At 64.8% G+C, this 43,263-nt stretch carries 43 protein-coding genes and 1 pseudogene (1 of these 44 only partly in view); 21 read left to right on the forward strand and 23 right to left on the reverse strand.

Translation table 11 applies throughout. The annotated features are described in order from the left end of the window. Together parE and JHC81_RS00885 are read left to right on the forward strand one after the other, a co-directional pair. Positions 1 to 331, forward strand: partial view of a DNA topoisomerase IV subunit B gene (gene parE / locus JHC81_RS00880; RefSeq protein WP_292169528.1) — the 3' portion only. The gene continues 1,775 nt to the left of window position 1, outside the view; 331 of the gene's 2,106 nt are visible here — the last part of the coding sequence; its start codon lies off the left edge, out of view; it ends in the stop codon at positions 329 to 331. A 33-nt stretch (positions 332 to 364) separates the two neighbouring features. Continuing rightward, positions 365 to 1,162, forward strand: a complete 798-nt coding sequence (locus JHC81_RS00885) for a hypothetical protein (RefSeq protein ID WP_292169530.1) — start codon at positions 365 to 367, stop codon at positions 1,160 to 1,162. Here JHC81_RS00885 and JHC81_RS00890 read toward each other — a convergent pair. Beyond that, positions 1,159 to 1,701 carry a phosphoglycerate mutase family protein gene (locus JHC81_RS00890; protein ID WP_292169531.1) on the reverse strand — a complete coding sequence of 181 codons (543 nt, stop codon included), beginning with the start codon at positions 1,699 to 1,701 and terminating at the stop codon, positions 1,159 to 1,161. The genes JHC81_RS00885 and JHC81_RS00890 overlap by 4 nt on opposite strands. Beyond that, a complete protein-coding gene (locus tag JHC81_RS00895; protein WP_292169532.1) occupies positions 1,698 to 3,032 on the reverse strand; it encodes a glycosyltransferase in 1,335 nt (444 codons plus the stop codon). Before JHC81_RS00895 ends, JHC81_RS00890 begins: the two co-directional genes overlap by 4 nt. Positions 3,033 to 3,287: 255 nt before the next feature. Here JHC81_RS00895 and JHC81_RS00900 point away from each other — a divergent pair, with 255 nt between their 5' ends. Beyond that, positions 3,288 to 6,464 carry an autotransporter outer membrane beta-barrel domain-containing protein gene (locus JHC81_RS00900; RefSeq protein WP_292169534.1) on the forward strand — a complete coding sequence of 1,059 codons (3,177 nt, stop codon included), beginning with the start codon at positions 3,288 to 3,290 and terminating at the stop codon, positions 6,462 to 6,464. Positions 6,465 to 6,519: 55 nt separating this feature from the next. On the opposite strand, the gene phhA is transcribed toward JHC81_RS00900, so the two are convergent. Both phhA and hspQ read right to left on the reverse strand, forming a co-directional pair. Continuing rightward, positions 6,520 to 7,395 carry a phenylalanine 4-monooxygenase gene (gene phhA, locus JHC81_RS00905; protein ID WP_292169536.1) on the reverse strand — a complete coding sequence of 292 codons (876 nt, stop codon included), beginning with the start codon at positions 7,393 to 7,395 and terminating at the stop codon, positions 6,520 to 6,522. 79 nt (positions 7,396 to 7,474) lie between these two features. Then, the gene (gene hspQ, locus JHC81_RS00910) at positions 7,475 to 7,774 is read right to left on the reverse strand and encodes a heat shock protein HspQ (protein WP_292169538.1); all 300 of its coding nucleotides are present in this window, start codon (positions 7,772 to 7,774) and stop codon (positions 7,475 to 7,477) included. A gap of 146 nt (positions 7,775 to 7,920) precedes the next feature. Here hspQ and JHC81_RS00915 point away from each other — a divergent pair, with 146 nt between their 5' ends. Further along, positions 7,921 to 9,069 (forward strand): Ppx/GppA phosphatase family protein, encoded by a 1,149-nt coding sequence (locus tag JHC81_RS00915; RefSeq protein WP_292169540.1) that lies wholly within the window; start codon positions 7,921 to 7,923, stop codon positions 9,067 to 9,069. Here the strand turns inward: JHC81_RS00915 and JHC81_RS00920 are convergent. From JHC81_RS00920 to JHC81_RS00945, 6 genes are all read right to left on the reverse strand, one after another. After that, the gene (locus JHC81_RS00920; protein ID WP_292169542.1) at positions 9,045 to 9,947 is read right to left on the reverse strand and encodes a peptidylprolyl isomerase; all 903 of its coding nucleotides are present in this window, start codon (positions 9,945 to 9,947) and stop codon (positions 9,045 to 9,047) included. The two genes, JHC81_RS00915 and JHC81_RS00920, sit on opposite strands and share 25 nt — an antisense overlap. Positions 9,948 to 9,971: 24 nt before the next feature. Beyond that, positions 9,972 to 10,874: a peptidylprolyl isomerase gene (locus JHC81_RS00925; RefSeq protein ID WP_292169544.1), complete on the reverse strand. Its 903-nt coding sequence runs from the start codon at positions 10,872 to 10,874 to the stop codon at positions 9,972 to 9,974. After that, positions 10,871 to 11,359 (reverse strand): pantetheine-phosphate adenylyltransferase, encoded by a 489-nt coding sequence (gene coaD / locus JHC81_RS00930; protein WP_292169545.1) that lies wholly within the window; start codon positions 11,357 to 11,359, stop codon positions 10,871 to 10,873. The genes JHC81_RS00925 and coaD overlap by 4 nt, the downstream gene beginning before the upstream one ends. A gap of 48 nt (positions 11,360 to 11,407) precedes the next feature. Next, positions 11,408 to 12,202 carry an aminotransferase class IV gene (locus JHC81_RS00935; RefSeq protein WP_292169548.1) on the reverse strand — a complete coding sequence of 265 codons (795 nt, stop codon included), beginning with the start codon at positions 12,200 to 12,202 and terminating at the stop codon, positions 11,408 to 11,410. Positions 12,203 to 12,228: 26 nt separating this feature from the next. Beyond that, complete coding sequence (gene gyrA / locus JHC81_RS00940) at positions 12,229 to 14,997, reverse strand: DNA gyrase subunit A (RefSeq protein ID WP_292169550.1); 2,769 nt, start codon at positions 14,995 to 14,997, stop codon at positions 12,229 to 12,231. Positions 14,998 to 15,187: 190 nt separating this feature from the next. Beyond that, the gene (locus JHC81_RS00945; protein WP_292169551.1) at positions 15,188 to 15,751 is read right to left on the reverse strand and encodes a hypothetical protein; all 564 of its coding nucleotides are present in this window, start codon (positions 15,749 to 15,751) and stop codon (positions 15,188 to 15,190) included. 144 nt (positions 15,752 to 15,895) lie between these two features. Here JHC81_RS00945 and rpmG point away from each other — a divergent pair, with 144 nt between their 5' ends. Both rpmG and JHC81_RS00955 read left to right on the forward strand, forming a co-directional pair. Then, positions 15,896 to 16,063, forward strand: a complete 168-nt coding sequence (gene rpmG / locus JHC81_RS00950) for a 50S ribosomal protein L33 (protein WP_181543575.1) — start codon at positions 15,896 to 15,898, stop codon at positions 16,061 to 16,063. Between the two features lie 117 nt (positions 16,064 to 16,180). Then, the gene (locus tag JHC81_RS00955) at positions 16,181 to 16,348 is read left to right on the forward strand and encodes a hypothetical protein (protein WP_292169603.1); all 168 of its coding nucleotides are present in this window, start codon (positions 16,181 to 16,183) and stop codon (positions 16,346 to 16,348) included. Between the two features lie 42 nt (positions 16,349 to 16,390). On the opposite strand, the gene JHC81_RS00960 is transcribed toward JHC81_RS00955, so the two are convergent. After that, entirely contained in the window at positions 16,391 to 16,756 is a 366-nt protein-coding gene (locus JHC81_RS00960; protein WP_292169554.1) for a phage holin family protein, read from the reverse strand. An 87-nt stretch (positions 16,757 to 16,843) separates the two neighbouring features. Between JHC81_RS00960 and JHC81_RS00965 the strand changes: the two genes are divergently transcribed. Together JHC81_RS00965 and JHC81_RS00970 are read left to right on the forward strand one after the other, a co-directional pair. Further along, positions 16,844 to 17,290 carry an HIT family protein gene (locus tag JHC81_RS00965; RefSeq protein WP_292169555.1) on the forward strand — a complete coding sequence of 149 codons (447 nt, stop codon included), beginning with the start codon at positions 16,844 to 16,846 and terminating at the stop codon, positions 17,288 to 17,290. A gap of 5 nt (positions 17,291 to 17,295) precedes the next feature. Continuing rightward, positions 17,296 to 18,342, forward strand: coding sequence for a 2OG-Fe(II) oxygenase (locus JHC81_RS00970; RefSeq protein ID WP_292169557.1), 1,047 nt, complete (start codon positions 17,296 to 17,298; stop codon positions 18,340 to 18,342). Between the two features lie 4 nt (positions 18,343 to 18,346). On the opposite strand, the gene JHC81_RS00975 is transcribed toward JHC81_RS00970, so the two are convergent. Beyond that, positions 18,347 to 20,197 carry an ABC transporter transmembrane domain-containing protein gene (locus tag JHC81_RS00975; RefSeq protein WP_292169559.1) on the reverse strand — a complete coding sequence of 617 codons (1,851 nt, stop codon included), beginning with the start codon at positions 20,195 to 20,197 and terminating at the stop codon, positions 18,347 to 18,349. A 149-nt stretch (positions 20,198 to 20,346) separates the two neighbouring features. Here JHC81_RS00975 and rpmE point away from each other — a divergent pair, with 149 nt between their 5' ends. After that, positions 20,347 to 20,571, forward strand: a complete 225-nt coding sequence (gene rpmE, locus JHC81_RS00980; protein WP_292169561.1) for a 50S ribosomal protein L31 — start codon at positions 20,347 to 20,349, stop codon at positions 20,569 to 20,571. A gap of 175 nt (positions 20,572 to 20,746) precedes the next feature. Continuing rightward, complete coding sequence (locus tag JHC81_RS00985) at positions 20,747 to 22,306, forward strand: L,D-transpeptidase family protein (RefSeq protein WP_292169563.1); 1,560 nt, start codon at positions 20,747 to 20,749, stop codon at positions 22,304 to 22,306. A 3-nt stretch (positions 22,307 to 22,309) separates the two neighbouring features. On the opposite strand, the gene JHC81_RS00990 is transcribed toward JHC81_RS00985, so the two are convergent. Then, positions 22,310 to 22,810, reverse strand: coding sequence for a DUF1465 family protein (locus JHC81_RS00990; RefSeq protein WP_292169605.1), 501 nt, complete (start codon positions 22,808 to 22,810; stop codon positions 22,310 to 22,312). A 128-nt stretch (positions 22,811 to 22,938) separates the two neighbouring features. Then, complete coding sequence (locus JHC81_RS00995) at positions 22,939 to 23,145, reverse strand: DUF1192 domain-containing protein (RefSeq protein WP_292169565.1); 207 nt, start codon at positions 23,143 to 23,145, stop codon at positions 22,939 to 22,941. An 81-nt stretch (positions 23,146 to 23,226) separates the two neighbouring features. Here JHC81_RS00995 and JHC81_RS01000 point away from each other — a divergent pair, with 81 nt between their 5' ends. Continuing rightward, complete coding sequence (locus tag JHC81_RS01000) at positions 23,227 to 24,198, forward strand: NAD(P)H-quinone oxidoreductase (protein WP_292169566.1); 972 nt, start codon at positions 23,227 to 23,229, stop codon at positions 24,196 to 24,198. Between the two features lie 3 nt (positions 24,199 to 24,201). Here the strand turns inward: JHC81_RS01000 and JHC81_RS01005 are convergent, their stop codons facing one another. Next, entirely contained in the window at positions 24,202 to 24,813 is a 612-nt protein-coding gene (locus JHC81_RS01005) for a beta/gamma crystallin-related protein (protein WP_292169567.1), read from the reverse strand. Between the two features lie 216 nt (positions 24,814 to 25,029). Between JHC81_RS01005 and JHC81_RS01010 the strand changes: the two genes are divergently transcribed. Beyond that, positions 25,030 to 25,701, forward strand: a complete 672-nt coding sequence (locus tag JHC81_RS01010) for a cell cycle transcriptional regulator TrcR (RefSeq protein ID WP_292169569.1) — start codon at positions 25,030 to 25,032, stop codon at positions 25,699 to 25,701. A 78-nt stretch (positions 25,702 to 25,779) separates the two neighbouring features. Here the strand turns inward: JHC81_RS01010 and JHC81_RS01015 are convergent, their stop codons facing one another. Next, positions 25,780 to 25,953 (reverse strand): DUF465 domain-containing protein, encoded by a 174-nt coding sequence (locus JHC81_RS01015; RefSeq protein WP_292169571.1) that lies wholly within the window; start codon positions 25,951 to 25,953, stop codon positions 25,780 to 25,782. 179 nt (positions 25,954 to 26,132) lie between these two features. Between JHC81_RS01015 and JHC81_RS01020 the strand changes: the two genes are divergently transcribed. From JHC81_RS01020 to JHC81_RS01030, 3 genes are read left to right on the forward strand one after another with little or no spacing between them, the layout of a single operon-like run. Further along, complete coding sequence (locus JHC81_RS01020) at positions 26,133 to 26,735, forward strand: UbiX family flavin prenyltransferase (RefSeq protein ID WP_292169606.1); 603 nt, start codon at positions 26,133 to 26,135, stop codon at positions 26,733 to 26,735. Next, positions 26,732 to 27,211: a TIGR02444 family protein gene (locus tag JHC81_RS01025; RefSeq protein ID WP_292169573.1), complete on the forward strand. Its 480-nt coding sequence runs from the start codon at positions 26,732 to 26,734 to the stop codon at positions 27,209 to 27,211. Before JHC81_RS01020 ends, JHC81_RS01025 begins: the two co-directional genes overlap by 4 nt. 37 nt (positions 27,212 to 27,248) lie before the next feature. Continuing rightward, positions 27,249 to 27,473: a DUF465 domain-containing protein gene (locus JHC81_RS01030; protein WP_292169575.1), complete on the forward strand. Its 225-nt coding sequence runs from the start codon at positions 27,249 to 27,251 to the stop codon at positions 27,471 to 27,473. A gap of 8 nt (positions 27,474 to 27,481) precedes the next feature. Here the strand turns inward: JHC81_RS01030 and JHC81_RS01035 are convergent, their stop codons facing one another. After that, positions 27,482 to 28,468, reverse strand: coding sequence for a polyprenyl synthetase family protein (locus JHC81_RS01035; protein WP_292169607.1), 987 nt, complete (start codon positions 28,466 to 28,468; stop codon positions 27,482 to 27,484). A 144-nt stretch (positions 28,469 to 28,612) separates the two neighbouring features. Here JHC81_RS01035 and JHC81_RS01040 point away from each other — a divergent pair, with 144 nt between their 5' ends. Beyond that, complete coding sequence (locus tag JHC81_RS01040) at positions 28,613 to 29,371, forward strand: methyltransferase (protein ID WP_292169577.1); 759 nt, start codon at positions 28,613 to 28,615, stop codon at positions 29,369 to 29,371. A 43-nt stretch (positions 29,372 to 29,414) separates the two neighbouring features. Further along, the gene (locus JHC81_RS01045) at positions 29,415 to 30,026 is read left to right on the forward strand and encodes a TIGR02466 family protein (protein WP_292169578.1); all 612 of its coding nucleotides are present in this window, start codon (positions 29,415 to 29,417) and stop codon (positions 30,024 to 30,026) included. Here JHC81_RS01045 and JHC81_RS01050 read toward each other — a convergent pair. From JHC81_RS01050 to JHC81_RS01075, 6 genes are read right to left on the reverse strand one after another with little or no spacing between them, the layout of a single operon-like run. Further along, positions 30,013 to 31,563 carry a serine hydrolase gene (locus JHC81_RS01050; RefSeq protein WP_292169580.1) on the reverse strand — a complete coding sequence of 517 codons (1,551 nt, stop codon included), beginning with the start codon at positions 31,561 to 31,563 and terminating at the stop codon, positions 30,013 to 30,015. The genes JHC81_RS01045 and JHC81_RS01050 overlap by 14 nt on opposite strands. A gap of 44 nt (positions 31,564 to 31,607) precedes the next feature. Continuing rightward, positions 31,608 to 32,333 (reverse strand): AraC family transcriptional regulator, encoded by a 726-nt coding sequence (locus tag JHC81_RS01055; protein ID WP_292169582.1) that lies wholly within the window; start codon positions 32,331 to 32,333, stop codon positions 31,608 to 31,610. Between the two features lie 60 nt (positions 32,334 to 32,393). Next, positions 32,394 to 32,852 (reverse strand): DoxX family protein, encoded by a 459-nt coding sequence (locus tag JHC81_RS01060; protein ID WP_292169584.1) that lies wholly within the window; start codon positions 32,850 to 32,852, stop codon positions 32,394 to 32,396. 10 nt (positions 32,853 to 32,862) lie between these two features. Further along, positions 32,863 to 33,600 carry a DNA-binding domain-containing protein gene (locus JHC81_RS01065; RefSeq protein ID WP_292169586.1) on the reverse strand — a complete coding sequence of 246 codons (738 nt, stop codon included), beginning with the start codon at positions 33,598 to 33,600 and terminating at the stop codon, positions 32,863 to 32,865. Beyond that, positions 33,593 to 34,459 (reverse strand): DUF692 domain-containing protein, encoded by an 867-nt coding sequence (locus tag JHC81_RS01070; RefSeq protein WP_292169588.1) that lies wholly within the window; start codon positions 34,457 to 34,459, stop codon positions 33,593 to 33,595. Before JHC81_RS01070 ends, JHC81_RS01065 begins: the two co-directional genes overlap by 8 nt. A gap of 13 nt (positions 34,460 to 34,472) precedes the next feature. Further along, positions 34,473 to 34,775, reverse strand: coding sequence for a DUF2282 domain-containing protein (locus tag JHC81_RS01075; protein WP_292169589.1), 303 nt, complete (start codon positions 34,773 to 34,775; stop codon positions 34,473 to 34,475). A 161-nt stretch (positions 34,776 to 34,936) separates the two neighbouring features. Between JHC81_RS01075 and JHC81_RS01080 the strand changes: the two genes are divergently transcribed. The 4 genes and pseudogenes from JHC81_RS01080 to JHC81_RS01095 form a co-directional block, all read left to right on the forward strand. After that, the gene (locus tag JHC81_RS01080; RefSeq protein ID WP_292169590.1) at positions 34,937 to 35,503 is read left to right on the forward strand and encodes a sigma-70 family RNA polymerase sigma factor; all 567 of its coding nucleotides are present in this window, start codon (positions 34,937 to 34,939) and stop codon (positions 35,501 to 35,503) included. After that, a complete protein-coding gene (locus JHC81_RS01085) occupies positions 35,493 to 36,128 on the forward strand; it encodes a DUF1109 domain-containing protein (protein ID WP_292169592.1) in 636 nt (211 codons plus the stop codon). Before JHC81_RS01080 ends, JHC81_RS01085 begins: the two co-directional genes overlap by 11 nt. Positions 36,129 to 36,247: 119 nt before the next feature. After that, the gene (gene ettA, locus JHC81_RS01090; RefSeq protein ID WP_292169593.1) at positions 36,248 to 37,915 is read left to right on the forward strand and encodes an energy-dependent translational throttle protein EttA; all 1,668 of its coding nucleotides are present in this window, start codon (positions 36,248 to 36,250) and stop codon (positions 37,913 to 37,915) included. 79 nt (positions 37,916 to 37,994) lie between these two features. Then, positions 37,995 to 43,263: pseudogene (locus tag JHC81_RS01095) on the forward strand (hypothetical protein); the annotation flags it as partial.

A 43,263-nucleotide genomic window follows, 5' to 3' on the forward strand; every position in this document is an offset into this window, starting at 1 on the left:
TATGGCCCTGCCGCCACTGTACCGCATTCAGGCAGGCCCCCTGTCGGAATACGCCCGCGACGACGCCCACCGCGACGAACTTCTCGCCACTGTCTTCAAGGGCAAGAAGACCGAGATCGGACGGTTCAAGGGCCTGGGCGAGATGATGGCTTCCCAGCTCAAGGAAACCACCATGGATCCGAAGAAGCGCACCCTGGCCCGCGTAACCCTGCCCGCATCGGAAGACGAGATAGAGGATCTGGTCGAGCGGCTGATGGGCAAAAAGGCTGACGCCCGCTACCAGTTCATCCAGGAAAACGCCCGGTTCGCGGTGGCCGATCTGGACGTGTGACACTAGGCTGCGGGCGACAGTAGGAGTTTAACCATGCGTTTCGCCGGTCTGGTCACGACCTTTGTGCTCGCCATCTCGACCGCCGGCCCCTCTCTCGCGCAGAAGCAGCGGGCGCCCGACCCTGTCCCGATCACCGAATGGTCTCGCGACAAGATCGTCGCCATGGGGCAGGAGATCCACCGACAGGATGTCGCCGCCTGGGTCGCTACCGACGCCCTCATGGAAAAGTTTCGCGGCACGCCGCCTCAAGGCCTCGCCGGCTGGATTGTGATTCCGGATGGCCGCGACCAGAAGGTCCGGTTTCTGAAAGCCGAAGGCAACGTCGTCACCGCGGGTTGGGACGTCGTCGTACGCAATGGCCGGGCCGGTGACGTTGTCGATGCGACCGGCGGCGTACTGTCCGATCAGGAGCAGGCGCGCTTCCGGGCCCGAATGACGGCAGCATCCAATATCGGACGCCTGCGGTGCTCGGCCAATATGAACGCGGTCGTTGCCGATGATCCCGACAGCGACGGCTGGCTGGTCTGGCTGCTGACCTCGACAACCGATGCCAACATCGTGCCGATGGGGGGCCACTATCGCTTTCTGATCAGCGCCGACGGCACCACGGTGCAACAACGTGACATGCTGAGCAACTCCTGCCTGCCCATGTCGCGCACCGTGCCCCAGGGCGGGCAGATCGCAGCGCTGAACGTCAGCCAGATCGTGTCGGACGGCCCTGTGGAAACGCACGTCTTCCTGTCGCTGCAGCAACGTCTGCCGATCTACGTCATCGCCGACGACAAACTGTTCGAGGTCAACGGTGCCCGCATCCGCGACGTTCGCCGCTAGTCAGCGGCGGAGCAGTCCGAGGGCGCGCCATAACGCGTGGTGACGCCAGACACGCTGTCGCCCTGAAGACGCAGGGTCAGCAGACGATCATACTCGCATTCCGACATGTTCGGCGTCGCCTGGCCTAGCGCACGAGCAATTAGCGGTACAGTGTTGCTGTGTCCGACGACCAGCACAGTTGTGTCTGGCGATTGTTCACGAATAAGCCGAACAACTTCATCGACGTGCTGTCGAAGGCTTCGGCCCTGGATCGGTACGACCGCAACCGTGGGCCTTCGCCCATCTTCGGTTTGCTCAGTGAGACCTGCAGCCGTCATACCGGTACGTCGTAGAGGCGTCCGGATGATCATTCTTGGCCGCTGATCTGAGAGCCGTTCCGCCAGAGCCCGCGCTCTCGCCTCCCCCGCCTCTGAAAGGACCGGATCGGTGCTCTGATCCGCTTTTTCGGCATGTCGAACCAGAATGACTGTCTGGGCCAAGGCAGGTGTGCCCAAGATCAGCGACAAGGCGACGGCAACCGGTGGGATAATGCGGGTCATGCCTTCACCGTCTCACGAACCGAACTGCCCCGGAAGGCATTCGCGCCACTGACTTCCGCATAGACGTCGCTAAGATCCTCAAACACGCGGGTCCAGGCGAAGCGTTCGACCATGCGGGCCCGCGCAGCCACGCCTATGGCCTCGATATCTCGCGCGAACAGGGCCTCGACGGCGGCAGCATATTCGATCGGATCGGCGCTGGCGGCCAGCTGGCCGACCTCGTGGTCCACCGTTTCGGCGACGCCACCGGAATTGACGCCCACGACGGGCCGCCCGCAGGCCATGGCTTCGAGCACGATCAGGCCGAAGGGCTCCTTGTCATTGGCATGCACAAACGCGTCGCAACTGGCGATGATCCTGGCTACAGCCTTGGGATTGGCCTCGTAGGGAAGCGAGATCACCCGCTCCTCGGCCGGCATCCCCGCGCCCGCGCCAACCAGCACCAGATGATAGGGCTCGCCCAGACGCTGCACCGCCTGGATCAGCACGTCGATATTCTTCTCTCGCGCCGGACGACCGGCGAAACACAGCAACCGCGCCGAGGCGGGCAGACCCAACTTCTTCAGCAACCAGTCGCGGTCGCGCCGGTCCGGACGGAAGGTATCGATCTCGACCCCCAGAGGCCGGATCACGATATTGCCGACGCCTGCCTCTTCCAGCCGACGCGCGATGTAGCGGCTGGGCGACACCACCTTGTCAAATTGGCCGAACAGCCGGGCCCAGCGTTTCTCCACCGGCTTCTTGGCCCATTCGCCGAAATGCAGTGCGGCCAGGCCGGCGGGGTCGGAGTGGCAGAAGCCGATGACAGGGCAACCCGCCCTCTGACCAGCCTCCAGCGCCCCCTGCCCCGGCGTATAGGGGTCGCCCGCCTCGATCACCGTGGGATGCAGCGCGGCCACCCAGGCCCCCCAACGCCGTACCGACGTGGGCCAGCGATAGCCGTCTCCGAACGGAAGCTTGGTCGCGTGAAGCTGCACCACGCCATCCTCGCCCGCCCTGTGATGCGCGCCCGGCACGACCAGCGAATGGGCCACGCCCGGCCGATGCCTCTCCAGCCAGGCCTTCTTGGACTGCAGATACCGCTTCACGCCGCCGGACTTCGGAGCATAAAGCATGGTCGTATCGACCAGACGTGGTCTCTCGTCCTCGGCCGCCGCTTTCAGGGCCGCCAGGGTGTTCGAAACCTCCTCGTCCCAGCCGGGGATCAGACGCAGTTCGCCCTCTTCCACCTCCAGCCCGGCCAGGCTCATCAGCTCGGCTTCCTGCGGGCTGACGGTGCCCGTGCGGCGCACGCGCTTCTGGATGCGGCGGGCCTTGCGAACCCGGGACATGTGAGACTTCACCATATCCGGGCCGTAGCGCCGCTGGATGGCAATCTCAAGCGTCATCCGCTGACGGAGGTTTCAAGGTCACAGCCCGGGCATGAAACGCAGCCTGACCCACCAGCCACGCTTGCCACACGGCCATTCCGTCCGCCTTCGGCCTTGCATTCGCCTCAAATTCGAGAAACTTGAGGCATGCTGGCGTGGTCCCTGATAGAGGATCGTCGGCGTCTCGGCGTGTCTCGTCCACGGGGTTTTCTTCGAATGCGTATTCTACTTGCGACCGCCGTTGCGATCGCTCCCCTGATGGCCGCAAGCGGCGCGTTGGCCGAGGTCGTGATCACCACGAGCCGCACCACGCCGATTACGACTGGCAATGCGACCGGTACGGGACCGGACAACGTACGGATCGGCCAAGGGGGCGTGATTTCCCTGACTTCGGGGACAGCTGTAACCGTTGATTCGAACAACACCTTCACCATGAATGGCAACGGCACGATCAGCATGGCCAATGCCGCCAATGGTGCGACCGCAGTCCTGGTGAATCCAGGCGTGACCACGACCCTGCAACTCGACAACACAATCTCGGTCACGGACTCGATCGAGACCTATCCTGACTCCGACAATGACGGTGACATCGACGGACCATGGGCGACAGGATCGGGTCGATACGGCGTACGCCTCGCCGGCGGGACCCCCGTCACCGGAAACATCACCATCGCCCCCAGCACCGGCAGCATCCTTGTCGAGGGCAACGAGTCCTACGCCGTGTCCATCGAGTCGGGACTGATCGGTAATGTGCAGAGCCAGGGCAGCATCCGTGTGTTCGGCGACAACTCGATCGCTTTCAGAACCACGGGTGACGTCACCGGCAATGTCGCTCTGCTCGGTCAGGTCCAGGCACGCGGCCAGGGTTCGTCGGCAGTGTCGATCGGAGCGGACATCAGTGGCCGACTGACGCTCCAGGGCAGCCTCAGCGCCACAGGTTATCGCTACACGGCACGCGGAACAGACGAGTTCATGGCGAAGCTGGAGGCCGAAGATAAGCTTCAGGGTGGCCCAACCGTGATTGTGGCCGGCAATGTCGCGGGGGGCGTGGTGGTCGATGGTCCGCCTACGGCCAGTACAACCAATCCTGACGTTGATGGCGACGGCATCCTCGATGCCAACGAGGGCACCGCGCAGATCGACAGTTACGGGTCGTCGGCAGCCATCCAGGTGGGATCCGCCACCGAGTCCATCACCCTTGGCGCCATAGGCACCGGTGACGACGCCTACGGCTTCATCAACCGCGGCACTTTAAGCGGTCAAGGCGTCTATGATCAGATCGACGCCAATGCGGTGGTGTTCGGCGGTAACGCCGGACAGACCGTCAATCTGATCGGCGGCATGCGTAACCAAGGAACGATATCGGCCCTCGCGACCAAGGCTGACGCAACGGCCGTTCGCTTCGGGACAGGCACGATCGCACCAGCCATCCTCAACTCCGGAGCGATCGCAGCGGGTATCTCCAGCGACATTGCGGCGACGGCCGTAGCCATCCAGATTGATCAGGGTGCCAATGTTCAAAGCCTGACGAACAACGGGTCGATCCTGGCCAGCACGGGGGGCGGCGTAGCAGACGTCATCGCCATTAACGACGCGAGCGGCACACTCACGTCGATCATCAACCAGCGCTCTATCCAGGCCAACATCAGCCCCAATGATGCGGGCGATCCCATCACCGGGACCAGCACCGCTATTGACGTAAGCGCCAATACGTCCGGTGTGACGTTGATCCAGCGCGGCGTCGCCGCGACGCCCACCGAAGTCAATCCCGACACGGATGGCGACGGCGTGCCGGACGACAACGAGCCGGCGATCCTCGGCGATGTTCTGCTGGGTTCGGGCAGCGACACGGTCAGCATCGAGAACGGATTTGTCATCGGCCGGCTGTCGTTCGGAGCCGGCGCCGACACGCTCGGCATCTCTGGCGGTGGCGAGGTTCGCGCCACCATCGCTGACGCCGATGGAGCATTGAGCATCAATATCACCGACGGCACCCTGGACGCGCGAAATACGACCGGTTTCGATCTGACGACGCTTAACGTCGGCGAGGACGGCAGGCTGCTTGTGAGTCTGGATCCGTCAGCAGGCACGGCAGGGACGTTGAATGTCGCAGGCAACGCCAACCTGGCCACGGGCGCGGAACTGGGCGTTCGCTTCAACTCGCTCCTGGCGGCCCCCACACGCTTCAACCTGATCGATGCGGGTACGCTGACGCTGGGCACAGTCGATCTCTCGACCATCGGCGAAAACTCGCCCTACCTGTATGTCGTCGAAGCGGGCACGGACCAGCCGAACGGCATCGTCTTTGCCGATGTCCGTCAACGCACGACGACCGAGGCGGGCATGATCGGCTCGGAAGCCGGCCTGTACGATGCCTTCTACAGCGCCCTGGGTCGCGACGAAGACATCCGCAACGCCTTCCTGGCCCAGGTCGGACGCGACAACTTCTTCAACCTGTACGAACAACTACTGCCGGAAAGCTCGGGCGGCCCCTTGCTGTCGCTGGCTTCGGGCGTCGACGCCGTCACTCGCGCCCTGACCGGTCGTAACGCCTCGGCCGCGCCGGGCGAAACCAGCGCCTGGGTGCAGGAGATCAACTTCTACGCCGACAAGGATCGCACCGATACCTACGGCTTCCGCTCGGAGGGCTTCGGCGTCGCCGGTGGCGTGGAGCGTGGCACCGGCCTGGGGGCTGTCGGCCTGTCGGTCGCCTTCACCTCGTCCGATCTGGAGGACCCGGAGTCCGAAGCCGAGGAAGTCCTGTCGGCCAATCTGCTGGAACTTGGCCTCTACTGGCGGGCCCAAGGGCAGTACTGGACGACCTGGGCCAGGGCCGCTGCAGGCTATGCCTCGTTCGAATCCGAGCGCCGTCTTGTCGGCGGTGGGCTGAACCTGCGCAATGAGGCGGACTGGAACGGTGTCACCCTGGCTGCGGCCGGTGGGGCCTCCTACGAACGCAACTTCGGCCGTTTCAGCGTCCGTCCTGAAATCTATGCCGAATATTTCTCGCTCAGCGAGGACGGCTATACCGAGACCGGGGGCGGCGACGGCTTCGATCTGGATATCGACGATCGCGAGGGACACCTGTTTTCGGCGACCGCGGCCATCAACATCGGCATGGGCATGGGCGAAAACAGCTGGCTGAGGCCGGAGGTTCGTCTGGGCTGGCGTCAGAATATTTCGGTCGATCCGGGCGACACCGTCGGCCGCTTCACGTCCGGTGGGCCGGACTTCCGGCTGGATCCCGCGACCGTCGAAGGCGGCGGGCCGCTGCTGGGCTTCCGCCTGAACGTCGGCAACGAGCTGGGCATGCTGTCCATCAGCGCCGACGCCGAACTGATCGAGGACTATGTCCGATACATGCTGTTCCTCCGGGCCAGCTTCCGCTTCTAGGACTGACAAAGGCCCGCCCGCTTCCGCCGGCGGGCCTTTTATCCGGAGCGATCACTCAGGCTGCGAAACGTCCGCCCTTGGTCGCATAGGCCTGGGTGCCACGCGTGATGACCTCATCGGTTGGCATAACGGCGTCGATGGCGATCGTCTCGGCACCCTGCAGGCGATCGTAGATCGGACCGAAGTCCTGAAGCGTCACCGCTTTCAAGGCATCGATACTGTCGATGACGAAATAGACCTGCTGAAAGTCGTCGATGCGGTAGAGCGTCTTCATCACGCGCTCCAGATCGAACGCGATGCGATTGGGCGACGGGTCCTCGACCGCGAACACGCTCTCCGTGGCCGAGGACACGATCCCGGCCCCATAGATTCGCAGGCCGTCCTCTTCCCGCATCAGTCCGAACTCGACCGTATACCAGTACAGGCGCGCCAGATTGGGTAGCATGCCCAGCGACGCCGCCCGCTGCCCACCCTTGCCATAGGCTTCCATATAGTCGGCGAAATCCGGGTCAGTCAGCATGGGCACATGGCCGAAGACGTCGTGAAAGATGTCCGGCTCCTGGAGATAATCCAGTTGGTCCGGCTTGCGGATGAACTGACCCGACGGGAACCGGCGGTTGGCCAGGTGATCGAAGAACACGTCGTCGGGTACCAGGCCGGGCACGCAGACGACAGTCCAGCCGGTAAGCGCCTGAAGCTTGGGATTCATCACGGAAAAATCCGGAATGCCGCCGGTGTTCAGATCGAGCGCCTCCAGCCCCTTCATGAAGACATCGGCCGCTCGACCCGGCAGGATCTTCATCTGGCGGGCATAAAGCGTGTCCCAGGTCTGGTGCTCGACCGACGTATAGGACGACCAGTCTTGGGGGATGGTCCAGTCCGCAGCCGCGCCGTCAGGTGGCGTTTCGAACACATGGGCAAAATCGGACATCAACGCGCTCCTCGCACCGTGGCCCTTGAGGGCTCTATGGAGGCAATCTAGGCTTCAAGCCAATCCACGCCAATGCCCGTCAGTGAAGGGCGTGATCGACCGGCGTGAAGCGCCCTTCGGCATGCACGGTAAAAAGCCTGCGTGCATCGTCAGGGTGCAGAACGGCCTGATTGGGATCGGCGACCAGCTCATCTTCCCGTGTGTAGGCCGTGAAGCCCCCATCGGGGCCGACAGCCAGAATGTGATAGAAGGGCTGCATCGCTTCTGACGAGCGGTCGTCGAAAGATGGATCGATGTCGATCACTACGCCGCGAAAGCTGGCATCGCGTCGCTGAACGACATCGCCGAGACGAAATCTGGCTATGGTCAGGCATTCCATAAGACAGCTTTGCCATGGGGCGTGTGAGCGCCGACCGGCTGTCCTGTTCATTTTCATGACAGGATCGCTTGGCGCGGAGCAATCGGCGGGCCTAGAGTGATCGGGACGGGTGCCGCGATGGACCACCCACCTTGAAAGATTCGGCCATGCCGGAGACCGACAACGCGCCCGTGCGCGGTCAGCGGTCCCAGCCCGGTCGCCCCAGCGGAGCGCGCGCCGGCAGCGGCGAGCGTCACGGCGCGAGGGCATCGGGCCGTGAGGCGCCCCTTTACGCGGCGCTGGACCTTGGGACCAACAACTGTCGGCTGCTGATCGCGCGGCCGACGCGGGAAGGCTTTCGCGTCGTCGACAGCTTCAGCCGGATCGTGCGGCTGGGCGAAGGGCTGGGGCGCACCGGTCGGCTGGCCGACACCGCCATGGACCGCGCCTATGAGGCCTTGAGCCTTTGCGCCGAACGCGTGGCCAGGAAGGACATCGACCCCTCGCGCCTTATGGCGATCGCCACTCAGGCCTGCCGCCAGGCCGAGAATGGTGCGGCCTTCCTCGAGCGCGTGCGGATCGGCACGGGGTTGAAGCTCCGCATCATCGATCCGATCGAGGAAGCCCGCCTGGCGGTGCAGGGATGCCTGAACCTGTTCGACACGACCGCACAGGCCGTGCTGGTCGTCGATGTCGGCGGGGGTTCGACAGAGTTGAGCTGGCTAAAGAAGACCGGATCGGGCTTCGAGCTTTTGGGCTGGATGTCGGCACCGGTGGGGGTCGTCACCCTGGCCGAGCGACATCCGGAACCCGTCGGGGGGACATCTCAGACTCTGGACGCGTGGTACGAAGCCATGGTGGCTGACATGGGCCGCGCGATCGCCTCCGCTCCGGTCGATCTGGCGTTGCGGGACCTCTTTGTCGCCGGTCGGGCCCATATGGTGGGAACGTCGGGCGCGATCACCAGCCTGGCGGGCATTCATCTCGGCCTCAGACGCTATCAGCGCAATCTGGTCGATGGGCTCTGGATGACGCGCAGCGATTGCGAGCGGGCGGCGCAGACGCTCAAGAACCTGGGTCCGGGCGGACGAGCGTCCGAGGCCTGCATCGGGCCTGACCGAGCCGATCTGGTCCTGGCCGGGGCCGCGATCATGGAGGCGATCCAGCGGGCCTGGCCCTCGGAGCGCGTCCGCGTCGCCGACCGGGGCCTGCGCGAAGGTCTGCTATTACAGCGCATGCGTGAGGATCACCGCCCGGCGCGCCGGCGCCGGCGTCGCCGCCGCAGCACCGATCAGGCGGCCGGACCCGCGACCTGAACCGGCAAGCTGATGTCACAGACCGAAAAGTCCGCGCCGCGCGCGGCTCGAGTCTCTGCGACCAGGGCCTGAAAGCGCGGTGACGCGGTATCCAGCACTTGAACCGACGGCCGCTCGGCTTCCGGCAGGTCGGAGGCGACACGGACGCGGGTCATGCGGTCGGGTTCTGTACCCACCATGCCGTTATCGCCCTCGCCGACCTTGAGGGTGCGGACGACGTCCAGCCCCGCCACCGTCATGCCCCAGACGGAATAGCGTTTGTCCAGCGCGGGATAGGACTGGCGCATCAGGAAGAACTGGCTGTTGGCCGTGTCATTGCCCTCGTCGCGCGCCATGCCCGCCACGCCCGGACAGTACAGGCCCCATCCGTGCACCTTGCCGTCGCCAGTCAGGGCAAAGGCGGCGTCGGGCTGGGTCTGGATCGGCAGCGACTGGAGAAAACCCACCTGAGCCCCTGAAGGCGCGGCCACCGGCACAAAGGGCTGGCTCGGGTCGCGGCGGAAGGTGAACTCGCCCTTCAGGTCGGGATAGGGGCTCTGACCCTCACCGTTGCCCAGAGGATCACCGGTCTGGGCCATGAACCAGTCGATGACCCGGTGCCAGGCCAGATTGTCGTAAAAGCCATTGCGCGACAGCAGTCGTATCCGCTCAACATGCAGGGGCGCGACCTGAGGCATCAGTTCGACCATCACCCGACCCTTGGTCGTGTCGATGACCAGCAGGTTCTCGGCCGGGATCGCGCGCCACTCCGGGGCGGGCACAGTCGTCTCCGGCGTCGGTGCCGGAGGGGGTGGCGGAGGACCCCCGACATCCTGGGACACAGCGGAACTGGCGATGGCCAGCGCTGTGACAACGATAAGTCCTGAAAGATAACGCATGCTTTCCCCCGCCCCCTGCAAGCCTCAGCCGCCGACCAGTTGAGCCGGTGGCAGGGCGTCGCAGATCGTAAACCGCGTGCCCCGCGCCGTCCGACGTTCGGTGACCAGCGCGGCATAGGCCGGATGGGCGACATCCATGACCTGCACCGAAGGGCGCTCGGCCTCGGGCATGGCGGCTGCCGTTCGCACGCGGGTCATGACGTCGGGATCGGTCACGCGACCATTGGCGGCCTCCGGCCCGACCTTCAGCGCCGCCACGACCTCCTGACCGACCAGCACACGACCGAATGGTGTGTAGGTCCCATTCAGATTGGCGCTTTCGGCAAGGGTCAGGAAAAACTGGCTGTTGGCGCTGTTCGGGTCGGTGTTGCGTGCCATGCCGGCGATGCCTGTGCAGAACAGGCCAATGGCATCAGTCCGCCCGTCGGCATTGAACATCATCTGGGCGTCAGGCTGGGTTTGCAGGGGCACAAACCCCATGATGCCGCGCGTCCCCGCCCCGCTTTCCGGCACGGTCACGAAGCCGGCGTCACGCCCGCGCCGAAACTGGAACTCGCCCGGCACGTCCGGCAGGTCGCTGCTACCTGCGCCATTGCCCAGCGGATCGCCGGTCTGGGCCATGAAGCCGGCCATGACCCGATGCCACGTCAGACCGTCATAGAAGCCACGATCAGCCAGGGTCCGGATACGCTCGACCGATTGAGGGGCCAGCCGCGGGTCCAGCCCCACGAGGATGCGGCCCTTGTTGGTGTCGACGACTAGCAGGTTCTCTGGCGCTACAGTCCAGGTCGCATCGGCGGGGATAGGTGTCGCGGCAACTGTCGGCGCAGGAGCCGCCGCGCTCTGCGCTCCTACCGGACCGCCGAACAGGGTAGCGCAGCACAGAGCGGACGCCATCAGAAGATTGAACTGCATCGAGGTTTTCATACGCTAGTCTTCACCTTGGCCCGCACCGCCTCGGCGACCGTGGGGCTCACGAAACTGTCGATCGCACCATCGAGTCGGGCGATTTCCTTGACCAGGCGCGAGGCGATGGCCTGGTGCCGGGGATCGGCCATCAGAAAGACGGTCTCGATGTCGGCATTGAGGCGCTGGTTCATCGCCGTCATCTGAAACTCGTATTCGAAATCGGCCACGGCGCGCAGCCCCCGTACGATAATATTGGCGTCCAGTTCCTCGGCGAAATGCATCAGCAGGCTGGAAAAGGGCCTGACCTCGATCTTGTCGCCGAACCGGGCGACTTCGCGCCGGACCATTTCCACCCGCTCGGCCGTAGAGAACAAGGGGCCCTTGTCGTCGTTCTGGGCGACGCCGATCACCAGACGATCGACCAGCTTCACGGCCCGGCCGATGATGTCCATATGGCCGTTGGTGACGGGATCGAATGTGCCCGGATACAAGCCGATCTGCATGGTGTCCCCCTGCCTTTCCCGAGGTTTAGCAGGTGCCACAGGCCCGGCCTAGATCGTCTGGATCGGCTGTGAAAGCCATGTTTCGGTCAGTCGGTCGATCAAGGCTGAATCGGGCTCGAACGTCCGGTCGCCGACGGCGACAATCGACGCGGCGGGCGTCGCGCTGTTGCAAAGAAAGGCGGCCGTGAAGTGGGACAGGTCCGCCACTGTAACGGGCCGGGTCGTCTGGGCGACGCCTCGGACAAGCAGGCCCTCCGACAACAAAGCCTGTGTCACTCCGGCCAGCATGGGGGCCTCGGGCCAGACGATGGTGTCGCCTGACAGGAAGCCGATGTTCCAGAGCGAACCCTCCGAAATACGCCCGTCGCGGCCCACGAAAAGCGCGTCGTCGAAGCCCGCCGCCCTGGCGGCCCGGCGCGCCCGCAGCAGACCGAAGGTGGCGACATGTTTCAGGTGCGGAGCCTCGCGCTCATAGGTCTGAAGCTGAAGCCGGACTGCGCCTGCGAGAGCTGACGGCGGATCGAAAACCCCGACCATCACGCGCGGCGCGCCTTCTGCCGTTGGGTCGCGGTTGGACAGGGCATCGGAGAACAGGCTGACCCGCAGCCAGGCGTCCTGGCGCGGGCCCAAGGCGGAGCGCATCAGGGCACGCAGTCGCCCGCCCTCCACCGCCTGACCGAACAGCTCGACGGCCGCGTTCTCCAGACGCTCCAGATGCAGGTCGAGGCCGCGCACACCCCCGTTCTCGACGCGGAAGGAGGTATAGGCCCCATAGTTCACGAGGGCCTGGTGCGCGAGGTCGGCCTCGGTGGCGGGGGAACCGTCGATGAACAGATTGGGCATGGCTATCCCTCCCGCCGGAAGCCGGATCAGCCCTCACCACCCTCGCCGCCATCGCCTTCGACCTCGTCTCCGCCGCTGTCGGGGAGGCGTTCGACCGAGACGACCTTCTCGCCGTCGCTGGTCTTGAAGATCGTCACGCCCTGGCTGGCGCGGCCCACGACGCGGACCTGATCCACGCGGGTGCGGATCATCTGGCCACCCGAAGTGACCAGCAGCAGGTCGTCGCTTTCCTCGACAGGGAAGGCCGCAGCCAGACGCGTCCCCGCGCGTCCGCCCAGCCCGTGGGCCGTCAGCCCCTTCCCGCCCCGTCCGGTACGGCGATACTCATAGGCCGACGAGCGTTTGCCGAAGCCCGTGTCGGTGACCGTCAGGATGAACTGTTCGGCGGCCCCCAGTTCGGCGATCCGCTCGACCGACAGGACGGCGTCGGCCGACACCTCCTCGCCTTCCTCTTCCGACGCGACGGTTGTCGGCTCGTCCTCACCCTCACCGGTCGCGGCGCGACGCATGGCGTTGGCATGACGGACATACGCTGCCCGTTCCTCGGGCGTCGCATCCACACGGCCCAGAATGGCCATGGAAATGACCTCGTCGCTGTCGGCCAGACGCACACCGCGCACACCGGTCGAATCGCGGCCCTTGAACACCCGCACGTCGTCGGCCTTGAAGCGGATGGCCTGACCGAGCGCCGTGGTCAGCAGCACATCGTCGTCGGCCGTGCACAGGGCGACGCCGACCATGTGGTCGCCCTCCTCCAGCTTCATGGCGATCTTGCCGGCGCGGTTGACCGTGGCGAAGTCGCTGAGCTTGTTACGGCGCACGTCGCCTGAAGCCGTGGCGAACATGATGTCGTAGTTGTCCCATTCACGCTCGTCCTCGGGCAGCGGCAGGACGTTCATGATGCTGTCGCCCGGCTCGATCGGCAGCAGGTTGACGAAGGCCTTGCCGCGCGAGGTCGGATTGCCCAGCGGCAGACGCCAGGTCTTCAGCTTGTACGCCTTGCCATTGGTGGCGAAGAACAGCACCGGCGTGTGGGTCGAGGCGGAGAAGACGCCCGTGATGGCGTCCTCATCCTTCATCGTCATGCCGGACTTGCCCTTGCCGCCGCGATGTTGGGTCCGATAGGCGTTCAGCGCCACACGCTTGACATAGCCGCCGTGGGTCACGGTCACGACCATGTCCTCGCGCGGGATCAGGTCCTCGTCTTCCAGCTCGAAATCGCCGTCGCCGATCATCGTGCGGCGCGGCACGGCGAACTCGGACTTCACCGCCAGCAGGTCTTCGCGGATAATGGCCAGGACATTGGCCCGGTCCGACAGGATGGTCAGGTGGCCCTGAATGGTGTCGGCCAGCCCCCTCGCCTCGCCGAAGATGTCATCGCGGCCCAGACCAGTCAGGCGGCTGAGCGTCAGGCCCAGGATGGCGCGCGCCTGCTCGTCCGTGAGATTCAGCTTGTCGCCTTCAATCAGCATAGAGCGCGGATCGGCGATCAGCTCGATCAGGGCGATCATGTCGCCGACGGGCCATGACTTGGCCTGCAGCCGCTCGCGCGCCTCGGCCGGATCGGCCGAGGAACGGATGATGTGGATCACCTCGTCGATGTTGGCGACGGCGACGGCCAGACCGACCAACACATGGCCGCGATCGCGCGCCTTGGCCAGTTCGAACTTGACGCGGCGGATGACCACCTCTTCCCGGAAGTCCAGGAAAACGTCCAGAAGCTTGCGCAGGCCCATCTGCTCGGGCCGCCCGTGGTTCAGCGCCAGCATGTTGACGCCGAATGAGCTCTGCATGGCGGTGAAGCGCCACAGCTGATTCAGGACGACGTCGCCTGAGGCGTCGCGCTTCAGCTCGATCACCATCCGCATGCCGTCGCGGTCCGATTCGTCGCGGACGTCGCTGATGCCCTCGATCCGCTTTTCACGAACCATTTCGACGATGCGCTCGATCAGGGTCTGTTTGTTGACCTGGAACGGCAGTTCGGTGACCACGATGGCCTCGCGGTCCTTGCGGATGGTCTCGATCGTGGCCTTGCCGCGCACGATGACCGAGCCACGCCCCTCTCGCAGGGCATTGCGGGGCGCGGTGCGGCCCATGATTTCGCCGCCGGTGGGGAAGTCGGGGCCCGGTACGATGTCCAGCAGCGCCTCGTCGCCCAGGTTCGGGTCGTCCAGCAGGGCGACACAGGCGTCGATCACCTCGCCCAGATTGTGCGGCGGGATATTGGTCGCCATGCCGACGGCGATGCCGCCCGCGCCGTTGACCAGCAGGTTCGGAATCCGCGCCGGCAGGACGACGGGCTCCAGCTCCTTTTCGTCGTAGTTGGGCTGAAAATCGACGGTGTCCTTGTCGATGTCGGTCAGCAGGGCCGCCGCCGCCGGGGCCATCCGGGCCTCGGTGTAGCGCATGGAGGCCGGCATATCGCCGTCGACCGAGCCGAAATTGCCCTGGCCATCGACCAGCATCAGCCCCATCGAGAACGGCTGGGCCATGCGGACCAGGGCCATATAGACCGAGGCGTCGCCGTGCGGGTGGAAGCGACCCAGCACGTCACCGACCACACGCGCGCATTTCGAATAGGCGCGGTCCGGCGACATCTTCAGATCGTGCATCGAATACAGGATGCGGCGATGCACGGGCTTCAGCCCGTCGCGCGCGTCCGGCAGGGCCCGGGACACGATCACGCTCATGGCATAGTCGAGGTAGGAGCGCCTCAGCTCGTCCTCAATCGTGATGGTCGAAATGTCACTGCCGCCCGATGGGGGTGCGGCATTGGTATAGCTGTCGTCGGTCAAGGAAATCGGGCTTTGAATGGCCGGAATCGGAACGTGATCCGCTACCGCATTTTCTAGCAGTCCGGCCGGCCCAAGGCAAAGTCGCCGCGACCGGGCACCCGTTCAATGCACGAAGAATTTTGTCCGTGTGCATGCTCTCATGCGCTGCGGTCTCATCGTTGGCTGAAGACGGGCCTGTAATTTCGTCCCGTCACTCGCTGACGGGACGTGTCAGATCGAATTCCACGCGGAAGTGACGGTTGGTCCGCCGCAGTTCATACGCATAAATCTGCCCCGGATGGACCTCGACGGCCCAGACATTGGTGGTCGAGACGGCGGCGTTCCCGGCGTTGAACAGCTCGATGGAGAAATCATCGACAGGAAACTCCTGGCGATTGCCGGTTCCGGTGCTGGTCGTGTCGCCACCGTACCAGTGCAGGCCATCGGGATTGCCCTGCGGGTCGCGATGGTCGTGCTTCAGCGTCAGGCCACCCTGTTCGTTACGGCTGATCACCCAGGTGCGGGATCGGTCCTCGCCGACCCAGAACGGAATACGGACTTCCTCGGCCGTACAGTCGCGCACGTGCATCAGCAGGCGCTGGCTGGCGAAGTCGGCATCCGCCGCGTCGGTCGTCACGACCCGCCCCACGAATCGCTGGCCACACAGGGCGTTGAGGTTGGCCATGAAGGCGGTCTGCTGAGCCGCAGGCCTGGGTGTGGTCGCGCAGGCGGAGAGTGTCATCAGCGCGACGGCGGCAAGGGCGATCTGTTTCATCGGCCAACCCTAGCCGTTAGGCTCCAGATCGCCTAATCGCGGCCAATGCAGGTCGCTGCGCAATGCGCGTTGACTTCCGGGCGCGCCTGAGTATGTTCCGCGCCTCATATTTTAGCGGCTTTCGCCGTCGCAGAGGTAATTTCGATGGCCAAGCCAGCTTCAATCAAGATCCGCCTGAACTCGACCGCCGACACCGGCTTCTTCTACGTCACCAAGAAGAACGCCCGCACCATGACGGAAAAGATGGTCGTCAAGAAATACGATCCCGTCGCGCGCAAGCACGTCGAGTTCAAGGAAGGCAAGATCAAGTAATCCCTTGATCCTGATCCTTTCGAAAGCGCCCGGTCGAAAGGCCGGGCGTTTTTCGTTGGCCGGCACACAGCAGACGCATGCTAGGCTTGCGCCATGAACGACGCTGAACGCGACCCGATGGCTGCTGCCGAAGAGCCAGCGAGCGAGACACCCATCCAGAAGGCCCTGCGGCTGAAGCAGGCGACCATCAATGCTCGCCCGACACCACCCAAAGGCGGCAAGTTTCAGCGCGAGCAGGCTGCGCGGATTGCTGCGGGCAAGTCCAAGCCCTGGATGAGCCGCTGACGGCAGCGGCACAGGCTCGGCCTTCAGCCCACATCGCCTGGGTCAGCGCGTGCGGCTGCCCCGGTCGTCTCCGCCGATAAACCAGCCGGCGATCCAGCTGACGATGCCCGTCACGATGGCCGCGCCGATCCCCGCCCACAGGCCATCGACCACGAAGCCTTCCAGGAACATGGCGACCAGCCCGATCACGGCGGCATTCACGACCAGCAGGAACAGGCCGAAGGTGATGACCGTCAGGGGGAAGGTCAGAATGGTCAGGATCGGCCGCACCACCGCATTGGCGATCCCCAGCAGCAGGGCCGCGATCAGCAGCGTCGTCGTCGACGCGACCGCGACACCCGGCACGACCTGGGCTGCCAGCCACAGCGCCAAGGCGGTCACGGCGAACTGAATGATGAAACGCAGCATGGCAAAGCCTCCGGTCAGAACCTTGACCATAACGCGAACTGCTTGATCCGGCTCCCCTCATTCGCAACGATGGGTCAGGAGATTTCGATGACGCTTCACGCCCCCTACGATCCCGACAACATCTTCGCCAAAATCCTGCGCGGAGACATTCCTTCCGTGAAGGTGTGGGAGGACGAGCACATTCTGGCCTTCATGGATGTGTTTCCCCAGTCCGAAGGCCACGTCCTGATCATCGCCAGGCAATCGACAGCCCGCAATCTGCTGGAAATCGAGCCGGAGATTCTGGCCCGTGTCGTCGCCGCGACCCAGCGTACGGCACGGGCGGTGGAAAAGGCGCTGAAGCCGGAGGGCTTCCAGATTTTGCAGTTCAACGGTGAGGCCGGCGGCCAGACCGTGTTTCACCTGCATTTCCACATCGTCCCGCGCTGGACCGACCGGCCGATGAAGGGCCACGGCCATGCGCTGATGGCGGATACGGCGGTTCTGCAGGCGCTGGCCGAACGGATCGCGGCTGAATTGGAGCCCATCAGGTGAACCGGATGGCCGGCCCCGGGTTCGGAGAGCCCGCACCGACGTTTTCCACGCCGGGGGTCAGCAATCCGCGCTACGTCTTCGACACGGCGGCGGGACGATATCTGCTGCTAGCCATCGTCCATGCCGGACCGGCCGTCGATGCAGCGGTCCGAACGCTCCAACAGCGGCGCAAGATACTCGATGACATCCACGCCAGCGCTTTCGTGCTGATCGTCGGTACCGATTCGAAGCGCAACAGCCGCACGGATGAACTGCCAGGCCTGCGTTTCCTGTTCGACAGCGAGGGCGAAATAGCCGCGCGCTATGGGGCCGCCGAGACGGATCGCTGGTTCCTGATCGATCCGGCCTTGCATGTGCTGGCTGCGGCACCGCCCGATCAGGCTGAGCGGATGATCGAGCGGCTGGCTCAACTCCCGCCGCCGGCCCATCATTCCGGCTCGGACGGGTTGGCACCGGTACTGATCACCCCCCGCATTTTCGAGCCTGCGTTCTGCGACGCGCTGATCGCCCTCTATCGCGACAAGGGCGGCGAAACCTCAGGCTTCATGCGAGAAATCGACGGGGTGACCACGCTGATGGTCGATGACAATCACAAGCGTCGCAGTGACGTCATCGTCGAGGAAGAACCGCTCCAGAAGCAGATCATGACCCGCCTGCGTCAGCGTCTGGTGCCGCAGATCGTAAAAGCCTTCAACTTCGAGCCGACCCGGATCGAGCGCTATCTGGTCGCACGTTACGATGCCGAAACCGGCGGCTTTTTCCGCCCGCACAGAGACAATACGACCCGCGGCACGGCGCATCGGCGGTTCGCCGTCTCGATCAATCTGAACGCGGATTACGACGGCGGCGACCTGCGGTTTCCGGAGTTTGGCGACCGGACCTATCGCCCCCCGCCGGGCGGAGCCTGTGTGTTTTCCTGCTCGGTCCTGCACGAGGCGACGCCGGTTACCCGGGGCGAACGGTTCGCCTTTCTGCCCTTCCTGTATGACGAGGCGGCGGCGGCGATACGCGAAGCCAATCTGAAGTATCTGGACCCGGCCCTGACGGCGTGACCAGTCAGGTCACTCTGAACTGCAGGTCCGCCAGCCGGGCATAAAGACCGCCCTGTGTAATCAGCGAGGCGTGGGTCCCCTCCTCCACGACGCGCCCGTCCTCCATCACCACGATCCGGTCGGCCCGCAGCACGGTGGCCAGGCGGTGGGCGATGACGATGGTGGTGCGGGTCTCCATGGCCTGATCCAGCGCCATCTGGACCAGCTGCTCGCTCTCGGCGTCGAGGGCGGACGTGGCCTCGTCGAGCAGCAGGATAGGCGCGTCGCGAACCAGCGCTCGGGCGATGGCCATTCGCTGACGCTGCCCCCCCGACAGGCTCTTGCCGCGTTCGCCTAGAGGCGTATCGAATCCTTCGGGCAGGGCCTCGACGAAGGTCAGGGCCTGGGCCTCCCTAGCGGCCTCGCGGACTTCGGCATCCGAGGCAGTATCGCGCCCGAAGCGGATGTTTTCATTGGCCGAACCCGAGAACAGTGGGGCCTCCTGCGACACCCAGGCGAAACGATTGCGCACGGCGACCGGATCGGCGTCGCGGACATCGACCCCATCGACCGACACCACGCCCGACTGTGGGTCGTAGAAGCGCAACAACAGCCGGAATACCGTGCTCTTGCCCGCGCCAGATGGACCGACCAGGGCCACGGTCTCGCCCGGCCGAACCGTCAGGCTGAACCCGCGCAGCGCCGGCAGGTCGGGACGGCCGGGATAGGTAAAGCCCACATCGGTCATCGAGACCTGCCCCACCGGTGGCTCCGGCAGAGTCACGGGCACAGGCGGCGCGGCGATGGCGGCCTGGCTGCGCATCAGTTCATCGATCCGCTCCATGGCCCCGGCGGCCTTCTGGACATCGCCCCAGCTCTCGCCCAGGGCACCGACGGCGGCCGCAGAGAAGACCGACAGCAGAACGAACTGAAGCAGCGCCCCCGTGCTCATCCGCCCGGCGATCACATCCTGGGCTCCTAACCAAAGCACCAGGGTGACCCCGCCGAACATGACGATGATGATCAGGGCCGTCATCAGGGCCCGGGCCCTCATGCGAATCAGGGAGACGCCGAACGCCTCCTCCACCGCCTGGCCGAAGCGGGCGATCGACGACGCCTCGCGCCCAAAGGCCTGAACCGTCTCGATGGCGTCCACGCTCTCGCCTGCAAAGCCCACGGCTCCCGCAAACCGGTCCTGCGACCGGACCGTCAGCTTGCGGACCGTACGTCCGAAGACGAACAACGGCACGATCAGCACCGGCACGATCAGCAGGACGAACGCGGTCAGCTTGGGGCTGACGATGAACAGCAGGATCGTCCCCCCGACCAGCGTCAGCGCATTACGGATCGCATAGGAGACCGAGGTCGTCATCAACGTCTCGATCAGGGCGATGTCGGTCGTCAGACGTGACAGCACCTCGCCTGTCCGCATCTTCGCATAGAAGGACGGATCGAGCGTCAGGATGCGCTCGAACAGCCCCTTGCGCAGATCGGCGATGACCCGCTCGCCGCTCTTGGTCACATAGAAATAGCGGATCGCCGTAGCCAGGCCGAGGAACAGCGCATTGGCTCCCAGCACCAGGAACCACAGGTTCAACTGGCTGCCGCCGTCCTTGAAACCGTTGTCGATGGCACCCCGTGCGGTCGCCGTCAGGCCCAGAGACGCCGCCGTCGAGGCCAGCAGCCACAGGCTGGCCATGACCAGCTGGCCCTTGTGACGCAGCGCATAGGGGACCAGCCGCAGCAAGGGACGCACATCGCGCGACTTGGTGCGACGCGCGGCTGCCTCCGAAATCTGTTCGCTGAGCTGAGCGCCCGCACCGGGTCGCGCCCTCAGGTCGGCGGAATCGGTCTGGGCGGCAAAGGTTTCGGTCATCGTGCGCGCCTCTTGCCCCGGAACGCCCCCCGGTGTAAACGCCGCCGCTCATTCCCGCCGGGTTCTGTTGTCACAGGCACGGCGGGTTTCTCATTTTCGCGCACCGACGGTCGGCATCGTCACCGCGCCAGAGACTACGGACGACGACCATGAAGCCCGACACCCACCCCGACTACCACTTCATCACCGTCACCATGACGGATGGTACGACCTATCAGACGCGCTCGACCTATCAGAAGGAAGGCGCTGTCCTGAACCTGGACATCGATCCCCTGACGCACCCCGCCTGGACCGGCGGCAACCAGCAGATGCTGGACCGTGGTGGCCGCGTGTCGCGCTTCAACAACAAGTTCGCCGGCTTCATCAAGAAGTAGGCCCTACCCGCCGGTGTGTGCGCCAAAGCCACACCCTGAGGTTTGCAGATCACGAAGGCGTTGGGCCCCGGCCCAGCGCCTTTCTGTTTGGCCGGAACGCCGGTAATATGAACGCGTTGACCGTCGCGGGGCGTGGACGTGGTGTCCGCATCGACGGCCGAAAGATGCGACTGAGATGAACCGTAGGGAATTGGGTCTGGGCGCGGCTGTGACGGCCATGGCCTCGGCGGCTGGTCTGGCCGCACAGGCACAGACCCGCGATCCGGCCGCCGTCGCCTTCTACAACGGCTTCAACGACCAGCTGGCCCGCCTTCCGGAGGCGATCCAGCCCGACGTGCGCGCCTTTTATGAACTGAACGGCTGGCGTCCCGTCTGGACGGCCGATCGTCTGCGCGGACTTCAGGCCGCCTCGATGCGGGCCGAGCGCCACGGCCTGTCGCCCGCCGACTATTTCGACTTCCAGGCCATGGCCGCCGACCGCAGCGCCGCCGAGATCCGTACCACCGCCGCCGCCCTGACCTATGGCCGCGTGCTGGCCGAGGGCCGCGTCCGGCCCGAGGATGTCGAAGACCTTTGGGAGATGCAGAAGAACCGCGTCGATCTGCCCACCGGCCTGAACGACGCCCTGGCCCAGAACCGTCTGCTGGACTGGTTCGAGGGTCTGGCCCCGACCGACATCGGCTACACCAATCTGTCGGCCGGCTACGTCCGCTATCGCCGTCTCAGCGCTTCGGGCGGCTGGCCCACCTTCCGCCAGGGCGGCACGATCGAGCCGGGCACCAGCGATCCGCGGATCCAGCCGCTGATCAAGCGCCTGGTCGCCGAGGGCGATCTGAGCCCAGAGGCGGGCGCGCGTCTGGCCTCGGCGGGCAATGTCTACAATGCCGAGATTCAGGCCGGTGTGCGCAGCTTCCAGACCCGGCATGGCCTCGGGGCCGACGGCCGCATCGGTGCAGGCACGCAGCGTTCGCTGGGAGCCTCGGTCGAGGATCGCGCGCGTCAGATCGCGCTGAACCTGGAGCGCCGGCGCTGGCTGAAGCGCGACGTCAATCCCGAGCGGATCGAAGTCAATACCGCCGCCGCCATCATGGTCTACTGGAAGGACGGACGCCCCGTTCACTCCAACCGGGTGGTCGTGGGCAGCCCCGAGAACCAGACGCCCAGCCTTGAGAAGCCGTTCGCCTCGGTCGTAGCCAACCCGCCGTGGTACGTCCCCGCCGGCATTGCCCGGCGTGAAATCCTGCCGCGCGGGCCCGGCTATCTGGCCAGCCAGAACATGTATGTGACGCCGCAAGGCAATGTCATCCAGCGCGCGGGCCCGCAGGCGGCCTTGGGCTATGTGAAGTTCGAACTGCGCGACAGCTACGCCATCTTCCTGCACGACACCCCGACCAAGGCGGCCTTCAACCTGTCGGTTCGTCAGCGGTCGCATGGCTGCGTGCGGGTGCAGAATGCGGTCGAGTTCGCGCGCATCCTGCTGTCCCCCGACCCCGCCCTGCTGAGCGAGTTCGACACCGCCCAGGACACGCGCGAGACCAAACGCATCCAGACCGGCCGCGAAATCGGTGTTCGTCTCCTGTACTGGACCGCCTTCGTGGACGGTCAGGGCCGCGTCGCCTTCCGCGAGGATGTCTACAGCCGCGACGCCAAACTGGCCGACGCCCTGGGCATCGCCGTCAGCCTGCCGCGCGTTGTGGCCGATGGCCGTACCGACGCCAACGACGTCGGTCCGTAAGACCTAGCGCCCGAACGCCGCCGTCAGCCGGTCCATCTGGCTCTGGACCGGATTGGTCGGAGCCTCATCGGGCGCGTCCCTGTACATACGACGGTCCAGGTGCAGGACGCGGTCGTACAGCTTCTCGGCCTGAACGAGATACTCGACCAGGGCGATCGGCAGTTCCGGATGGCTGGGCTCAATCGAGGGCTTGCGGTCGGCCAGGCGATAGCGGGCATCGCAAGCGGCCAGCGCGCTCATGTCGCCCTCGCGCACGGCCCGCTGGACCAGCAGCCAGGACGCGATTTGCATCAGGCGCGTCGTCAGGGTCATGCTCTCGCTGGCATAGGCCAGCGCCGTGGCCCGCGACAGCAGCCGCGATTCGCGCCGCCCGTCTCCGTCCAGATAGGCGGCGGTATCCTCGACCAGCTCCATCCCCTCGCGGAAAGTTCGGTCAAACAGCTCCGAGCGCGCGAAATCGTCCACCACGGCGGCGCGATCCCGTCCGGCAGGCATGACAGGCATGGGGGCGGCGGGGTCTTCGATCGGCATGACTTCAGTCAGATTCATGGAACAGGCGCACTCGTATCACGACCGGCACGATTTCGCGCGGCGAGAGAGCGGTCTGCAACGGCCATGCCACAGACTGTCCGTCATCGGCCAAAGTTGAACAGGGCGTCCGCCGCGTTGCGCTGGCTGGACTTGCCGTCGATGGCCGCACGGCAGCGTTCGATCTCGGCTTCCAGCGTCTCGATCCGCGTCTTCAGGTCTTCAACGGAATAGAGGTCCAGATCTTCCCGCGTCACGGCGATCAGGGATGCGTCGCGCGCGGGGCGGGGCTCGTTGCTGTCTTCGAACATGCTCACCTCCTCCTTGGCCAGGGCCGTCAGAACCGACTAGGAAACGCCGGGACACGGACATTTGCAAGGACGACGGGCAGGATGAAGGCGATCGACATCGACGGCAGTTCCGGACCGGCCGAGGCCCTCCGGCTGGTTGAGCGGCCCGATCCCGTCGCGGGGCCGGGCCAAATCCGCATTCGGGTGCGGGCCGCAGGCGTAAATCGTCCCGACCTGCTGCAACGACGGGGTCTCTACCCTGCCCCGCCCGGGGCACCCGAAGGTTTGGGGCTGGAGGTGGCCGGCGAGGTCGATCAGCTCGGCCCTGGCGTGACCCGCTGGGCCATCGGCGACCGTGTCTGTGCCCTGCTGGGTGGCGGCGGGTATGCAGAAATGGCGGTGGTCGATGCCCGGCATGCCCTGCCGGTGCCGCAAGACATGGACTTCGTTCAGGCCGCGGCCATGCCCGAGACCGTATGCACTGTGTTCGCCAATGTGTTCGAGGCAGGCGAACTCAAGGGGGGCGAAACCCTGCTAATCCATGGTGCGACCAGCGGGATCGGCGTCACGGCCGTTCAAATGGCCAAGGCTGCAGGAGCGAAGGTCATCGCCACCTCGCGCGGGGCAAACAAGACGACAGCGGCACGCGCGCTGGGCGCTGACCTCAGCCTTGACGCCACGGCCGACGACCTGCAAGCCGCCATCACGGGCTTCGGCAGTGTGGATGTCGTTCTGGACATGGTCGGCAGTGATTATGCCGCGCTGAACCAGGCCGTACTCAACCGGTTCGGTCGCTGGGTCGTCATCGCCACGCTCTCGGGCGCGAAGGCAGAGATCGACCTCGCCGCCTTGATGATGAAGCGCATCGTCCTGACCGGCTCGACCCTGCGCGCTCGCCCGGCCGATGAAAAAGCCAGATTGATCGCTCAAATCGAAGCCGTGGCCTGGCCCTGGATCGCCGCAGGTCAGGTGCGCCCGCCTGTGCAGGCGACCTATCCCCTGGCGGAGGCCGCAGCCGCCCACCTCAGGCTCGAGGCGGGCGACCATGTCGGCAAGATCGTACTGACGGTCTGACCGTTACCAGCGACCGCCGCCACGGCGGGCGGGACGCAGCGAGGAGATGCTGTCGTTCAGCCGCCACTGGGCCATGTTCTGCACATCCACGTCGAACACCGTGCAGCGCCCGCCGAAGTTGGCGTCGGTGCACAGTTCCCAGGCACCGCGAAGCTGGAACGAGCTGATCGCATCGTTCATGCCGGTGTTGCGCAGATTGGCGACCTCGCCGTTGAACTGCATCGCCTGACCCCGATAGTTGGCGTCACGGTAAACGACGATGCTCTGGCGCCCGCCGTTCCAGCCGCCGCCGGGACCGCCGGGGTTCCAGCCGCCGCCAGGACCGCCCGGATAGCCACCGCCGCCGCCGGGCCGGCCCTCATCATCACCACGATAAGGACCGCAGGTCAGAAAGCCGTCGTTGTTCCTGATTTCGTAGCTGGAACAGCGCGCCAGCTCGATCGAGGTCGCGCGGATGTCGTTCCGACGCGTCCGACAGTCGGCATACAGACGTCCGCGGTTCACGTATTCGCCACTGCAGCTGTCACGATAGTCGCCGCGTGGTGCGCCACGTTCCTGTATCGGGGCCTCGACCCCGGACATCATCGCCGCGGCAGCCAATGCTTCAAGCAACATGATACCCTCCCAATGTTCAGTCTCAGACGCCCAACGCGCCACTGACCCCAATGTTCAACACCCGCGATGAACCTTGGCTGTACGAGATTGCAGGCTTTCGTTTTCTTTTCCAGAGAATGCGCTTATATCCGGGATATCAACGCCCGGTCGAAAGGCCGGGCGCCGTCGTATCCGGAGCCCGACTTTCTGGCCCCGTCCTAGAACCGGAATACTCGCATGACCGACATTCTGATGCCCAAGGCCACTGCGGTCTGGCTGGTCGACAACACCTCGCTGACGTTCGAGCAGATCGCCGACTTCTGCGGACTTCATCCGCTGGAAGTGCGCGGCATCGCCGATGGCGACGTGGCGCGCGACATCCGGGGTGCCGACCCGCTCGTCAACGGCCAGCTAAGCCGCGAGGAATTGGACAAGGCCCAGAACGACGAGAACTACCGCATGCAGGCCGTGGTCAGCCGCCATGCCGAAATGATGAAGGCCGCCAAGCCGGCCCCGAAATATACGCCCGTCTCGCGTCGTCAGGACCGTCCGGACGCCATCGCCTGGTTCGTGCGCAACCACCCCGAGGTGACGGACGCCCAGATCGCCAAGCTGCTGGGCACGACCAAGTCCACGATCGAGAGCGTGCGCAACCGCACCCACTGGAACAGCGCCAACATCAAGCCCGTCGATCCCGTGACCCTGGGCCTGGTCGGTCAGATCGTTCTGGACGACCTGGTCAAGAAGGCCGCCGACAAGAAGGCCAAGGACGACGCCAAGAAGGGCGGCGCAACCCTGCAGCCCGCCGATGCCCCTGTCGAGCCGGTCGAGGAAGAGTTCGTACCCGAGGCCCGCGAACGCCGCGGTGCCGAGCCCACGGCGGAGTCGGTGTTCGGCTCCAAGGACTGATCGTCTTCTCGCCAAGGAAAAACGGCCCCGGAGATCGCTCTCCGGGGCCGTCTTCAATTTCGGACTTCGGAGACGCCGCTATCCGGCGCGCGCCTCCAGACTGGTAATCTGTTCCTTGAGCCGGAGCTTCTGCTGCTTCAGCTCGCGTACCCGAAGCGAATCCGTGGCCGGGTGGGTGATCTCGCGCCGGATGGTCTCATCCAGATTGCGATGACGGTTTCCCAGTTCGCGGATACGGGCTTCGATGGTCATGGCTTTCGCCTCCATGTCTAAGGACCGATAGCGACACCCTGGCACCGACCCGCTGGCTTGCGCATCGGACCCGGTATCGCCACTAGTGAGCGCCCAGCTTGACCGGCTGTAGAATCACATTCCGGTGATCGCCGATCCGACCGGACAGACAGAGCCTGGAGCCCGAATTGGCCGAAGTTGTGAACACAGCCATACGGAACCCGCCCCAGCGACTGGTGGTCGGGATTTCCGGTGCATCCGGCGTGACTTATGGCGTGCGCGTGCTGGACGCCCTGCGCGAACTGGGCGTCGAGAGCCATCTGGTCGTGACCCGCGCGGCCCTACTGACGCTGTCACAGGAAACGGATCTAACCCCCGACGATCTGACCGGCCGGGCCGATGTGGTGCACAAGCTGGCGGATGTCGGCGCCACCATCGCCTCGGGCTCCTTCCGCACGCTCGGCATGATTATCGCCCCCTGTTCGGTCCGAACAATGAGCGAGATCGCCACGGGCGTGACCTCCAACCTGCTGACGCGTGCCGCCGACGTCGTGCTGAAGGAGCGGCGGCCGCTGGTGCTGATGGTGCGCGAAACGCCGTTTCACCTGGGCCACCTGCGGACCATGACGGCCCTGACCGAGATGGGGGCCATCATCGCGCCCCCCCTGCCCGCCTTCTATGCGCGGCCTAAATCCATCGAGGACATCGTCGATCAGTCGGTCGGGCGGGCGCTGGACCTGTTCGGGCTGGACTGGTCCGCCGTACGCCGCTGGGACGGTCTCAAGGGCGCGCCAGAGGCATGAGCGGCGGCAGCGACGGCCTGTGGCCCTGGGTCATGACCGCCTACGCCGCCCCCGGCGTGGCCGAGGTCTGCCTCGAACTTCAGGATAGCGCCGGTCAGAATGTGCCCCTCCTGCTCTGGGCGGCCTGGACCACTGCCACGGGACGCGCCCTGGACGAGGACACCCGCGAAGCCGCCTGCGATACGGCCCGCGTCTGGGAAGAGACCGCCATCGCGCCGCTGCGGGTGGTCCGCCGCGCCTTGAAAATCAAGTCCGTCGATATGGATGACGACGACCGCGAGGCTGTCCGAAGTCAGGTCAAGGCCACCGAACTGGACGCCGAGCGTCGCCTGCTGCTGGCGCTTGAGGCCTTGAGCCCCGCTGCGTCAGGACCGGCTCGCCCCGCGATCGATGCGCTGGTGGCCGTCGCCCGCACCTGGTCGTCATCGATTCCGCGGCCCGGCCTGATCCGTCTGGCCGAACGCCTTCCGGCCTGAGCGGTCGCACGATATAAGCGCCCGTCCGGGGACCACCATGAACGACGACGAACCGTTTCTGAGCGAAGAAGACAAGGCCCTGGAGGCCCGGCTTAAGGCCCTTCAGCAGGAGCATGCCGACCTGTCGGCCTCCATCGAGGCGCTGGGCCACATGCCGATCCCGGACCAGCTGATGATCGCGCGGCTGAAGCGCAAGAAGCTGACGCTGAAGGACGAGATCGTCCGGATCGAAAACCTGATCCTGCCCGACATCATCGCGTGACGCGGTGATCAGGCGGCGCGGCTGACCGCGAAATCCGCCAGCTGTTCCAGTGCCGCGCGCCATTCGCCCGCAGGCAGGGCCCTCAGTGCGATCTTGGCGGCTTCGGCATAGGCATAGGCCGTGTCCAGCGTCGTCGTGACCGCACCGGTGCCGATGATCAGTTCGCGGGCGCGGCGGAAGTCGTCCTCGGTCCGTTCGCCCTTGTTGATGGTGCGCTCCCAGAACGCATCCTCGCGGCCGCGCGTGCGGGCGGCGGCCAGCAGCAGGGGCATGGTCACCTTGCCCTCGTGGAAGTCATCCCCCGCATTCTTGCCCAGAACGTCGGACGACCCGCCGTAATCCAGCGCGTCGTCGGCCAGCTGGAAGGCCAGGCCCAGGTTCAGGCCGTAAGACCGCAGGGCCTCCACAGCCTTGTCGCCCGCCCCTGCCCCCACAGCTCCGGCCTCGGCGGCAGCCGCGAACAGTTCAGCGGTCTTGGCCGAGATGATGCGCAGATAGGTTTCCTGATCCAGGTTCAGGTCGTGGGCCCGGGTCAGTTGCAGCACCTCGCCCTCGGCGATCACGCTGGAGGCCCGCGCCAGGATGCCGAGCGCCCGCATCTGGCCCGTTTCGACCATCAGTTCGAAGGCGCGGGCGAACAGGAAGTCGCCGACCAGAACGCTGGACGGAGCGCCCCATATCAGGTGGGCCGCCACCTTGCCGCGCCGCAGCTGGGACGCATCGACCACGTCATCGTGCAGCAGGGTGGCCGTGTGAATGAACTCCACCGCCGCCGCCAGCTTGATCGGGGCCTCAATATCGCCCTTTGCACCGGCTGCCCGCGCCGCGGCCACAGTCAGCAGGGGCCTCAGCCGCTTGCCGCCGGCAGCGACGATATGGTCGGCCAGAAGGGGAATGACCGGCACCTGCGACTGCATGCGGGCCACGATCAGCCGGTCGACCGCCGCCATGTCGGCACGCGCCAGCCGAACCAGGGGCTCGACGTCACCCTTCATGCGGGGTTCGGCCAGGGTGACAGCGTCCAACAGCTTACTCGTTCGGCATGCGCGAGAAAGGATCGCGCCGGAAAATCCTGACGCCGCCTTGCCTGACGACGACGCACCGCACAATGGTGATGGCCCAAGAAAGGGTCAAGCCGCGTGACCGTCGCACCACTGCCACACCTGACAGCCGAGGTCGTCGAAAATGCCCTGCTTGGTGGGCGTGTGCGACTGCGTCAACCGGCCAAGGGCTATCGCGCGGGTATGGACGCCGCCCTGTTGGCCGCCGCCGTTGCGGCCAAGCCCGGAGAGCGTCTGATCGAGGCCGGGTGCGGGGCCGGCGGCGCACTGATGCAGATCGCCGCGCGTCAGCCAGACATCGCGCTGGTCGGGCTAGAGCGCGATGCCGCGATGGCGGAACTCGCGCGCGCGAACGCAATCCTTAACGGCACCCCGGCCAGCATTGTCACGGGCGATGTCGTCACCGGGTTTCGCGCGCTGGACCTGCCGCCATTCGACTGGGCCGTCAGCAATCCGCCCTTCTTCGACGATCCCGCCGCCCTGCGTGCTCCGGCACCGGGCAAGCGCGATGCCTGGATGGCGGACGACGGTCTACGGCCCTGGACGCATTTCCTGCTGAAGGCGGTGCGCGAAGGTGGGCGGATCGTCATCATCCACCGGGCGGATCGGCTGGAGGACCTATTGTCGCTTCTGGGCGAAACGGCCGGCTCGTTCTCGGTCAGAGGCATTCACCCCCATGCGGACGAGCCTGCCAAGCGGGTGTTGGTGCAGGCGATCAAGACCGGTCGCGCGCCCTTGCGTCTATTGCCGCCCCTGATCCTGCACGACCGCAGCGGGGCCAAGCATACGCCCGAGGCCGAGGCCATCCTGCGTGGCGAAGCCGCCCTTCCCTTCTAGCCCGGGCCTTCTGATAGGCGACCGCTTCGTCTAAAGCGGTGCCATGTCCCTGCGCCCCCTCTTCGTCACCCAGGTCTATGAGGCCAGTCTGGCCGATACGCCCGGCTTCGACGTCTTCAACGCCGAGCTGACCGAGGCCTGCCGCATGCTGGCGGTCGAGGATCATGCCGGTCGTGCCTGGTGCAAGGCGCAAGGCTATCGCGGCTATACCTCCTACGGCTCCCTGACCGACCTGCCCCAACGCCTGCCGGAATTCGCCGACCTGAAGCGGCACCTGGATCGCCACGCCGTCGCCTATGCCAAGGCCCTGAACTTCGATCTGGCCGGCAAACCCCGGCTGGACAGCCTGTGGGTCAATATCCTCAAGCCCGGCGGCAGTCATTCGGGCCACATCCACCCTCACGCCTTCATCAGCGGCACCGTCTATGTCGAGGTCCCCGACGGCGCCTCGGCCCTCAAGCTGGAAGACCCCCGAATGCCCATGATGATGGCCCGCCCCGGCCTCCACGCCGACGCCCCGGAGGCCGAGCGCCCCTTCGTCTACCTGGCCCCCCGCGCAGGCACGGTCCTGATGTGGGAAAGCTGGCTGAGGCATGAGGTGCCGGTCAATGCGGCAAAGACAGAGCGCATCTCGATCAGCTTCAACTACGCCTGACACCTTGTCGGCGAACAAAGACGTGGCCGTCGAATGTCAGGTCTTCTGCGCCAAAGGTTATGGTCTGGCCCTGCATCGGGACCAGTTCAACACGAATGCTTTCGGCGTCCGTCGCCGGCTCGCTGATGGCCGACATGACGCCGGACTGCACGACCAAATGCCCATTTTCCTGGTCGATGACGAGGGTTCCCATCGCCGGATTGTCATAGATGCCGACATAAGCCGCCAACGGCCGCGACAGCATTGAAGGCCTCGCCGCCCGCTCTTCGCGCGCTGCGGTCAAGGCGGCCAAGCGGCGATCGCGTGTCGCGACCATCTCGGCCAGAAGGGCGTCGTACCTCGCATCGATGTCAGGCAGATCGGCGAACCGATCATAGACATAGTTGGCTACCAGATCGGCCAGTTCGCCGGTGACCAGGTCCTCGTTCACCATCACCGCCACGCCCAGCCGCCGCTCGGGCATGAAGGAGACGTGTGCCCGGGAGCCGCCGAAGTTGCCGAAATGGTGGATCAACACGTCATCCCCATAGCGACCGGTCTGCCAGCCCAGGCCATATCCGTCGCGATGGTACCGGCCGAACGTGCGGTCCTGAGCGACGCGTGCACGATGGGTGCTAGCGACCAGACCTGGCGGGAAAACCTGTCGGCCGTCCAGTTCTCCATCGTTGATCTGGACCTCCAGCCAGCGGGCCATGTCACGCGCCGTCGACACGAGCCCACCGGCCGACTGCATCGTCTCGTCCACCTTCTGCAACGGACTGGGTGACGCTGCGGCGGCGCTATAGGCGAGATGGCCAGTGGCAACTGTGTCCGTCTGGCGGGCTTGGGATATAAAAGCTGTCGTGCGGGTCATGCCTGCGGGCACGAGCACTTCATCACGCACCAGGGTTTGCCAGCTCTGTCCAAAGCGCCCTTCGATCAGGGTCGTGGCGATGTTGTAGCCGATGTTGGTGTACTGGAAGGTGCCGCGTGGAGCCTCGGCATTCATCGTGGTCAGGGCGAGCAAGCCTTGCAGTACGGTCGGCGTATGCTGGCCTGAGAAGGCCAACCGGTAGCCCATGGCCTCATTGCTCAGCCCGGATTGATGGCTGAGCAGATCAGTCAGCGTCACGGTTGCGGACTGATCGGTCGGTAGAGCAGAGTTGCCCGCCCAGCGGCTGAGTGGCTCATCAAGGCTAACTTCGCCTCGCTCGCCCATGCGCGCGATCGCCAGGGCGGTGAACGACTTGGTCGCAGAGGCGATGTAGAAAGCGGTATCGGCATCGACAGGATGGCGGCTCTCGACATCAGCCACGCCATAGCCACCGACGATCACCGCATCTTCGCCGGCGACCACGGCCAGTGACAGACCTGGAACTGTCCCGACCGTCGCCATGGCACGCCGCACGAAGGCATCGATATCGGCGGCCTGACGGGTTTTGCCCGGCTCGGACCAGGCCGGAGTGGCCACAAGAAAGCTGGTGAGCGCCAGCAGGCTTAGGGCGGTTCGATACCGGGACATCAGGGCCTCTATGATCATCAGAAGGATGACGATCATTGGCACCGCGGTCAGCCTGGGTCTTGAACGGATGAAGCGTCGGCTCAATGCGCGAGGACCCGCCTCAAATCCGCGGGCGTCCACCCCGTCATGGCCTTCAGCGCCCTTGTCATGTGCGCCTGGTCGGAAAAGCCTACATCGAAAGCGATGTCAGAAAGTTTATGCGAAGATCGCACGATCTGATCGATCGCACGTGCGCTGCGTGCATGCTGTCGGACTTCGGACGGTGTTTCTCCAAACGTCGTGCGGAACTGTCGGGCCAGATGGACCGGATGTTTTCCCAGCGTCCGAGCCAGTGTCGTTACGGCGACTTGCGGGTGGTCCAGCAGACGCTGGCGCGTCTCCGTGAGCCAGGGCTGAGCTAACGAGGGGATACGAGCCGACCCTTCGGTGTCCGGAGAAGGACCGCCAGTCGATGCGTGGCCGACCCCCTCCCCCACCGTCATGGCTAGAGGCGGCATGGACTTGGGCCAGGCCGAAAGATGGTAATCGCTAGCTCCCCCTTCACCGGCTTCGTGCTGGACTGACAGAATCAGCGCCCCTGCACGCCCGAACTCGTCCTCATGTTCGAAACCCGCAGGCTTGATACTCAGGGTCCGAAACCGCACTTCGCGCCGCCCGGCCTCGCTGTCTTCGACATAGCTTCCCGCCAGCAGCAGCGAGCGCTGCGCCTGAGGATGGCGATGCGCCCGGCATTCCTCACCGGCCGCATAGTGACTGAGCATCACCGTTCGGCCGCAGCCTGCGGAAAGGACTTTTCTGATCGGCATGACGGGCGCACCTCCAACCATGGCAGAGGCCGCCAGCGGTGAAATTGGATGCGCTCGCGGTCAGGGAATTCGCAGCAGCCGGTCCAGGCTGAGCGGGCCCGCGCCGAAACGGACGAGATAGAGCAGCAGCGCGCCCCACAGCAGGTGGGTCGGCCAACCGAGCGGATAGACGAAGATCTGGATCACCAGCGTCATGCCCAGCAGGGCCAATGCGGAAACCCGCGTCATCAGACCCAGCACGATCAGAATGGGAAACAGATGCTCCGACCAGGTCGCCAGCAAGGCCGCAATATCGCTGGGGATCAGAGGCACCTGATATTCGGTAGCGAACAGGCTGTAGGTGCTGTCGGTGATATCCAGGAGACCCTCCACCTTGGTCCGGCCGGACAGGAAGAAGACGGCGGCGATCGCGACGCGAATGATCAGGCTGATGACGGGCGCTGGAAGAAGCCGCGCGATCAGGTCGGGGATGAAGGCCAGGGCGGGACGCACGGCGGCATGGGCGACAGTGTCGGTCATGGTCGGACTTTCAGATCAGATGGGTGAACAGGCCCGCACTCAGCAGGCCGGAGAAAAGGCGGGCGATGTCGGTATCGGGGGCTTGTCCCTGGACCTCCAGCGCCACCCGGCCGAGCGGCAGCTCGCGGCGGCAGCCGTCGAGGAACAGCCATTCGACGCGCGACAGCCGCCGGTGAAGCACGGTCATGTCGGGTCGATGGATGACCAGGCCTTCGGGACTGTCGGTCCAGTCGACCACCTGATCCGGCGCGCTGTCCGGTCGGTTGGCCAGCCAGATTGAGGGCGCGGTCCAGTCGAACCAGAACAGCTGGACCGAGGGATGCAGTGTGGCGCGTGAACCGAACAGGTCGCGCCCGTCCAGACCGTCAGCCGTCAGCACGGGTCCATCGGCGGCGCGATGGGCCCGGCTCCAGGCCAGATCCATCCGCGCGACCGTCGGCAGATACGGCAGGGATTGCGCAGGCTCCAACCGGGCCAGCCAGGCCGGAAACGCCTGCCCATAATCGTCCAGAACGGGACCGGTCGGCGGATGCTCGGCGGCGAAGATCAGTGCGGCGTCACGGAACCAGTCCTCCCCGACCAGCCGCTGGACCGTGGGGAACAGACCGGCCAGGGCGTCGACACGCCCCTTGGCGACGGTGTTGCGATAGACCGCCAATCCGGCCCCATCGCCTGCCAGCCATGGCACAAGCGTTTGATCCGGTCCGGTGACCGCGGCGTCGAGCGCTCGGTGAAATGCTTCAGGCACGCAGCGCCTCCTCTACCGCGACCAGCACGGCGTCGGCGCGGTCCCGCTCGATCATCAGATCTGCAAAGGCCGGAAGGTTGTCGTCGCGCTCGATCAACGTCGGACGCGGCCCGATGCGGGCGATGGTGCGGGCGTAGAGTGCCCAGACGGGTTGGGAGACCGGAGCGGCATGGCTGTCGATCAGCAGTCGCTCGCCGTGCTCCGGATCGGGGTCATGCCCGGCCAGATGAATTTCGCCGATCGCCTCGACCGGCAGGGCATTCAGATAGTCCAGGGCCGAGGTGCCCAGATTGTTGGCGCTGACATGGACGTTGTTGATGTCCAGCAACAGGCCGCAACCTGTGCGCCGGACCATCTCGCCCAGCAGTTCCGGCTCCGACATCTCGTGACCTCGAAGGTCCAGATAGTGGGAGGGATTTTCGATCAGGATTTGCCGCCCCAGCACGTCCTGAGTGCGCGAGACGTTGGCGCAGATCTGGTCCAGCATGCCGCGGCTGCGCACGAAGGGCAGCAGATCGGGATGATAGACCTCGCCACGCCGCGACCAGGCCAGATGTTCGGACACGACGAAAGGCTCGAACCGATCCGACAAGGCCTTCAACCGTGCCAGATGATCCTCATCCGGCGCCTGATCGCCCGCCAGCGACAGTCCGACCCCGTGCAGGGACAAGGGCTTGTCCTGACGGATGGCGTTCAGCCAGGTTAGCCGGGGCCCGCCATCGACCATGTAATTCTCCGCATGGACCTCGAACCACAGACCGGCCGCCGACGCGGCCAGGGCTTCTTCGTAATGGACGGATTTCAGCCCCAGCCCCGCCGTGGGGGCAGAAGGGGGAACCGCAGCCGGCCTGTGGGTCATTCGCCTGATCCGATCAGCGGGTGATCGGGGTCAGCGAACCATTGCCCGCCGGCGTGCGGATGGAGGTGCAGGTGCCGCGCGGGACGTTCTTCCAGGCGTTGCCCTGATAGTTGCGCACCGAGGTGCCGGCGCAGGTCGTGCCGGGGCCGGCGGCACAGTCGTTCTTGCCCGCCATGGCGACGCCATAGCATTTCTCGACGGCGGGGGCCGGGGCCTGGCGGTTGTTGTTCTGCGAGGATTGGGCATAGGCGGCGCTGGCACCGGCGGCCAGGGCGACGGCGACCAGGCCGGTAGAGGTCAGGGTCTTGGCGTTCATCAGAAGGCTCCTTTGAAAGGGTGGTGGCCGGTCGTCCGGTCACACCTCCCCATTCGCCGGGGCCCGTCCGGCGGTTACAGCCACGCTGGAAAAAATCGCGTCGAATTTTCGGCAGACGGACTGTAACCCTTTGCTCGACGCGCGCGTATGGACCCCATGACGTGACAGATCGCGAAGCTCATCTGAAAGCCTTGATGGTGCGTGGCCTTGCGGGTGACGCAGGGGCCTGGCGCGTGCTGTTGACGGACATGGGCGGCCATCTGCGGCCGTTCTTCACCCGACGCCTTTATGACGGAGCGGCAGACGCCGAGGATCTGGTGCAGGAGACATTGATCGCCATCCACGCCAAACGTGCGACCTGGGATACCAGCCAGCCCTTCACGGCCTGGGCCTTCTCGATCGCTCGCCACAAGCTGATCGATCACCTGCGCCGTCAAGGTCGCCGCCCGACCGCCCCGCTGGACGACGCCGGCGACCTGTTCGCCGATCACACCGTCGAGGATGGCGCGGCAAGGCACGACCTGACCCGCGTTCTGGCTCTCCTGCCCGTGCGCCAGCGTCGCCTGATCGAGGACATCCGGGTGCAGGGCCTGTCGGTCGCAGAGGCCGCAGAACGCCACGGCTATTCCGTCGCCGCCGCCAAGGTCAGCGTCCACCGCAGCCTGAAGACCCTGACCGCCCGATTTGCACCCTCACAGGTGCATGAAGGGATTTCCGATGAAGACTGACGACCTGATCACCGCCTTGTCGGCCGACCTGCCCCCTGCCCGGCGGCCGGAGCGTCGGCTGCTGCTCTGGCTGGTGCCCGCAGCTGTGCTGGTCCTGATCGCCGTCGGCCTCTGGCTGGGCTTTCGCTCGGATCTGATGCTGGCCATGCAGGGCCCGACCTTCTGGGCCAAGGCGGCCTATACGATCGCCCTGGCCATCTCGGGCTTCTGGCTTCTGGACCGTCTGGGCCGGCCCGGCGTCAGTGCGCGCGCGCCTCTGGTCGCCCTGGGCCTGATCCTGACCGCCGTTCTGGGCTTGGCCGCTTACGAGCTGATCGCCATGCCAATGCCCGACCGCATGCCCGCCGTCATGGGTGACAGCGCCCGCGTCTGTGCGCCCAATATCGTCTTGCTCAGCCTGATCGCGGCTCCGTTCGTCTTCTGGGCCGCACGGGCCTTCGCTCCGACCCGACCCATGCTGGCCGGGGCCGCCGCCGGCCTGCTGACCGCAGCCCTGGCCACGACCCTGTATGGCCTGCACTGCCCGGAGCGTACGGCCTCCTTCGTCGCGGTCTGGTACACCCTTGGCATGGCGATCGCCGTGGCCATTGGGGCCCTGATTGGCCGACGGGTCTTCCGCTGGTAGGGCGATCGCGCCTTCAAACCGCCCTGCCCGGTCGCTAGAGGTTTGCCACCCGGCGCTGGGGTCGCTACATCCCGCGCCTATCTCCCCATCCGATCGAACGACAGGGCGCGACGCACCTCATGGCGCAGCAATATATTTTCCAGATGCAGGGTCTGACCAAGACCTTTCCCGGCGGCAAGAAGATCTTCGAGAACATCTGGCTGAGCTTCTACAACGACGCCAAAATCGGCGTGGTCGGCGTCAACGGCTCGGGCAAGTCCACCCTGCTCAAGATCATGGCTGGCCTGGACACCGAGTTCAACGGCGAGGCCCGCGCCGCCGACGGCATCAAGCGCGGCTATCTGGAGCAGGAGCCCCAGCTCGACGACAGCCTGAATGTCCGCGAGAACGTCGAGGCCTGGTGCGAGGAGAAACAGTGGGTCAACCGCTTCAATGCCATCGCCATGGAGATGGCCGAGAACTATTCCGACGAGCTGATGGAGGAGATGACCGCCCTTCAGGAAAAAATCGACGCCGGCGACGTCTGGGACATCGACAGCCGCATCGAAATGGCCATGGACGCCCTGCGCTGCCCGCCTGACGACTGGGCGGTGACCAATCTGTCCGGGGGTGAGAAGCGCCGCGTGGCCCTGGCCCGCCTGCTGCTCTCGAAGCCCGACATGCTGCTGCTCGACGAACCGACCAACCACCTCGACGCCGAGAGCGTCGCCTGGTTGCAGCACCACCTGGAGGCCTTCCCCGGCTGCGTCATCCTGGTGACCCACGACCGCTACTTCCTGGACCTGGTGACCAAGTGGACACTGGAGCTGGACCGCGGCAAGGGCCACCCGCACGAGGGCAACTACTCCAGCTGGCTGGAAGCCAAGACCAAGCGCGTCGTGCAGGAGCAGTCGGAATCCGAAGCCCGCCAGCGCGCCCTGACCCGCGAACTGGAATGGGTCCGTTCGGGCGCCAAGGCCCGTCAGGCCAAGTCCAAGGCCCGTCTGGCCGCCTATGAGCGGATGGTGGACGAGCAGGAAAGCATGCGCGGGGCCCAGACCCACGCCGTCATCCAGATCCCGCCCGGCCCGCGCCTGGGCAATGTGGTGCTGGAGGCCGAGGGCCTGCAGAAATCCTATGGCGACAAGCTGCTGTTCAAGGACCTGTCGTTCAAGCTGCCGCCCAACGGCATCGTCGGCGTCATCGGCCCCAACGGTGCGGGTAAGTCGACCCTGTTCCGCCTGATCACGGGCCAGGAACAGCCCGACGCCGGTTCGATCAAGGTCGGCGAGACGGTCAAACTGGCCTATGTCGACCAGTCGCGCGACGACCTGAAGCCGGACGAGACCATCTGGCAGGCGATCAGCGGCGGCACCGACGTGATGATGGTCGGCAAGCGCGAGATCAACACCCGCGCCTATGTCGGCAGCTTCAACTTCAAGGGCGGCGACCAGCAGAAGAAGGTCGGCCAACTGTCCGGCGGTGAGCGTAACCGCGTGCACCTGGCCAAGACCCTAGCCACCGGCGGCAATCTGCTGCTGCTCGACGAACCGACCAACGACCTGGACATCGAGACGCTCCAGAACCTCGAAGAAGCCCTCGAAGGCTTCGCCGGCTGCGCCGTGGTGATCTCCCACGACCGCTGGTTCCTGGACCGCCTGGCCACCCACATCCTGGCCTTCGAAGGCGACAGCCACGTCGAATGGTTCGAGGGCAATTTCGAAGCCTATGAGGAAGACAAGAAGCGTCGCCTGGGCGTCGAAAGCCTGATCCCGCACCGGATCAAATTCCAGAAGTTCGGGCGGTAGCAACCGCCCGAACGGACTGTTCAGCCTGACGTTACGCTGATACCTAACCCGATGTCACGAGCGTCGGGGGGAATGTCGGATGCCTGCCTATCAGGGAAGTTTTCAGCTGCCGTTCGGCCAGCGTCTGTCGTTCTGGTGGCCCGACGTTTTTGGCGCATCCAGCGACTACAGCATCGTGGTAGGCGGGCCAGTGCCCCAAGGAGGGATAGCTTACCGGAACGCGGGAGCAATCCATTTATCAACACCTCAGAATCTTACAGGTGTTAGCGCCCGGGTTGCTCTGAACGATCTATCCGGCTTGCTGTCCGTCGTCAGCGAGTATGATGGTCCTCCCCTCGCCTATCTGCCGGTGACTGTAAAAGCGATAACTGCCGCCCATGCGGTGAACGATGGCCGAATTTTTGCGCGGTCTCGTCAGGACGCAATCGGCATTGATGTTCTCGAAGGTGTCGCCTTGAATCGGGGCCAAGTGGACATTGAGGCGGGCGAATTTGGTACCGGCATCTTTGCGAACCGTGCCGATGTCCACAACTCCGGCTCAATCAACGTGCGTGCGGGTTTTCAGGCCGTGGGCGTCAGCGCGCTGGATTATGGAACTTATCAGAACTCAGGCGTGATCTCGGCCGTCTCAACGACGCCCGGCGGCGTCAGCATAGGCTGGCTGACCAACGCCTATTACACCGACCGCATGGACATGCTGAACACCGGCGTGATCCAGGCAGACTATGCCTACTTCGCTTATGACGGCGGAACCCGGGCATCGGTGAGAGGTATTTTCGACGTCGTCACAAACGGCAGCGACGGGCAGATGCGAGGCGCAATCTATACGGCCTTCGGGGCCGACGCCGTCATCAATCACGGCTTGATAACCGGACCCGTTCTTTTGGGTCACGGCGACGATCTGTTTTTTGGAACAGGCATCCAGCAGGACGCGATAGAGGGCCAAGACGGCAATGATGCGCTGATCGGCTCCGACAATACTGATTATCTGTTCGGCGGCGAAGGTGCGGATGCCATCCATGGCGGCGGCGGCGACGACATCATCGGTGGGGGCCGCGGCGCGGATGTGCTGGACGGCGGCAGCGGCTTCGACACCCTGTACTTTCTGGATGCCACACGGGGTGTGGTTGTCGATCTGGCCGCCGGTACCTCGGATGGAACGGGGGCCGACCGCGTTCGAAACTTCGAAGGCGTTTATGGCAGCACATATGGCGATCGGATAACCGGTACTGCTGGCGAAAACGTGCTCGAGGGCATGGCCGGCAACGACATCATCGATGGCGGCAAGGGTGACGACATCATTGTCGGCGGCACCGGCGATGATCGGCTCACCGGCAATGTGGGAGCAGATGTCTTTCTGTTCACGACCGGCGATGGCCGGGACGTCATCGAAGACTTCGACGCCGACGACCTTTTGTCCATCCACGGCTTTTCCTCGGCGCAATCGATCGTCCAGAGTGGTGCCGATGTCCGCGTGATGCTGTCTGACACCGACAGCATCCTGATACGCAACATGCAGGTCGCCGATCTCACGCCGGGACGGTTGACGTTCAGTTCGTCACCGCTGCCACGCGAACTCTCTGCTCCGCAGACCCAGCCCGTGCTGACCGGCGAAGACTTCGTTTTCGAAGCCGGTGAACAACTGATCCTGACCAATCCGCGCGTCGCCTATTCCGGCGGGTGGGCCGTCAATACCGGCATTCTCCTCTACGACGCCCAGGACGTCGGCGGCTATCGTCCCTCTGTCTGGAATGCCGGAGAGATCCGGTATGAGACGACATCAGAGCGCTTCGAGGTAAGCGCGATTGCGAGCTTCTCATCCGGCTTCAGCGATAGAGACACGTTCCATAACAGCGCGACCGGGGTTATTTCCGTCGTCAACCACGGCACCGCCCTCACTTATGGGACGGCCGGTGTCGCCGATAACGCCTTCAACGACGGGCTGATCGAGGCTTCCGGTGGGGGCAATACCTACGGCATCTTTGGCCAGAGCATCGTCAATACCGGTCGCATCTCGGTCACGGCCGACGGATGGGGCCGCGGTCTCCATTCGGGTGGCAACGGAACGATCTGGAACACTGGCACGATCGAGGTTCACAGCCACGACGCGGGTGCAGGAATGTATTTCGCGAACGCGAGAACGGCCGTCAACACCGGCACGATCACAGTCACCGACGACACCGTCGAGATGGACAGCATTGGCGTCAGCTATAGCTTCTCTGGGTATGCCGGCACGACGGGCTTTACCAACACGGGTATCGTCGAGGCCGACTATGCGATCTTTTTTGGCTCGATGAGCGACAATCACAGCCCATCTGGACTCCCTATCCAGACCTTGAGAAATGGCGGTGAGTTGCGCGGTATCGTCTCGCTGAGCGAGAACGGCGATGCCTTTTACAACACGGGCCTGATTACCGGCGAGGTCCGGCTACGTCATGGTGACGACCTGTTCGACGGTCGAGGCGGCTACCAGGCGGCCGGCGTGTTCGCAGGCGACGGGCGGGACACCGTCTATGGCGGTTCCGGCATTGATCGCATCGACGGTGGCGGCGACAACGACATCATCGCAGGGGGCGGCGGCAACGACGTCCTCACCGGCGGCAATGGCTCGGATGTTTTCCTCTTTGCGACAGGCGATGGGCACGACGTCATTACCGACTTCAACGTCAGCACGGACCAGTTGAGGCTGATCGGAAACGGTCGGTGGCAGAGCATCGAGCAGGTCGGCAACGACACGCTCTTACGCCTGTCCGGGACCGACTCCATTCTTCTGAAGAATGTCCTGGCCACATCGGCCATCACGACGTGGTTCAACTATGAATCGCTCCCGACATGGAGCGGTCCGGTAGTCGCACCATCCGGCCCGCCCGTTCCCGTCGCACCGCCAGGTGCCACTACGGCTGACCTGGTTACCGGAAGCGCCGGCAACGATACGCTGACAGGAGGTTCCGGCCTTGATCGTCTTATCGGCGAGGGCGGCGACGACATCCTGATCGGTGGGGCCGACAACGACATTCTGATGGGTGGCGACGGTGCGGATCGGCTCACCGGCGGCTCCGGGCTAGACATCCTGTATGGCGGTGCTGGGGCTGACATTTTCATTTTCGGCGACGCCAGCACCGATGGCACGGGCAGCGACCGCATTGTCGATTTCAATCCGGCCGAAGGCGATCTGATCTATCTGACAGGTTCTCAGAACTGGCAGATCAGCGGCTCCCAGCTCGTGTCCGGCCTGCGAGTGATAAGCCTGAACCCGGTAGAAGGGTGGGAAGCTGCCATCCGTTACGGAACCCCGCCAGCGACCACCCCCACCGCCAACACTGGCGGTCTGCAATACCAGGGCACCGCCAATGCCGATATTCGCCTCGGTACCGACAGGGCCGATACGATGAGTGGACTGGGTGGCGTCGATATCCTGGACGGCAGAGATGGAGACGATCAGATTGACGGCGGAGAAGGCGACGATGTCCTGCACGGCGGCCGAGGCACAGATTCGCTAAACGGAGGAACGGGCGACGACACGCTGCGCGGTGGTGCGGGGGCCGACAATCTGAACGGCGGCGGCGGGCTAGACACGGCTGACTACGGCGATGCCTTGTCGGCTGTGCGCCTCGATCTCAGCCTGACCGGTGTGCAAAACACATTGGGCGGCGGCATGGACACTCTGAGCGGCATCGAGCGCCTCGCTGGCTCGGCCCACGACGATGTCCTTCTGGGAACCTCAGGAGCCAACATCCTCTTCGGTGCCGATGGCGATGACCTACTGGAGGGTCGAGGCGGTTCCGATCTGCTGGATGGTGCAGACGGTGTGGACACCGCCGGATTTTCTGGGGCGCGCGCCAACTACACTCTCAGCTGGACGGATGATGCCGACGACGGCGTCACGGTCACCGGTACCGACGGCACGACACGGGTCATGAACGTGGAGTGGCTGCGGTTCTCGGACCAGACCGTGTCCGCGGCGCGGCCAGTGTTCACTTTTGATGGCACCGCCGCAGGTGAAACCTCGACCGGCTCCAACTTTCACGACGTCATGAACGGCAATGATGGCAATGACATTCTAAATGGCCTGGATGGCGACGACGTCATTCATGGTGGTGAGGGTGCAGACCGGCTGAATGGCGGAGCAGGCAACAGCCAGCTTTTCGGCGATGGAGGCAACGACATCCTGTCCGTCCGGGCCGCAGCCAATACCGGCAATAACACCGCGCCTTCACGCGACCCGACACGAACCTTGCTGGATGGTGGGGACGGCAACGACATCATCGATTTCGCCACCAGCGGTGTCGCGATCGACAGGGTGACGGTGCGCGGCGGCGAAGGCAACGACGTGATTTCGGTGCGCGGAGCTTACGAAGTCACTGTCGATGGTGGTGCGGGCGACGACATAATCGTCATGGACGAAACGCATGCGGGTGGTCGCTTCACGGGCGGCAGTGGTCAGGACACGTTTCAAGTGGTTCCGAACAACCCGGAGATGCCCAATATTGGTGTAGGAACGATCACTGACTTCTCGCCCGGTGTGGGTGGCGACCAGATTGATCTCTGGCCCTATATTGCAAACCTGTTCCCAAATGTGGCGCGTGGAGAAAACCTGTTTGAACTGGGTCTGGCTTTCCTGGCTGAGGGGGGACAGACCAACAGCGTCTCCATTCGGGTCATGACCGGACCCGGAGGATATCTGGAAGAAAAAGTTTTGCTTCTTGACGTCAAGATCGAAGACCTCCGCATCGAAAATTTCTCAGGCATGATGTCGGGTGGCTTTGGTGCCTATTTTGTAGGCGGCAGTAGTGGCGACAACGTAATCTACGGCAACGATGCGTCTAACGAGCTGTCAGGATACGACGGTGCAGACACACTGTATGGACAAGGCGGCGACGACAATCTGTACGGCGACGCGGGCGACGACACCCTGATCGGTGGCAGTGGCAACGACAGGATCAGTGGTGGCCGTGGCGGAGACCGGGATGTTGGAAACGACATAGCGGTCTTCTCTGGTCCTCGCTCGGCCTACACCATCAGCACCTTGGGCGGCATGACGACCGTCATCGGTCCCGACGGCACCGACACCTTGACCGGGGTCGAACGGCTGCGCTTCTCCGACGGTCTCTATGACATGGCAGGCTTGCTGCTCCCTCCCACTCAAATATCTGGGACCCGCATCGATGATAATCTTGTCGGGACAGCGGACGCTGATGTGATCCGTGGTTACAGCGGCACGGATATTCTGTCCGGCAAAGACGGCAACGACCGGCTGATCGGAGGAGCCGGCAGTGACACGCTGATCGGCGGGGCCGGGGTCGACACGGCGGACTATGGCGGCGCGGCGGGTGGCGTGGTGGCCAGTC

It is taken from the genome of Brevundimonas sp. (assembly GCF_016463295.1).
In the GTDB taxonomy this organism is placed as follows: domain Bacteria; phylum Pseudomonadota; class Alphaproteobacteria; order Caulobacterales; family Caulobacteraceae; genus Brevundimonas.

Coding starts and splice junctions, on each gene's coding strand:
- JHC81_RS00885 (WP_292169530.1), top strand. CDS start 365: ATGCGTTTCGCCGGTCTGGTCACGACCTTTGTGCTCGCCATCTCGACC.
- JHC81_RS00890 (WP_292169531.1), bottom strand. CDS start 1,701: ATGACCCGCATTATCCCACCGGTTGCCGTCGCCTTGTCGCTGATCTTG.
- JHC81_RS00895 (WP_292169532.1), bottom strand. CDS start 3,032: ATGTCCCGGGTTCGCAAGGCCCGCCGCATCCAGAAGCGCGTGCGCCGC.
- JHC81_RS00900 (WP_292169534.1), top strand. CDS start 3,288: ATGCGTATTCTACTTGCGACCGCCGTTGCGATCGCTCCCCTGATGGCC.
- phhA (WP_292169536.1), bottom strand. CDS start 7,395: ATGTCCGATTTTGCCCATGTGTTCGAAACGCCACCTGACGGCGCGGCT.
- hspQ (WP_292169538.1), bottom strand. CDS start 7,774: ATGGAATGCCTGACCATAGCCAGATTTCGTCTCGGCGATGTCGTTCAG.
- JHC81_RS00915 (WP_292169540.1), top strand. CDS start 7,921: ATGCCGGAGACCGACAACGCGCCCGTGCGCGGTCAGCGGTCCCAGCCC.
- JHC81_RS00920 (WP_292169542.1), bottom strand. CDS start 9,947: ATGCGTTATCTTTCAGGACTTATCGTTGTCACAGCGCTGGCCATCGCC.
- JHC81_RS00925 (WP_292169544.1), bottom strand. CDS start 10,874: ATGAAAACCTCGATGCAGTTCAATCTTCTGATGGCGTCCGCTCTGTGC.
- coaD (WP_292169545.1), bottom strand. CDS start 11,359: ATGCAGATCGGCTTGTATCCGGGCACATTCGATCCCGTCACCAACGGC.
- JHC81_RS00935 (WP_292169548.1), bottom strand. CDS start 12,202: ATGCCCAATCTGTTCATCGACGGTTCCCCCGCCACCGAGGCCGACCTC.
- JHC81_RS00945 (WP_292169551.1), bottom strand. CDS start 15,751: ATGAAACAGATCGCCCTTGCCGCCGTCGCGCTGATGACACTCTCCGCC.
- rpmG (WP_181543575.1), top strand. CDS start 15,896: ATGGCCAAGCCAGCTTCAATCAAGATCCGCCTGAACTCGACCGCCGAC.
- JHC81_RS00955 (WP_292169603.1), top strand. CDS start 16,181: ATGGCTGCTGCCGAAGAGCCAGCGAGCGAGACACCCATCCAGAAGGCC.
- JHC81_RS00960 (WP_292169554.1), bottom strand. CDS start 16,756: ATGCTGCGTTTCATCATTCAGTTCGCCGTGACCGCCTTGGCGCTGTGG.
- JHC81_RS00965 (WP_292169555.1), top strand. CDS start 16,844: ATGACGCTTCACGCCCCCTACGATCCCGACAACATCTTCGCCAAAATC.
- JHC81_RS00970 (WP_292169557.1), top strand. CDS start 17,296: ATGGCCGGCCCCGGGTTCGGAGAGCCCGCACCGACGTTTTCCACGCCG.
- JHC81_RS00975 (WP_292169559.1), bottom strand. CDS start 20,197: ATGACCGAAACCTTTGCCGCCCAGACCGATTCCGCCGACCTGAGGGCG.
- rpmE (WP_292169561.1), top strand. CDS start 20,347: ATGAAGCCCGACACCCACCCCGACTACCACTTCATCACCGTCACCATG.
- JHC81_RS00985 (WP_292169563.1), top strand. CDS start 20,747: ATGAACCGTAGGGAATTGGGTCTGGGCGCGGCTGTGACGGCCATGGCC.
- JHC81_RS00990 (WP_292169605.1), bottom strand. CDS start 22,810: ATGCCTGTCATGCCTGCCGGACGGGATCGCGCCGCCGTGGTGGACGAT.
- JHC81_RS00995 (WP_292169565.1), bottom strand. CDS start 23,145: ATGTTCGAAGACAGCAACGAGCCCCGCCCCGCGCGCGACGCATCCCTG.
- JHC81_RS01000 (WP_292169566.1), top strand. CDS start 23,227: ATGAAGGCGATCGACATCGACGGCAGTTCCGGACCGGCCGAGGCCCTC.
- JHC81_RS01005 (WP_292169567.1), bottom strand. CDS start 24,813: ATGTTGCTTGAAGCATTGGCTGCCGCGGCGATGATGTCCGGGGTCGAG.
- JHC81_RS01010 (WP_292169569.1), top strand. CDS start 25,030: ATGACCGACATTCTGATGCCCAAGGCCACTGCGGTCTGGCTGGTCGAC.
- JHC81_RS01015 (WP_292169571.1), bottom strand. CDS start 25,953: ATGACCATCGAAGCCCGTATCCGCGAACTGGGAAACCGTCATCGCAAT.
- JHC81_RS01025 (WP_292169573.1), top strand. CDS start 26,732: ATGAGCGGCGGCAGCGACGGCCTGTGGCCCTGGGTCATGACCGCCTAC.
- JHC81_RS01030 (WP_292169575.1), top strand. CDS start 27,249: ATGAACGACGACGAACCGTTTCTGAGCGAAGAAGACAAGGCCCTGGAG.
- JHC81_RS01035 (WP_292169607.1), bottom strand. CDS start 28,468: ATGAAGGGTGACGTCGAGCCCCTGGTTCGGCTGGCGCGTGCCGACATG.
- JHC81_RS01045 (WP_292169578.1), top strand. CDS start 29,415: ATGTCCCTGCGCCCCCTCTTCGTCACCCAGGTCTATGAGGCCAGTCTG.
- JHC81_RS01050 (WP_292169580.1), bottom strand. CDS start 31,563: ATGATCGTCATCCTTCTGATGATCATAGAGGCCCTGATGTCCCGGTAT.
- JHC81_RS01055 (WP_292169582.1), bottom strand. CDS start 32,333: ATGCCGATCAGAAAAGTCCTTTCCGCAGGCTGCGGCCGAACGGTGATG.
- JHC81_RS01060 (WP_292169584.1), bottom strand. CDS start 32,852: ATGACCGACACTGTCGCCCATGCCGCCGTGCGTCCCGCCCTGGCCTTC.
- JHC81_RS01070 (WP_292169588.1), bottom strand. CDS start 34,459: ATGACCCACAGGCCGGCTGCGGTTCCCCCTTCTGCCCCCACGGCGGGG.
- JHC81_RS01075 (WP_292169589.1), bottom strand. CDS start 34,775: ATGAACGCCAAGACCCTGACCTCTACCGGCCTGGTCGCCGTCGCCCTG.
- JHC81_RS01085 (WP_292169592.1), top strand. CDS start 35,493: ATGAAGACTGACGACCTGATCACCGCCTTGTCGGCCGACCTGCCCCCT.
- ettA (WP_292169593.1), top strand. CDS start 36,248: ATGGCGCAGCAATATATTTTCCAGATGCAGGGTCTGACCAAGACCTTT.